At 51.1% G+C, this 40446-nt stretch carries 32 protein-coding genes; 19 read left to right on the top strand and 13 right to left on the bottom strand.

Annotation, left to right across the window (positions count from 1 at the left end; translation table 11 throughout):
* Positions 1-274, top strand: a 274-nt coding sequence (locus tag VFS25_RS08740) for an SDR family NAD(P)-dependent oxidoreductase (protein WP_326461750.1), incomplete at its 5' end; no start/stop codon positions are given.
* Positions 275-448: 174 nt separating this feature from the next.
* Here VFS25_RS08740 and VFS25_RS08735 read toward each other — a convergent pair.
* Positions 449-1093, bottom strand: coding sequence for a DUF4197 domain-containing protein (locus VFS25_RS08735; RefSeq protein ID WP_326461749.1), 645 nt, complete (start codon positions 1091-1093; stop codon positions 449-451).
* Positions 1094-1333: 240 nt separating this feature from the next.
* Here VFS25_RS08735 and VFS25_RS08730 point away from each other — a divergent pair, with 240 nt between their 5' ends.
* From VFS25_RS08730 to VFS25_RS08710, 5 genes are all read left to right on the top strand, one after another.
* Positions 1334-1933, top strand: coding sequence for an RNA polymerase sigma factor (locus tag VFS25_RS08730; RefSeq protein WP_326461748.1), 600 nt, complete (start codon positions 1334-1336; stop codon positions 1931-1933).
* 205 nt (positions 1934-2138) lie between these two features.
* Positions 2139-3071: a FecR family protein gene (locus VFS25_RS08725; RefSeq protein WP_326461747.1), complete on the top strand. Its 933-nt coding sequence runs from the start codon at positions 2139-2141 to the stop codon at positions 3069-3071.
* 105 nt (positions 3072-3176) lie between these two features.
* On the top strand, positions 3177-6569 hold the full coding sequence (locus tag VFS25_RS08720) for a TonB-dependent receptor (protein ID WP_326461746.1): 3393 nt from the start codon (positions 3177-3179) through the stop codon (positions 6567-6569).
* A gap of 21 nt (positions 6570-6590) precedes the next feature.
* Positions 6591-8387 carry a RagB/SusD family nutrient uptake outer membrane protein gene (locus VFS25_RS08715; RefSeq protein WP_326461745.1) on the top strand — a complete coding sequence of 599 codons (1797 nt, stop codon included), beginning with the start codon at positions 6591-6593 and terminating at the stop codon, positions 8385-8387.
* Between the two features lie 138 nt (positions 8388-8525).
* On the top strand, positions 8526-9644 hold the full coding sequence (locus VFS25_RS08710) for a glycoside hydrolase family 76 protein (RefSeq protein ID WP_326461744.1): 1119 nt from the start codon (positions 8526-8528) through the stop codon (positions 9642-9644).
* Positions 9645-9712: 68 nt separating this feature from the next.
* Here the strand turns inward: VFS25_RS08710 and treZ are convergent, their stop codons facing one another.
* The 3 genes from treZ to VFS25_RS08695 are packed head-to-tail and all read right to left on the bottom strand — an operon-like array spanning position 9713 to position 13833.
* Complete coding sequence (gene treZ, locus VFS25_RS08705; RefSeq protein ID WP_326461743.1) at positions 9713-11533, bottom strand: malto-oligosyltrehalose trehalohydrolase; 1821 nt, start codon at positions 11531-11533, stop codon at positions 9713-9715.
* A gap of 18 nt (positions 11534-11551) precedes the next feature.
* Positions 11552-13168, bottom strand: coding sequence for an alpha-amylase family glycosyl hydrolase (locus VFS25_RS08700; RefSeq protein ID WP_326461742.1), 1617 nt, complete (start codon positions 13166-13168; stop codon positions 11552-11554).
* Between the two features lie 56 nt (positions 13169-13224).
* Positions 13225-13833: a dihydrofolate reductase family protein gene (locus VFS25_RS08695; protein ID WP_326461741.1), complete on the bottom strand. Its 609-nt coding sequence runs from the start codon at positions 13831-13833 to the stop codon at positions 13225-13227.
* A gap of 192 nt (positions 13834-14025) precedes the next feature.
* Between VFS25_RS08695 and VFS25_RS08690 the strand changes: the two genes are divergently transcribed.
* The gene (locus tag VFS25_RS08690) at positions 14026-15006 is read left to right on the top strand and encodes a GlxA family transcriptional regulator (RefSeq protein ID WP_326461740.1); all 981 of its coding nucleotides are present in this window, start codon (positions 14026-14028) and stop codon (positions 15004-15006) included.
* Positions 15007-15077: 71 nt separating this feature from the next.
* On the opposite strand, the gene VFS25_RS08685 is transcribed toward VFS25_RS08690, so the two are convergent.
* Positions 15078-16175, bottom strand: coding sequence for a hypothetical protein (locus VFS25_RS08685; RefSeq protein ID WP_326461739.1), 1098 nt, complete (start codon positions 16173-16175; stop codon positions 15078-15080).
* A 338-nt stretch (positions 16176-16513) separates the two neighbouring features.
* Here VFS25_RS08685 and VFS25_RS08680 point away from each other — a divergent pair, with 338 nt between their 5' ends.
* Positions 16514-17257 carry an MBL fold metallo-hydrolase gene (locus VFS25_RS08680; RefSeq protein WP_326461738.1) on the top strand — a complete coding sequence of 248 codons (744 nt, stop codon included), beginning with the start codon at positions 16514-16516 and terminating at the stop codon, positions 17255-17257.
* Positions 17258-17505: 248 nt separating this feature from the next.
* Positions 17506-18450 carry a nuclear transport factor 2 family protein gene (locus tag VFS25_RS08675; protein ID WP_326461737.1) on the top strand — a complete coding sequence of 315 codons (945 nt, stop codon included), beginning with the start codon at positions 17506-17508 and terminating at the stop codon, positions 18448-18450.
* A 119-nt stretch (positions 18451-18569) separates the two neighbouring features.
* Here the strand turns inward: VFS25_RS08675 and VFS25_RS08670 are convergent, their stop codons facing one another.
* Positions 18570-19580 (bottom strand): hypothetical protein, encoded by a 1011-nt coding sequence (locus VFS25_RS08670; RefSeq protein ID WP_326461736.1) that lies wholly within the window; start codon positions 19578-19580, stop codon positions 18570-18572.
* Positions 19581-19736: 156 nt separating this feature from the next.
* Here VFS25_RS08670 and VFS25_RS08665 point away from each other — a divergent pair, with 156 nt between their 5' ends.
* Positions 19737-20312, top strand: a complete 576-nt coding sequence (locus VFS25_RS08665; protein ID WP_326461735.1) for a dihydrofolate reductase family protein — start codon at positions 19737-19739, stop codon at positions 20310-20312.
* 3 nt (positions 20313-20315) lie between these two features.
* Here VFS25_RS08665 and VFS25_RS08660 read toward each other — a convergent pair whose 3' ends face one another.
* Together VFS25_RS08660 and VFS25_RS08655 are read right to left on the bottom strand one after the other, a co-directional pair.
* Positions 20316-20708 (bottom strand): VOC family protein, encoded by a 393-nt coding sequence (locus tag VFS25_RS08660; protein WP_326461734.1) that lies wholly within the window; start codon positions 20706-20708, stop codon positions 20316-20318.
* Between the two features lie 68 nt (positions 20709-20776).
* On the bottom strand, positions 20777-21646 hold the full coding sequence (locus VFS25_RS08655) for an NmrA family NAD(P)-binding protein (protein WP_326461733.1): 870 nt from the start codon (positions 21644-21646) through the stop codon (positions 20777-20779).
* Between the two features lie 418 nt (positions 21647-22064).
* On the opposite strand from VFS25_RS08655, the gene VFS25_RS08650 reads away from it, so the two are divergent.
* The 9 genes from VFS25_RS08650 (at position 22065) to VFS25_RS08610 (ending at position 32034) form a co-directional block, all read left to right on the top strand.
* Positions 22065-23414, top strand: coding sequence for a hypothetical protein (locus VFS25_RS08650; RefSeq protein WP_326461732.1), 1350 nt, complete (start codon positions 22065-22067; stop codon positions 23412-23414).
* A 50-nt stretch (positions 23415-23464) separates the two neighbouring features.
* Positions 23465-24739, top strand: coding sequence for an urea ABC transporter substrate-binding protein (urtA, locus tag VFS25_RS08645; RefSeq protein WP_326461731.1), 1275 nt, complete (start codon positions 23465-23467; stop codon positions 24737-24739).
* A 72-nt stretch (positions 24740-24811) separates the two neighbouring features.
* Complete coding sequence (urtB, locus tag VFS25_RS08640) at positions 24812-25840, top strand: urea ABC transporter permease subunit UrtB (protein ID WP_326461730.1); 1029 nt, start codon at positions 24812-24814, stop codon at positions 25838-25840.
* A 31-nt stretch (positions 25841-25871) separates the two neighbouring features.
* The gene (gene urtC / locus VFS25_RS08635) at positions 25872-26957 is read left to right on the top strand and encodes an urea ABC transporter permease subunit UrtC (RefSeq protein ID WP_326461729.1); all 1086 of its coding nucleotides are present in this window, start codon (positions 25872-25874) and stop codon (positions 26955-26957) included.
* Positions 26938-27693 carry an urea ABC transporter ATP-binding protein UrtD gene (gene urtD / locus VFS25_RS08630; protein ID WP_326461728.1) on the top strand — a complete coding sequence of 252 codons (756 nt, stop codon included), beginning with the start codon at positions 26938-26940 and terminating at the stop codon, positions 27691-27693. The genes urtC and urtD overlap by 20 nt, the downstream gene beginning before the upstream one ends.
* Positions 27694-27697: 4 nt before the next feature.
* On the top strand, positions 27698-28411 hold the full coding sequence (gene urtE / locus VFS25_RS08625) for an urea ABC transporter ATP-binding subunit UrtE (protein WP_326461727.1): 714 nt from the start codon (positions 27698-27700) through the stop codon (positions 28409-28411).
* 48 nt (positions 28412-28459) lie between these two features.
* Positions 28460-30280: a histidine kinase gene (locus VFS25_RS08620; RefSeq protein WP_326461726.1), complete on the top strand. Its 1821-nt coding sequence runs from the start codon at positions 28460-28462 to the stop codon at positions 30278-30280.
* Entirely contained in the window at positions 30277-30951 is a 675-nt protein-coding gene (locus VFS25_RS08615; RefSeq protein ID WP_326461725.1) for a response regulator transcription factor, read from the top strand. The genes VFS25_RS08620 and VFS25_RS08615 overlap by 4 nt, the downstream gene beginning before the upstream one ends.
* Before the next feature lie 189 nt (positions 30952-31140).
* On the top strand, positions 31141-32034 hold the full coding sequence (locus VFS25_RS08610) for a Nif3-like dinuclear metal center hexameric protein (RefSeq protein WP_326461724.1): 894 nt from the start codon (positions 31141-31143) through the stop codon (positions 32032-32034).
* On the opposite strand, the gene VFS25_RS08605 is transcribed toward VFS25_RS08610, so the two are convergent.
* The 5 genes from VFS25_RS08605 to nirD form a co-directional block, all read right to left on the bottom strand.
* Complete coding sequence (locus VFS25_RS08605) at positions 32021-33505, bottom strand: rubredoxin (protein ID WP_326461723.1); 1485 nt, start codon at positions 33503-33505, stop codon at positions 32021-32023. The two genes, VFS25_RS08610 and VFS25_RS08605, sit on opposite strands and share 14 nt — an antisense overlap.
* Positions 33502-37032, bottom strand: coding sequence for a molybdopterin-dependent oxidoreductase (locus VFS25_RS08600; RefSeq protein WP_326461722.1), 3531 nt, complete (start codon positions 37030-37032; stop codon positions 33502-33504). The genes VFS25_RS08605 and VFS25_RS08600 overlap by 4 nt, the downstream gene beginning before the upstream one ends.
* Before the next feature lie 78 nt (positions 37033-37110).
* Complete coding sequence (locus VFS25_RS08595) at positions 37111-38418, bottom strand: MFS transporter (RefSeq protein WP_326461721.1); 1308 nt, start codon at positions 38416-38418, stop codon at positions 37111-37113.
* A 20-nt stretch (positions 38419-38438) separates the two neighbouring features.
* A complete protein-coding gene (locus VFS25_RS08590) occupies positions 38439-39797 on the bottom strand; it encodes an alginate export family protein (protein WP_326461720.1) in 1359 nt (452 codons plus the stop codon).
* A gap of 89 nt (positions 39798-39886) precedes the next feature.
* Positions 39887-40270: a nitrite reductase small subunit NirD gene (gene nirD, locus VFS25_RS08585; RefSeq protein WP_326461719.1), complete on the bottom strand. Its 384-nt coding sequence runs from the start codon at positions 40268-40270 to the stop codon at positions 39887-39889.
* Positions 40271-40446: the final 176 nt, after the last annotated feature.

Here is a 40446-nt window from a genome sequence, read left to right as displayed (position 1 = left end):
TTTAGCCATTGAAGGCGCGCCAGAAGGCATTCGTATTAACAATATTCAGCCCGGTTATATACACACGCCTATGTTTGACCGCTTTTTCCCTGGTCCGGATGCAGCAGCAATGATGGCGCCGTTTAAAAAGCATGCGCCCATAGGCCGCTTTGCTGCACCGGAAGAGGTTGCGGAACTGGTGCTATGGCTTGGCAGTCCCGCTGCCTCCTTTGTTACCGGCGAAAGCATACTGGTAGACGGCGGGCTGGCTATTGGCGGGCAACGGGGAATGTAGAATGTAAAACGCAAAATGTAAAATGTAAAAGTAGGGCAGTGTAGTAAATATATTACACCTGGTGTAATTCAGTCGCTGCATTACTTTTACGTTTAATACTTAATATACATTCTCAATCTACCCGCTGCATTAACTTTTACATTTTACATTTAGTATTTAATATTTAATATTCTCTTACTTGGCCAGCGGGCTGCCGAATACCGTTTTCAGCAGATCGGTAACCCGGGCGGCGGGGTCTTTACGGATCTTCTGCTCTTCCAGCGATACTTCATGAAAGATACCGTCAATAGCGCGCTGCGTTACATAAGCGCTAAGATCGGTGTTCACCGGCGTTTTGGAGAAACGGTTGTACACGGTAAATACATCAGTCCAGTACTTGGTGGCATCCACCTTTTGCAGCGAGCTGGTGATCACCGGTTTAAAGGCGGTGGTTAAAGCAGCCGTGGTTTTTTGCTTAAAGTAATTGGTAGCTGCAAAGTCACCGCCCCGTAAAATGCCAATGGCGTCGGTAATGCTCATTTGTTTAATGGCATTAATAAAAATGGGCGCGGCGGATTTGGCGGCTTCTTCTGCGCCCCGGTTCATAGACAGGATGGCTTTGTCTACCACGCTGCCCAGTCCTACATTCCGCAGGGTGCTTTCCACCTTCTGTGCTTCGGGAGGCATCAGTATTTTCAGGGCTGCATTGGCAAAAAAGCCGTTTACCGCCGAAAGGCGGCTGGTGCTGTTCTGCGTGCCAATGGTGAGCGCCTCCTTGAGGCCCGCTGCAATTTGTGAGGTGCTGACTGTACCGGATGATGCCGCCGGCAGGTTTTGCATGATTTGCTGTGCGGTATCACAGCCGGTAGAACAGGACAATAACAGTGCGCAACAGATTAGCAGGTGTTTCTTCATAGTAAGCTATATATAGCAACAAATATATACCGCCCCATACCGATATCAAAATAGTTAATCCTGCCCCCTTAACTTTTACCAGCACAATTATGGCAGAATATTATTTTTGTCACCGGGTTATTTAATAAGCATCGGATATCAGCCGCCTCACCTTTATTTATTCATATGCAGGAAAAACAGCTCAGCGACGGAGAATTGTTAAACGCCATCCGGGAGGATGACGCCGCTGCATTTGAGATGCTGTACGACCGCTACTGGAAGGCGCTTTACCAGAAAGCCTGCCAGCGCGTGAACCAGGATGAGGCCAAAGACATGGTGCAGGAAGTAATGATTACCCTGTGGAAGCGTCGCAGCCATGTAACCGTAAAAGGTGGTGAAATAGGGGCCTACCTGTTCACCGCCATTAAATACAGGGTCATTAGCCATTACGCCTTCAGCGAAGCAGAAATTAAGCAAACCGCCTTTTTTGATATACTGGACCAGGTACAGGAAGCGCATCCCAACAGCCTGGAAACCAAGGAGCTGAAGCAGCTGATAGATAATGCCGTGAGCCAGCTGCCCGCGCGTATGCAGCAGATCTTCCGGATGAGCCGTGAGGATGATTACTCTATTGCGGAAATAGCCCGCCAGCTGAACCTCTCAGAGCAAACCGTTAAAAACCAGCTTACAGAAGCGCTGAAAAGGCTGCGTATTGCCTTACAGTCGCATGTGCCGGGCGGCTGGGCACTGTTACTGTGCTACCTTTTCTGTTACTATAATAAATAGCCGCCGGTTCACCAGTGCAGCCTTCTCCGTTGTTCCTCAATTATTTATGTTCTTTTACGCCAACCAGCTGCCGCCATTCTATGCTGTGAAAAAGCATGGAACAGCCGGTCATTGCTTTTCCCTCATCAAAAAAAAATTAAAAAAAGTTGGGTGCCGCCTGGTACCAAACCATCGATTTTGATATAAGCAAATAAAAAGCACCCTTTTGGAAACTGGAAAGATCAAACAGCTATTGCAACGTTACCTGTTAGCACGGGCTAAAGAGCATGAAACCACCGTTGTAGACAACTGGTATGCATCCTTTGACCAGGAAGCGGTTCCGGAGCTTTCTGCCCTGGAAGAGCAGCAGCTGCGTATGGACATCTGGCAAAAAATACAGCCGCAAATTGTAGTTACTAAAACGTTTTATCTGCAACCCTGGTTCAGGATTGCCGCCATGATAGTGGTGCTGCTGGGCGCCGGCCTGGCTTTTTACCTTTTACAGCACAACACGCCCCATAGAGAATATACCGAGATCCGCACGGGCAACCGGGAACGGAAAACCCTGCATATGGCAGACGGTACTGCCCTTACGCTTAACGCCGGTTCCACGCTGCTGATAGCCAAAGACCTTTCCAAAGAAAGAAGGGTGCAGCTGGTAGACGGGGAAGTGTTTTTCCAGGTAGGCACCGATACCCGCCGCCCTTTTATCGTGGAAAGCGGCCCGCTGGTAACCACTGTGCTGGGCACCTCCTTTAATATAGCCGCCTATAAAGCCCTGCATCAGCTAAGCGTGGCCGTGGTAAGCGGCAAAGTAAGCGTAGCGGCAGGCAAAGCCGGCCGGCGCCTGCTGCAGCATGGCCAGGCCATTGTATACAACCGGCAAACCGGCGCCGCCACCGTGCAGCCGCTGGACACTGCGCTGCTCCAATGGCAGCAGGGCCGCCTGGTGCTGAACGATGTATCATTTGAGGAAATGAGTGTGCTGGTAGAGAAAAATTTTGGCGTAAAGCTCACCACCAATATTCCACAGGTGAAACAAAGCCGCTATACCACAGCGCTGAATACCAATATGGAACCCGCACAGGCGGTAGAGGTGCTGGCCGCTATTCACCAGCTGCATATCAAACACGTAAACAACCAAATCATTTTGTATTAAAATATAGCCATGCTGCCCGGTACCAGCAGCATGCGCTCCCGGAACGAAAAGAATAAACTGTAATCCGTTGCCACATTAAGCACATTTATTAATGCCAAACTACGTATGAAAAAATTGAACACTAAGCTGCGAAAAGGTACATTGGCTTTTGTACTGCTGCTTACACATGCCCTTACCGTAATTCCCGCCTATGCAGGCCGTGGGCAGGTGCTTACAGAAACAGAGGTCACTGCCACCATTAAAAGCGGCTCCCTGGAGTCGGCTATTAAACAATTACAACAGCTCACCAAGGTCACTTTTGCCTATGACAGGCAGCTGCTGCTTGCTTATCCCGTAGAAAGCTGTCATTTTTCCCGCGAGCGGCTGGACCGGGTTTTACAAACGTTGCTGAAAAACAAATCACTGGGTTTCAAAGAGGTTAACAATATTGTGGTGATCGCAAAGGAAGCATCCCTGGCCGCCGCACAGCGGTCGGCCGGCCGTGCAGACATTGTGGTGTCGGGCGCCGTAACAGATGAAAAAGGGCAGCCCATGCCCGGTGTAAGCGTAGCCGTTAGAGGCGTGAGCACCATGACCTCTACCGACGACAAGGGCCGCTTCAAGCTCATTGTGCAGTCGCCGGATGCGGTGCTGGCCTTCAGCTTCATTGGCTATGAAACTGCCACCGTTACCGTTGGCAGCCAAACCACCATTAACGTGCAAATGAAAGTAGCCAGCAGGGCGCTGAATGAAGTAGCGGTTGTTGGCTTTGGCACACAGCGTAAAGTAAGCCTGGTAGGCGCGCAAAGCACCATTAAGCCGGCAGAGTTCAAGCAGCCTGCAGCCGACATTACTACCATGCTGGCCGGACGTATAGCCGGTGTAGTAGGCGTGCAGCGCAGCGGCGAGCCGGGTAAAAGCGCCGCCGATATCTGGATACGCGGTATCTCTACCTTTGGCGCCGGTAATAAAGCTACGCCGCTGATACTGGTGGATGGGGTAGAACGTTCCATTAACAACATTTCCCCGGAGGATATTGAATCCTTTACCATCCTGAAAGACGCCGCCGGTACTGCGGTATACGGCGTACGCGGCGCAAACGGCGTAATACTGCTGAAAACAAAAACCGGTAAAGTAGGCAAGCCGCAGATATACTTTGATTACAGCGAAGGCGTGAACACCTTTACAAAGCGCCCCGAAATGCTGGACGGCATTACCTATATGAACCTGGCTAATGAAGCGCTCACCACCCGTAACCAAAATCCCCGCTATACGCAGGAGGTGATAGAGAAAACCAAGTCGGGCGAAGATCCTTTGCTGTACCCGAATGTAGACTGGATGGATGCAGTGTTCAACAAAATAGGACATACCCGCATGGCCAACCTGAATGCCAGCGGCGGTGTTGAAAATGCAAAGTACTACGTATCGCTGGGCTATTTCAACGAAAGCGGTTTCCTGAAAACAGACGACCTGGCCCGCTACAATTCGTCTTTAAAATATAACCGTTATAACTTTACCAGTAACCTGAACCTGCGCGTAACTAAAACCACCCGGCTGGATGTAGGTTTGCAGGGCTACTTTTCAAACGGTAACTATCCCGCCATTACCACGCACGATATTTTCCAGAGCGCCATGGATGCCTCACCGGTGGCTTATCCCATCATGTACCCCGGCGGCCTGGTGCCCGGCCAGTCATCCAACGGCGGTTTCCGCAATCCCTATGCAGACCTTACGCGCCGCGGCTACCGCAATGAGTTTAAGAACCAGCTGTATTCCAACCTGCGCGCAACGCAGGCGCTGGATTTCATAACACAGGGCCTGAGCGCAACCGCCATGTTTGCCTTTGATACCTATAACCAAAACTTCATTATCCGCTCTAAAAGAGAAGATACCTACTTCCCCGACCAGGCCAATCCCTATAACCCGGATGGTTCGCTGAACCTGGTAAAAACTTTTACCGGTGATGAATACCTGGGCTTTGACCGGGATGATAATGACCGTCAGACTACCCGCCAGTTCTATACAGAAGCTGCGGTTAATTATGACCGTGCTTTTGGCAAGCATCGTGTAACCGGTTTGGGCCTGTTTTATTCCAGCGACCGTACCAATACGCTGGCCAATGATTTCATCAGCTCCATACCGGAAAGGTATTTAGGATATGCAGGTAAAGCCGCTTACTCTTATGACGACCGTTACTTTGCAGAGTTCAACTTTGGCTATAACGGCTCAGAGCTGTTTGCGCCCGGTAACCGCTTTGGCTTTTTCCCTGCCATGGGTATAGGCTGGGTAGTATCTAACGAAAAATTTTTTGAACCGGTAAAGAACGCCATTACCTTCCTGAAGTTCCGCTATTCCAATGGTAACACCGGCTTAGGCAGCACCAATGAGCGTTTCCTGTACATTACCAAGCTGAATAACAATGTAAGCGGCTACCTGTTTGGCTTAAACCCAACCGGTCCGCGTGGCGATAACAGGAGCAACGGTATTAACATCAACCGTTATGCAACAGACGTAAGATGGTCCGTTTCCAACAAACAGGACCTGGGCTTGGAGCTGCATACGCTGAAAGATCGTTTAACCCTGATTGTAGACCTGTTTAAAGAGCACCGCAAGGGCATATTCCTGCAACGCGCTTCCAACGTGGCCTTCATGGGTTTGGAAAACCAGCAGTACGGCAACCTGGGCGTAGTGGATAACAAAGGTATTGACGCCAGCCTGGAATATTCCGCCAGGATAGGGCAGGTGGATGTTGCAGTAAGAGGCAACCTTACCTACAACAAGGATAAGGTAATTGAAGATGACCGCCCGCCGCAGGATTACCCCTGGATGGAGCACCGCGGCAACAACATACTGGCCCGTTACGGCTACGTGGCAGAAGGCCTGTTCGCCAGCGATGATGAGATCAGCAAAAGCCCCATACCCGGCGACCGCTCAAAAGTAAAACCCGGCGACATCAAGTATAAAGATCTGAACGGCGATGGGCTTATCAATAACTACGATGTAACCAGGATAGGCCGCGGCGATGTGCCTGCGCTGGTATATGGTTTTGGCTTTAACATAGCCTACAAGGGCTTTAGCATTGGCGTGCTGTTCCAGGGCGTGTCTGATGCAGACCGCCTGCTTTCAGGCTCCGCTATTATACCCTTCAACAATGGTGGCGGTGAAACCAATGCTTATGCCATAGCCACCGACCGCTGGACGGTGGATAATCCTAATCCCGATGCATTTTATCCGCGTTTGGCATATGGAGAAGCAGAGAATAAGAACAATACACAAACCAGCTCCTGGTGGGTGAAAGATGTAAGCTTTATGCGCCTGAAATCCGCACAAATAGCCTATAACCTGCCGGATGGTGTGCTCCGGCGTATCGGCATCCGCAACTCCTCCGTATACCTGCAGGGCATTAACCTGCTTACCTTCAGCAAATTCAAGCTGTGGGACCCTGAGCTGAATACGGATAACGGTTCTGCCTACCCGAACATACGCACCATTTCACTGGGCATGAACTTAAGATTTTAAACACGTAATGAAGAAACGGATATGAAAAAGATATTGTTATTTATACTGGTGCTGGGAATATTTTCTTCCTGTAAAAAGTACCTGGACCAGGTGCCGGACGACCGGCTGACCATTGATGAAACGTTCCGAACCTGGAATACCGCTTCCCAGTTCCTGGCCAACGTGTATTCGCGCATACCGGATGAATTTGGACAGCGCAACCCCGGCGATGTGGAGAACCGCGGCCTGTGGACCGGCGGCAGCGATGAAGCGGATTTTGTATGGGGCTTTGTACAATCCAATGATGTAAATATTGGTAACTGGGATGCCAACTCCGGTTTTGTAAGAGATTACTGGACCAATTTTTACAAAGGCATCCGCGCTGCCAGCGTATTCATTCAGAATGCCGATAAGATCACCGACCGCTCGCAGCAGCAGAAAGAGCAATATAAGGCAGAGGCCCGTGCGCTGCGCGCCATGTATTACTTTTACCTGATGCGTATATACGGCCCCGTAGTAATACTGGGAGAAACGCCTGCGCCGGTAGATACCAACCTGCAGATACCGCGTAACTCTTTTGACGAATGCGTGGCGTATGTGGCAGACGAGCTGGAAAAAGCCGCTGCGGTGCTGCCTGCAAAACCCGCTACGCAGCAAGACTATGGCCGCATTACAAAAGGCGTGGCGCTGGCGTTCCGCGCCAATGCCCTGATGTATGCCGCCAGCCCGCTGTATAACGGTAATACGGAACTGGCAGCGCTGCGCAACCACGATGGCAGGCAATTGATCAGCCAAAGCTTTGACGCCAATAAATGGAAAGTAGCGGCAGATGCCTACAAAGCCTTTATAAACCAGTTTGTGCCCGGCACCTATAACCTGTTCAAAAAGAATAATGAAAATGGCGAATTTGATCCCTATCTTTCCTGCAGGGATGTGATATTGACAGACTGGAACGAGGAGGTGATTTTTGCCCGCACCCGCGGCTCCCTGGATGCGCGCCAGTATGAGCTTACGCCTTACCACAGCGGCGCTCCTTCCGGTGAATTAAAAGGCAGCGGCGGCCTGGCAGCTACCCAGAATATGGTGGATGCGTTTTTTACCCAAAACGGCAGAAGCATCACAGATCCCCTGTCAGGATATGTATCATCCGGCTATTCCGATTTCCAGGCGCCGGGTACTACGCATCCTTCCAATATCTATAACCAGTGGGTGAACAGGGAGCCCCGTTTTTATGTGAACATTACGTATGACGGCAGCACATGGCTCAACAGGGATTTTGGCGAAATTGTTACGCACACGTATTACACGGGTAACTCCGGCCGGAAAGCAGGCGGCGGCGATTATTCCACCACCGGCTATATTGTGCGCAAGGCCATGGGCCTGGGCCGCTGGAATGTGAACGACCGTACCTGCATACTCATTCGCCTGGCTGAAATATACCTGAGCTACGCAGAATGCCTGAACGAAGCATCGCCTAACGATCCGGACATTCTGAAATACCTTAACCTGATCCGCGAAAGGGCTGGTATTCCGCTTTACGGTTCGCCGGAATTGCCGGCCCCCGCAGGTCAGGATGCCATGCGCGACGCCATCCGCAAAGAGCGCCGCGTAGAGCTGGCCTTTGAGAACAACCGCTTCTTTGACGTGCGCCGCTGGAAAATAGCAGAACAAACGGAGAACGGCCCCATGTATGGCCTGGATATTAATGCCGACCTGCCGGACTTCCTGAAAGTAGTGGCTTTTGAAACCCGTGTATTTAACAAACGGCATTACCTGTTTCCACTACCCTCTGATGATATTAATAACGATAAGGAGCTGGTGCAGAACCCGGGGTGGTAATAAAGTAAAAAGGCAAAAAGTAAAAGTTAAAAAGTAAAAAATGTAAAAGTGTAGAATACCATCAGCAAAACACAAGCAATTTTTGCTTTTTACTTTTTTACTTTTACTTTTTGCTTTAAGCCTGTTAAAAATTAGTCAATGTCTAAAGTCATGCTCATACTTGCTGCAGGCCTGGTGTTTAACACGGCCTGCAGCAAAAGTAACAACAGGGCGGTAACGCCGGTTGACACGGTGCCGCTGCCGGCAGTATCTTTTACTGATAAAGACGCCACAGCTGCCTTTAATAATTTCAATACCTATTTTTATAACCCAACGGAACAGCTCTATTACGCCACTACGGAAAAAAATTCCACCGGCGCAATATGGACGCAGGCCGTATTCTGGGATATGGCAATGAACGCCTACAAGCGTACCAACGACCCGGCCCTGCTGCAAAAGATAAAAGACATTTACCAGGGCGGTTATAAAAAGTACGACCGTTATAACTGGAGCAATAAAACCGTATGGTTTATTTATGATGACATGATGTGGTGGATCATTTCCCTGGCGCGCGCCTTTGAGATCACGAAAGACAGCACGTACCTTACCACATCCATTGCCGGTTTCCAGCACGTGTGGGCCGGCTCTTACGATGCTGCCAATGGCGGCATGTGGTGGGACTTTAACCACAGCGGTAAAAATTCCTGCATCAATTTTCCCACGGTTATCGGCGCGTTGCTGTTGTACAAGCTTACCGGCGACAGCGCCTACCTGCAAAAAGCAAAGGATGTGTACAGCTGGGCGCTGGCCAACCTGGTAGATGGCGGCACCGGCCGCGTGGCAGATAACAATATCAACGGCAAAAAAGGCTGGTCCGACTACACCTATAACCAGGGCACCTTTATTGGCGCCGCCACCATGCTGTATAAAGCTACCGGCCAGGCCGCCTACCTGGACCAGGCTAAGCTGGGCGTAGATTATACACAAAAATCCATGTGCGACCAGGATGGTATTTTACCGGCAGAAGGCGATTGGAACGAGCAGGGCGTACTAAAGGCGATCTTTGGCCACTATATGCTAATGCTGGTGCAGGATGCCGGCCAGTCACAGTACCTGCCCTGGATGCGTAGGAACATCAACACCGCATGGGGCAACCGGGATGCTGCCCGTGGCCTTACCTACCGGAATTATAAAGTACCCTGCCCAACAGGCACTATCCAGTCTTATGAAGCCAGCAGCGCAGTAATGCTCATGCAGGTTTGCCCTCCCGGAAAGTAGTGAACCTGGGCTGATTAAAAAGAATGTAAAATGGCCCGGAGGTATTTATGATTTTACATTCTTTTTGGTCAGCCCCTTTCACTATTTGATTGCAGCAGGTACACGCTTAAAGGCCCCAGTACGCGGCTTTGCCCGGCACGCAGGGTGGCCTGCGCCTGCACAGGGCCGTTGCTATCCAGCAGGGCATGCCAGTGTGCGGCGTATTCCGGCAGGGTATAGCTAACCGTATCTGTGCTGAAGTTAAAATAGCAAAGCAGGTGATCTTTACTGGCATCGTCATAGCGGTGCAGCAGCAGCGTAAGCGGGCCAATGGTAGTTACCTGCAGGTTGTTCTTATCAAAGTTTTGCAGCAGCGGGTGTTCCCTGCGCAGCGCAATCAGCTCCTTATACCACAGCAGTATGTCCCGGTGCATGGGCTGCTCCCGTTCCTGCCATTGCAGCACGCATTGCCTGAACACGTTTTCGCTCATAGCATCCGGCGGCGGCGCATCCCATTCAAAAGAAGAGAAATCTTTTTCCCTGCCTTCGCGCAACGCCTTTATAATATCTTCATCCTGGAAGTCGGCAAAAAAATAAAAGGGCGTTGCAGCAGCATATTCCTCACCCATAAACAGCAGCGGAATGTAGGACGATAGCAGCACTGCGGCAGCTGCCAGCTTTAAGCGCGGCGTATTTACAAGCGCAGCCAGGCGTTCGCCCTGGGGGCGGTTGCCTACCAGGTCGTGGTTTTGGCTGAATACTATAAAATGCTCTCCGCCTATGCCGGCAGAAGAAGCGCCGTGCCTGCGCTTGCGCGCCTCCACGTAATCGCCGCTATGTACAAAACCTTCCTTGAAAGCTTTGCACAGCTGTTCGGCCTTCCCAAAATCTGTATAATGTTTTTTGCCTTTCTCGTCCAGCAATACATACAGGGCATGGTGAAAATCGTCCAGCCATTGTGCATCAAAGCCCCAGCCGCCGGCGTCGGGCTGCTTAACTACATGCGGGCTGTTCAGGTCACTTTCCGCCACCAGGTATAAACGGCGTCCCAGCTGCTCTTCGAGCTGCTGCCGTGTGCTGTGCATCAGCTGCCAGAAGTGTGTTGCGCTGCGGTCATATACTTCATGTATGGCGTCCTGCCGGAGGCCGTCTACATGGTAATGTGTGAACCAGTACACCATATTGTTCAGGAAATAATGGCGTACGCCATCGCTGTACGGCCCGTCAAAATTCACGGCCGATCCCCAGGGTGTTTTATACTTGTCTGAAAAGTAGGGTGCAAACTGTGCCAGGTAATTGCCTTCCGGCCCAAGGTGGTTGCAGATCACATCCAGGAACACGGCAATCCCTTTTTGATGGCAGGCGTCAATAAGGCGTTTGAGGCCCTGCGGACCGCCGTAGCTATGTTGTACCGCGTACGGGTATACGGTGTCGTAACCCCAGTTGCGGGTGCCGGGGAACTGTGTTACCGGCATTAGCTCAATGGCATTAATGCCTGTGGCCGCAAGGTCATCCAAGCGGGGTATAATGGCTTCAAAAGTGCCTTCGGGAGTAAAGGTGCCCACATGCAGCTCATAAAATACCAGGCTTTTCATGGGCAGTCCTTTCCATTCATGGTCGTTCCAGCTATAGGTGTTGTGGTCAACAGTGGCTGAAGGGCCGTGCACCCCTTCGGGCTGGTAATGCGATGCGGGGTCTGGATAATCTTTATCGCCTCCGGGCCGGTAAAAGTAACGGCATCCGGCGGCAAGGCCCGGCAGCGTAAGGGTAAAATAACCATCATCCCCCTGTTGCATTGGCATTATTTTATCTTCAGGCGTTAGCAGGTGAAGATCCATTTTTTTATGTAGCGGCGCCCATACAGTAAACGTAGAATGATCTGCGGCGGCATATACACCAGGTTTTTCCATCAATGAATAATTTTTAGATCAGCTATGGGGGGCTTTCTGCAGGCGGATAATATAACCTTCATCACCACCCAGGCTTATGCAGGAGCCGATAGCGCTGTTTTCCATCCCGTGATCAGTTGCCAGCAGAATAGTGCCGCTGCAATCAACATTGGCGGGCGAGAAATAGCAGGGGCGGTGGGTCAGGTTCAGCACAACCAGTAACGGCGGCTGCCCCTCTACAGAACGGGTGTAGGCAATCATTTGCTCATTGGAAAACACGGGTTTATAATCGCCTGCCACCAAAGCCGGTTCCGATTGCCGTAATTGTATCAGCCGCCTGTAAAAGTTCAGCATGGAGTAAGCATCATCCTGCTCCAGCGCCACATTGGTGCGTGTATAGTCCCGTGCCAGGCGCAGCCAGGGTTTTACCGTAGAAAAGCCGCCATGGGCGCTATTGTCCCATTGCATGGGCGTGCGCGCAGGATCGCGGCTCAGGTTTTTCTCCGGCATGTTCAATCCCTGTGGGTCCTGTACTTCGCCCTCCGGGATTGGTACGTCCCGCATGCCAATTTCTTCGCCATAGTAGATAGTAGGCGTGCCGCGTAGTGTAAGCAGCAGCATGGCGGCGATCTTTGCCTGGTCCAGCCCTATTTTACTGGTTATACGGGGCTGGTCATGATTGCCCAGCACCCAGTTGGGCCAGGCGTGCTGGGGCAGCGCGCCTTCGTATTCATCAATAGCCGCAGCAATTTCCACGGCATCCCACGGTAAAGTAAGCAGCAGAAAGTTAAAAGGCAGGTTGGCGCCGTTATTCTCCGGTCCGTAATAAGCTACCAGCTTATGGATGGGCAGGTATATCTCGCCGATCATCATGCGGTCGTCATAACTATCCAGCAGCTGCCGCATTTTTGCAATAATATCATGCACTTCCGGCTGGTCTGTGGAATACACCGGCAGCAGCTGGTTATAGGTAGGCATGTGCGGCTCGTAGTTAGGATTGGGAGGATTGTCGCGCCACTGCGCATCTTTGATCATATGCCACATTACATCTACCCGGAAACCATCCACGCCTTTATCCAGCCAGAAACGCATTATGTCGAACATGGCCTCCTGCACTTCAGGATTTCGCCAGTTAAGGTCCGGCTGCTCTTTTAAAAATGCGTGGTAATAATACTGGCCGGTGTGCTCGTCCCATTCCCAGGCGCTGCCGCCAAACACGCTGAGCCAGTTATTAGGCAGGGAGCCGTCGGGCTGGGGATCATGCCACAGGTACCAGTTATGGCGTGGACTATCGCGCGATGAGCGGGCCTCTTTAAACCAGGGGTGCTCGCTGGAAGTATGGTTAGGCACCAGGTCAAGGATCAGCTTCATGTTCCTTTTATGTACTTCCTGTAACAAAGCATCAAAGTCATCCATGGTGCCAAACAGCGGGTGTATCTGCTTATAATCAGATATATCGTAACCAAAGTCGGCCATGGGAGAGGGGTAAACAGGAGAGAGCCAAACGGCGGTAATTCCCAGCCACTGTAAATAATTCAGCCTTTGTAATATGCCCTTCAGGTCCCCTACGCCATCTGCATTGCTGTCCTGGAATGACCGTGGGTACACCTGGTAAATAATTCCTTTTTGCCACCAGTAAAGTTGTGCCTGCTCCATTGCGAATATTTTAATGACGTATATGACCTGCAAATAGCGTGCACAATAGCGTGCCGTTAGCTAACTACATACAGGTTATCCGGCATTTGCTGCGGCAGGCAACGGTAATACAGCACCACCATGCCGTTGCTGAAGCTTTTGGCTTTCAGGAACTGCAGCGCTGTTTTATGGTGGTTGTTGCGGAACAGGGGCGTACCCTGTTTTACGGTAACGGGGTGTACCCAAAGGCGGTATTCATCTATCAGCCCAAGCCGTATAAACAATTGCACAATGCTAATGCTGCCCAGCAGCACCATATCGCGGCCCGGCTGCCGTTTCAGTTCCAGCATCTGCTGTTTAATATGGCTGCGGATAATGCGGGTGTGCTGCCAGCTGGCTTTGTGCAGGGTTCTTGAAAAAACAATCTTGGTAAAGCTGTTCATTTGGGTGGCAAAGCAGCTTTGTGCGGGGGTAAGCAGGGGCTGTGCAGCAGCATGGGGCCAGTAGTCGGCCATTACCTGGTAGCTCAGGCGGCCTAGCAGAATAGTATCTGCTGTTTGCAGCTGCGCTGTCATGTATTCGGTCATTTCTTCATTCCAAAACGGGAAATGCCAGTCCAGCGTACCGTTGGCGCCGGCCATAAAGCCGTCCAGCGTTACGTTCATTGATACAATTACCTTTCTCATCGCCCGTTTTTTTCTATGCTCAGTAATAACAGCTCATGCAGCATCCGGATATTTTTAACAGTAAAATTGATCTTCAAAGATACGCCGGCAGCAATGCGGAAAGGGAGGGCGATCCGGACTTCCGGCAGGGTTGGTTTCGACTTTTTTTGTTATTTTACAACACCCGTTAAAGGTCAAGATAATTTAAACCACATGAAACACGTTTCCATCCTTGTGCCGCATGAGGCTGTATTAGGCACCATTGCAGACCCGCGTTACCTGTTCACCACTGTGAACGAATTTTTAACTGCAGCCGGAAAGCCTGCCTTGTTTAATGTGCAATTGATTGGCCTCACCAAAGAAGTGACGCTGAACAACGGATTGTTTACCGTACATGCCGACCAGCTCACTACTGAAGTAACAAAAACAGACCTGATCATTATTCCCGCCCTGGGCAGCAACCTGCCGCATTCGCTGGACATTAACAAGGGCTTTATACCTTGGATCATAGCACAGCATCAAAAGGGCGCGGAAGTAGCCAGCCTTTGCATAGGTGCGTTCCTGCTGGCTTCCACGGGACTGTTGAACGGCAAGGAATGTTCCAGCCACTGGAAAACCGCTGGCGAGTTCCGCGAAATGTTCCCGGAGGTAAAGCTGGTAGACGGGCGCGTGATCACAGAAGAAAAAGGTTTGTACTCCAGCGGCGGCGCCAACTCTTACTGGAACCTGCTGCTGTATATTGTTGAAAAATATACCAGCCGTGAATTCGCCATTATGGCCGCCAAGCTGTTTGCGCTGGAAATTGACCGCAAAAGCCAGTCGCCCTTTATTATGTTCAACGGGCAAAAGAAACATGAAGATGAACCTATAAAACGTGCGCAGGAGTTTATCGAAAACAATCTTACAGAGCATCTTTCTGTAGACGACCTGGCTGTAAAATTCGCCATTGGCCGCCGGCACTTTGACCGCCGTTTTAAAAAGGCCACCAACAATACCCCTGCAGAGTACATACAGCGCGTACGTATTGAAGCTGCCAAAAAACTGCTGGAGATCAGTAAAAAGAATGTGAATGAGGTGATGTATGAAGTAGGGTATAACGATACTAAATCGTTCCGTACGGTGTTTAAGAAAATTACCGGTTTGTCGCCCATTGATTACAGGAATAAGTATAATAATGAGGCAGTGGTAGCGTGATGGAATGTAGGTTTGCATATAGCCCATTTGTCTGCTACTTTTACATTTAGCATTTTACATTTTAGATTTCCCTAAAACCTCACTGAAATTCCCGCATTCACTACATAATCTGCAAATGCCGCATCCCCGTTCACTTTATTGGTAGGCGTGCTTCTTTCCTTATCCGTAACGCTTTGCGTTCTGTTCCGTACAAACGCTACCGGTACCGCTGCAAACAGCCGGGTTTTACCAACCTGGTAAGAAACGGCCGGTTCTACAGACCACACGTAGCCGGGCCGCCTGAAATCGCCGCTGCCGCCAACCAGGTCATGCACCGGAATGCCTTCCAGGCGGGCGCCCACGGAGCCGGTAAACCGCAGTGCAGTGTAGCTGATGCCGCCCCGGAACATGTATTGGTCAGGTACGCTGCTAATGGCTTCATTAGCCAGCGCGGGCGACAAAGTTTCGCGCCAGGTGCGGGTGCCGTTCTGCTCACGTGGATTTACCAGGTAGTAGCCGTTGCCGTACACCGCCAGGCGGGTGGTAAAATTATAGTAGGCATTCAGCTCCATGGTGATACCGGTGCCGCCGTCGCCAAGCTGTATCGACTGGTCAACTTCGCGCAGCTCTTTGGTGCCGTTGGGGCCTACATTGTACCAGTAATCTTTTACATCATAATCGCCGGTGGCAAACTTAATACCCAGGCCCGCCTGTATATTGCCGCGGCTGTGTTTGTGCGGATCCAGCAGCCAGCGGTACACGGCTATACGCATATCGCCAAGTCCAAATGAGTGTGTGCTGTGGCGTTCATTGTATTTGTTAACACCGTTCACCAATCCGTGCTCGTATAGGGAAGAGCGGGCGTTGGCCAGTATAGGCACATCTACCATAATGCTCCAGCGGTCGTCCAGGATGCGGGTAAGGGCAAGGTCAATGGCGGTTTGGTGATTGATCACCTCTGTACCCTGTGCTACGCGTTCCTTCTGTTCCTCCCGTCCTTTAAAGTGTTTGTAGGAACGGAAGTAGCGTACCCCGCTGGTAAACATCCACTTGTCGGGGCTTTCATCGGTGTGCGCCATCATGCAGGTAGCGCCGCTGCCGCGTAAAGCCACGCAGCCCTGTGCCTGTAAAGTGTGTGCAATAAACAGCGTGCCTGCTGTAAAGAAAATGGTTGATAAAAGTTTGTTCATACTAATGTGTGGTTGTTGTTAGAGAAGAGAATACAGATAACGGAAAGTTGCACCGTGTATTAATTATTCATTGTTCATTATTAATGTTCACTTGCTGTAAGGTATAGTTTGCCCAATAGTTCATAACGTGATGCAATGCGCCGGTACAGCCTGTACCGAATGTAAGGAATATTTTAATATTTATATGCTAAACTTTTCTTGCTGAACTACGCGCGGACCATTCCCTATCGTGCACACATGGCCCTTAAAACATTAACACTACAATAATTTCTTAGCAGGCACTACCATGCTATGCTAAACTTTTTTTAAATTTACCTGACCTAAACAGTAACCATCTAATGCAACTCAGGGTTTTCGCATTGTGCATACTACTGGGCGCCACCCGTTTAATGGCCCAAAGTACGGATGCGGTGCCTACCGGCAAAGGTACGCTCACCGTTCATCCTGTACAGCATGCCAGCCTGGCGCTTACTATAGGCAACACTACTGTTTATGCAGATCCTGCCGGCGGGGCCGATTTTAAAAACCTTCCTTCCCCGGATGTTATCCTGGTTACAGATATACATGGCGATCATTTTGATACCGCCGCTATTGCAAAGGTAATAGCGCCCAATACCGTGCTGGTGGTGCCGGAGGCGGTAGCTGCGCTGCTGCCGGCTGCATTAAAGGCAAAAGCCGTAGTGCTGCACAATGGCGCACAAAGCATGCAGGCAGGTATTGGTATTAAAGCCATTCCCATGTATAACTTAGGCGCCAGTCCACGCCATCCCAAAGGCAGGGGCAACGGTTATGTGCTCACCATTGGTGGTAAGCAGGTATATCTTTCCGGCGATACCCAGGGCATTCCGGAAATGAAAGCGCTGAAGAATATTGATGTGGCCTTTGTGTGCATGAACCTGCCCTATACCATGGATGTGAAGGAGGCCGCAGCAGCGGTGCTGGCCTTTAAACCTAAGATCGTATACCCCTATCACTACCGCGGACAGAACGGCTTGAGTGATATAAATGAATTTAAAGCGCTGGTAAATGCCGGCGATAAAAATATTGATGTTCGCCTGCGGAACTGGTACCCGGGCAAATAAAGATTTTACAGATAACTATCCCACTGCTTAGAAAGCGAAGCCGGTCCCATAGCGGACCGGTTTTTTTTTGTGACGCAGCTTCCCGCTGATGCAGGTTAAACAGGCTTTCAAAAGCAACACTGCCGCAGTGCTTGCAGCGCCCCTTCCATATTATCCATCGTCATTAGCAGAAAAGGTAAAAATAAATATGTAGTATGTATTGCATACTACTATTAAAAACATATATCTTTGTATAACAAACTAATTGTATGAGAAAGACAATTACTACGGGCCTTTGCCTTATGCTATGGTTAATGGCCGCCTGGCCGGCCCGTGCGCAACAGCGCTACCAGGCTTCTGTTTCCGGGCCTTTATATGAGCAGTTGCTGCACGCCGACAGCCTTTTATTTCACATAGCACTCGGCAGCTGCGACTCCCAAGCGTTGCAGGCGCTGTTCACAAAAGATTTTGTTTTTTACCACGACAATGGCCTGGAGAACCCCACCATGGCCCAGCCCCTGGCCGATTTTATTACCAGCGCCGCCCGGTTGTGTAAGCAGCAGCAGGCTGGTACGCGCCTGCGCCGGCAAATAGTGCCCGGCAGCCTGCAGGCATTTACCGTAAACAGCCAGGAAGCCATGCAAACCGGCGTGCAGCAGTTTTATTTATCACAACCAGGCCAGCCGGAAAAGCAGGTAGAGGTGTCCAGGTTTTCCCGTACGTGGAAAAAAGAAGGCAATACCTGGAAATTAGCCAGGGAACTGGATTACGACGTTAATACACACTTTGCCGAAGCAGCCGCTGAGCAGCGTTATCAACCTGCGCCCTATGTACCGGATAATAAAGCATTATATGATACTATTGTTAACCTGGACAGCACCTTCTTTAACGCCTACAATACCTGTAACATGGATAAGATGACGGATATGATGGTAAACAACCTTGAGTTTTATCATGACCGGGGCGGGTTAACCACGTCAAGAGCTGAAGTATTGGCCGCTACCCAAAAAAACATTTGCGGTAAGGTAAAGCGGGAGCTGATAAAGGGCAGTATTGAAGTGTACCCCATTAACGGCTATGGAGCGGTGGAAATAGGCTATCACCGTTTTCATAACCTGGCAGAGGGTGCTACCTCACACGGCAGCAAGTTCATTATATTGTGGCAGCGCAACAACAATCACTGGCAAATGTGCCGGGTAATAAGTCTGCACTAAACTGCAATACAGCTGCTGCCATCTGCAAGCAATGTTACTTCTAAACTAAAAAGGCGCCGGTATTCAATACACCAGCGCCTTCTAACTATTAATTCTTAATTCTTAATTATTAATTCCCCCTAATGCCTTTTAACACGGGTACGCGTACGTGTGGCGCTGCCGCGCGGGCCGCTTACCGTGGTACGTTGGCGGGTAACCTGCCGGTTGCCGTTGGGAGAGGTGTAAGTACGGCTGCGGGTATTGATAGTGCGCTGCGGTCCGTTAAAAGTACGGGTAGTGGTAGTGCGCGGGCTGCTGAAAGTACGTGCAGGCCGGGGATTGGCGCGGTAGCGGTTTATTACCACCTGGTTGCGGGTACGCACCGTTACGGATGTTACACGCATGGGGCGGTAAATCCTTGGAGCATACACTACCCGGTGGGTATGCACCACTACATAATGCGGTGCATAATGGTAACGGTAGGGCCGGTACACCGTCCAGGCCAACGGGCGCCAGGGATGCCACCAAACCGGCCGTACGCGCCAGCTCCAGGGCGATACCCAAACCGTATAAGCCGGTGCAAACACAAAGCGAACGCACGGCCATACCCACACATTCACTATAATGGCGCGGGTAGGAGCATAGCGGGTGTTTACAAGGGGGCCGCTGCCAAAGTAGGGTTCCTCTTTTTTACTGGTTTCATTTGCCGCTTCGTCATTGCCGGCCGATGGCTCAATAATGGTTTCCCGGCCATAAATATCCTCATCGCCTACAATCTGTATCACCGCGTTTTCTGCGCCGGTTTTTTGCAGCTCAATTACGGCTATGTCCTGGCTTTCGGTTTCAGATACCAGGTCCTGCAGCACAAATACCTGAACATCGTTTTCCCGCTTGTTCACTACTTTAATGTAGTCAATATCACCGTCGCCGTTAAGGTCCAGGTTATTCACCTTGTTATCCTGTGTATTCAGCAGCTTTTCAAATTCTTCGGGGGAATTGGCCTTCTTAAACATTTCCAGTGCGCCCTGCAGGCTGAAGTTGCTGCCGGGCAAATGGGCTGTGTCTGCAGCGGTGTCCTGCGCCTGTAAGGAAGTTGTTATATGCAGCAGCAGGCCGCCTAACATAAGGGGGATATAATGCTTTATTCGCATAAAGATCAATTTGGTAAATCAGACCAATGGCAAGGTATAAAGTTTAATACGATCTGCCAACGCAGCACATAAAACAGCTGAAGGCTGCCGGTTGTTGTGCTGACAATCATTACGTTATTGCATAATGTTAGGCGCAGAATTTGTGCACAACCGGGCATGAGAAACATTATTTTACTACTGAACGTAACCCCCGACGGGTATTGCGACCACCGCTCCGTTATTGCAGACGAAGAGCTGCACCTGTACGCCAATGACGTGGTAAAACGGTCAGATACAATGTTGTTTGGCCGTAACACCTACCAGCTGTTTGAAAGCTACTGGCCACAGGTAGCGGAAAAAGGCGGCGCCACACCGGCAGAAAATGAGTTTGCCCACCTGGTCAACGACATTCACAAAGTGGTGGTATCAACCACCCTGGAGCAGGCCGGCTGGAAGAACACTACGCTGGTAAAAGACAATGTAGCAGCTGCCATTGCCGCCCTTAAACAACAGCCGGGCAAGGATATAGTAATGCCCGGCAGTCCGGGGCTGGCCGCTTCCCTGGCGCAGTGGGAAATGATAGATGAATACCGTTTCCTGGTGCAGCCTATGCTGGCAGGCCATGGGAAACGCCTGTTCTCCGCGGATGTTTTTACGGTTAACAGGCCCCTGGTGCTGGTGCATTACAAACACTTTGACAGTGGCGTGGTAGCGCTCAGCTATCGCCCGGAAACCGCGGCTATGAAAGAGTAAGGGTTACGCTAAACTAAGCTGCCAGGATACGCCGAAACGGTCGTTTACCCAGGCAAATTTTTTACTGAAAGGATATTGGCTTAAAGGCATTAATACACTGCCGCCGGCAGAAAGCTGCGCAAACAATGTATCAATTTCCTGTTCCGTTTCGCAGCTTACATATAACGATATAGCGGGTGTAAAGGTAAACTGGTGGTGCACGTTGCTGTCAATAGCCATAAACTGCTGTCCGTTCAGGGAAAAGGTGGCATGCATAACCGAGCCTTCTGTACCCGGTTCATTCGGACCATAACGGGTAATGCTGATGATTTGTGAGTCTTTGAACAAGCTGATATAAAAATTCAGGGCCGCTTCTGCCTGGCCTTCAAACATCAGGAACGTGGTAATTTTTTGCATGGTTTTTTTATGCGCAAATTAAGCGTAAGCAGCGTATATGCCTTCATACTTTTGAGTGAATTTGGATTTTACGGTGTTGTGATCGCACATTTCAGATAAGCTTCGAGGCTGGTACGGCCTTTTACCTGCCCGATGCCATTACGTTCCGGCGCTGCGCGGCCATCGAGCACGGCTTCCGTCATCTCTACAAAATTCTTAACAGCGTCGGGTGAGAAGTGCATACTTTCCAGTGTTTTTTCCCATGCTGCTTTGGGTATCTGCTGTACTGTTACCGTTTTGTTCAACAGCTTTCCAAAGGCATCCGCAACATCCTGCGGCGTGTATTGCTGTGGGCCTTCAATTTCGTACAGCGTGCTTTTATCTTCATCGGCCGTCATTACCGTGGCGGCAAACCGTCCTACATCTGCAGGCGCTATCATGGAAATACGCTGGCCGGCCGGGTAAAAGCTGGGCAGCACGCCTGTTTCTTTTACTGTATGCAGGTACGGCAGCCAATTGCTGTAATAGTAAGCAGGGCGTATGAATATTTGTGTAACAGGAAGGTCTTCAAATGCATGTTCCAGCATGTACGACATTTGCAGGTTACCGGTGCCTTTTTCATATTGTGCGCCCATGGAGGAAATGCCTACTATTTTCTGAATGCCCGCCTGCTGCGCTGCTTCCCTGTAATTATCCAGTATATGCCGGGTTTCTGCCAGCACATCCTGCTCCTGCCCGGTTTCAGGCGTAATAATAAACAGGGCGGTGCCTCCACGGAAGGCCGTGCGCAAAGCAGTGAGATCCCTGGCATCTGCTATTGCTGCATCCATGCCTTTTTCCTTCAATGCTGCCGCTTTTTCCCGGCTATGGGAAATTCCAACTACTGCTTCACCCTTTGACACCAGCTGTGCCGCTACTTCGCCGCCCACACGGCCGGTTGCGCCTAATATAATGTGCATAAAAGACTGTTTTGGTGAGCAGGAGTGAAAACAAATACTATACCACCGGGAGTACCGAAGCGTTGCCTTTTTTACATAGACTATGCTTCGCCATATATGCATTTTTGATAATTTGATTGAAGGGTGCCTGCCAAAAATCCGTTATTTTATACCTGTTGGCATTTAATGGTTAAAATCCTGTTTTAAGTTAAATTTTATTATTAAACTATTAATAACCAAGTAGGTATATCCCTTTTCTAAACGACAGCTTCAATATATTATAAATATATTAATATAATATAAAAAGAAACAACAGTATTTATATTTACACATTTTAATAAAAAATATACATATATACTATTTGGTAATTTGAATGTTACTTACGTACTTTTAGCGCGACAACCACATACATTATCGCCAAAATCAAAACTCAAGGACTATGAAAGTCTGTTGCCTGTTTCTCATTGCTCATTTGGCTTATACCGGGTTTGCCTATGCCGCTTACGAAAATCCTCCCGGCAAAAAAACACCTGTAACCGGCCATCACCTGCCCGCCGACTCTTCCATTGCTGAAACCTTCAAAACAGCCCATAATCCTTTACCGGAAATACCGGATTTTGCCAACTTACGTAAGTACGCTTACCTGAACATTAACCGTAAAGGCCTGCAGGACAATACACCTTTTAAGCCATCCGTGCAGGTAGGCGCTATTGTTCACATGTTTGCCGGCGCCGGGCAGGATGGTTTTAGCGCACCGCACACCGCTGCTGAACCTTCCGGCTGGAGCAAGAGCTTTACGTTGTACCGTGCCCGTGTGCTCGTAGGAGGGCAGCTCACTCCCAAAGCCAGCTTCTTTTTTGAAACAGATATTCCCAGCGCAATCGGCGGCCCTAACCCCGACGGCACCAAGAATGTGAAGGTATCGCCCATCATACTGGATGCGCAGCTCCAGTATAACTTCTCCGAAGCTTTCCAGGTAATTGCAGGCCAGCAGCTCGTTTCCAATAACCGTAACGGTTTACAGGGCGCTGCAGGCTTAATGGCTAACGACTTCTCTTACTTCCAATACCCGTATAACCTGTTTGCCGGCAGCCCGCTGCAGGGCAACTTCGGGCGCGACCTGGGTATTAACACGCGGGGCTTTTTAGCGAACGATAAGTTTGAATATCGTGTAGGCGCTTTTACCGGCCGCAATATCGATGGTAAAGGCCCGGTAAGGGTAGTAGGCCGCCTGGCGTACAGCTTCCTGGATCCTGAAAAGGATTTTTATTATGCCGGCACTAACCTGGGTAAAGGCAAAACCCTTACCTGGGGCATAGGCGCCGATGCCCAGGGCAGTTACTACAACCTGAGCACCGACCTGTTTATTGATCATCCCGTAACAGATAAAGGCTCTATTACTTTCAGCGGCGCGTTCCAGTACATGACCGGCGGTACAGATACGCTGTCGAAATATTCCTTTGCAGGTCTGATACCTGCGCAAACCGTGCAGTTCGCGGAGCTGGGCTATTACTTTAAAGCCGCTAAGCTGCAACCCTGGGTAAAATTTGAAAACCAGCATATAGCCGCAAAAGCAGCGCAAACTGCGGGTACTGCAGTGGAAAGCTTTAATAAGTTCAACTCCAGCACAGTATGGGGTGGCGGTATTAACTACTTTTTCAATGCGCTGGGCACCAACCTGCGCCTGTCATACATAGCGCGCACCTATAACGTGGCCGGAGAAAGCAGCAACTTTGATAAAAAAACATATGGCCAGGTATGGGCACAGCTGCAGTTCTTCATTTTCTAACGCCCGTTTGTCTTTATAATTCCATTTAAACTTTTAAAACTTATTATATCATGTATAAGCAAATTTTTTTCGCATTCAAATCAACCCTGTTCCTGCTGGCCGGCGCTGCGCTACTGTTTACTACGGCCTGTAACTCCGCTGCATCCAAAGGAGAAAACAGCAGCGACTCTGCGGCTGCCAACACCGTAAGAATTGGCGTGCTGCATTCCCTGAGCGGTACCATGGCTATTTCTGAAGTATCGCTGAAGGATGCGGTGCAAATGGCGGTAGATGAGATCAATGCATCCGGCGGCGTGCTGGGCAAAAAAATTGAGCCCGTTATCGTGGACCCGGCTTCTGACTGGGACCTGTTTGCCGAAAAATCAAAGGAGCTGCTGATTGATAAAAAAGTAGCAGCAGTATTCGGTTGCTGGACCTCCGTATCCCGCAAATCCGTATTACCGGTGTTTGAAGAAAATAACGGCCTGCTGTTTTATCCCGTACAGTACGAAGGGGAGGAAAGCTCTAAGAACGTAGTGTACTCCGGCGCTACGCCCAACCAGCAGCTGATACCTGCGGCAGATTATTTAATGAGCGCTGAAGGCGGCGGCTATAAAAGGTTTTACCTCTTAGGTACCGATTATGTGTTTCCCCGCACAGCCAACAAAATCCTGAAGGCATACCTGCTTTCCAAAGGCATTCCAAAAGAGAATATCGTTGAGGAATACACGCCGTTTCATCACCAGGACTACCAGACCATTGTATCAAAGATCAAGAAGTTTGCAGTAGGCGGTAAAGCTTGTGTGCTGTCTACCATCAACGGCGACTCCAATATTCCTTTTTATAAAGAGTTTGCCAACCAGGGCCTTACCGCTGCTACCTGTCCTATTATGGCCTTTTCCGTGGCAGAAGATGAGCTGCGCGCCATGGACACAGAGTTCCTGGTAGGCCACCTGGCTGCCTGGAATTATTACCAGTCAATTGACATACCGGAAAACAAAAAGTTTGTAGCTGCTTTTAAATCTTTCTGTGAAAAGAAGAACTTACCCGGCGGTGCCAAAAGAGTAACCGACGATCCTATTTGCTGGGCTTATACCGATGTGTACCTGTGGGCCAAAGCCGCGGAAAAAGCCGGCTCTTTTGATGTGGATAAGGTTAGGGCCGCCCTGCACAGCTTAACCTTTGACTCCCCCGCAGGCAATGTAAAAATGGATGAGAAGGTAAACCACCTGGCCAAGCCTGTGCTGATCGGGGAAATTAAACCCGACGGGCAGTTTAGCGTTATCTGGAAAACACAGGGCTTGATTGATCCGCAGCCCTTCTTTTCGCTGACTGCTAAAAAATAAACATCCAATACTATTCGGAAACAGCGGGCAGCAATGCTTATAAGTGCTGCCCTGCTTTTAATTGTTGCGCTGATGGAGTTACTATTAAAGATCAATGGAATAAAAAGCGGAAAGCAGGCAGGCGCCAGGTGGGTATGGCCGGTGCTGCTGGCCGGCATGGTTCTTTTTTTTGCAATACGCATTGCTACGGACAGCAGCGGCACCTATATACAGAACCTGTTCAGCGGTATCAGCCTGGGAAGCATTCTCATACTGGTGTCGCTGGGGTTGGCTATTGTGTATGGACTGGCCGGCGTTATTAACATGGCGCACGGCGAGTTCCTGATGATAGGCGCTTATACCACTTACAGCGTGCAGCTGCTGTTCACCAATGTGCTGCATGTGCATAGCAATAACTGGTTTTTTATAGCCGCATTGCCGTTGTCGTTTGTTACAGCCGGCCTGGCGGGGCTTTTACTGGAACGCCTTATTATCCGCCACCTGTATGCCAGGCCGCTGGAAAGCCTGCTGGCCACCTGGGGGGTGAGCCTTATACTTATTCAAACGGCCCGCTCCCTGTTTGGCGACCTTACGGCCGTAAAGCTGCCTGAAATGCTGGCCGGCGGCTGGCAGGTTACGCCCGGCCTGGTGCTGCCGTATAGCCGTTTATTCATTATTGGGCTTACTGTTGTAGTGCTGCTGGCCGTGCATTATACGTTAACGGCTACACGCCTGGGCATGCAGATACGGGCCGTAACACAAAACCGCAGCATGAGCGCCTGCCTGGGCATCAATACCCGGCGGGTAGATGCTGTTACCTTTTTCATAGGCTCCGGCCTGGCGGGCCTGGCTGGCTGCGCCATGACGCTGATAGGCAACGTAGTGCCGGACATGGGGCAAACCTATATTGTAGATGCGTTCCTCACCGTGGTAATAGGGGGCGTAGGCAAACTGCTGGGCGCCATTACAGCCGGTTTGGGCATCGGTATTTTTTCAAAGGTGCTGGAAGCGTTTTTTGAAGCGGTTTACGGCAAAGTGCTGATACTGCTGCTTATCATGATTTTCATGCAGTTCAGGCCACGCGGCATTTTCCCCGACAAAGGCCGGGCAGCAGCGGATTGATAACACCTTATTCAATTAAAAATTACACAACATGCAGTTAAAGCCTGCCAAGCTGGTTAACATATTATTTATACTGTTTTTTGCAGTGGTCTTACCTGTGGGGAATATGCTGGGATGGGTGTCCATCAACAGTATTTCCCTGTGGGGGAGGTATTGCTGCTTTGCCATTGCTGCTTTAGGCATTGATCTTATCTGGGGGTACACCGGCATTATGTCTATGTGCCAGGCCTTTTTCTTTTGCCTGGGCGGCTACTGCATAGGCATGCACCTGCTGCTGAAAGCCACCGCCCTGCAGGGGCAGGCGCTGCCCGACTTTATGACCTGGAATGACATTACCGTGCTGCCCGCGTTCTGGCAGCCTTTCCATGGCCTGGTGCCTGCTGTTGTGCTGGCGCTGCTGGTGCCTGCTGCAGTAGCTTTTATAATAGGCTACTTTATATTCAAAAGCCGTATCAAAGGCGTGTACATGGCTATTATTACGCAGGCGCTGGCCCTATCCATGTACCTGCTGTTTTTACGCAACGAAACAAACCTGGGCGGCACCAACGGCCTCACCGGGTTTAAAAACCTCCTGGGCTTTGACCTGTACAAGCCTCATGTAAAGCTGGGATTGTACCTGGTAACACTGGCCATGTTATGCCTTTCTTACTGGGCCTGTTATAAAATGGTGCATTCCAAATTCGGCAAGGTGCTGCAGGCTATCCGCGACAGTGAGGCCAGGGTGGGCTTTACAGCTTACCGCGTGCTGCATTACAAGCTGGCTGCCTTTGTGATGGCGGCTATGCTGGGCGGACTGGCGGGCATGCTGTACGTGCCGCAAACCGGCATTATTACGCCGGGCCGTATGGATGTAAGAGCGTCTGTGGAAATGCTGATGTGGGTGGCATTGGGTGGCCGCGGTAACCTCAAAGGCGCAGTCATAGGCGCACTGCTGGTGAACTGTGTGTACAGCTACTTTACCAGTGTATTTCCGCAGGGATGGCTGTTCATACTGGGCCTGCTGTACATATTAACAGTACTGTATTTTGATAAAGGTTTCCTGGGCCTGTTGGAAAAGATAGGCGCGGGCATTGGCATTAAAACAAACCCGGAAAGATATGCTACTGGAAGTAAATGACCTGGCCGTTGCTTTTGGCGGCGTGCAGGCGCTGCACCTGCAGCATTTTCAGCTGGAAGAGCAGGAGCTGCGCGTGATCATAGGCCCTAATGGCGCAGGTAAGTCAACGTTCATGGATATACTGTGCGGCAAAACACAACCCGATACAGGCGCCATCCTGTTCAACGGTCATGATTTAACCGGGCTAACAGCAGTGCAGATAGCGGAGCTGGGCATAGGCCGCAAATTTCAGCAGCCGTCTGTATTTCCCGGCCTTACCGTATTTGAGAACATGTGGCTGGCTACCCGTATGAAAAAAGATGTGTTCAGCGCATTGTTCAGGAAAATGCCTGCGGGCTGCAAAGAAAAAATTGAAGCCATGGCGGAAAGGGTTGGGCTGGCAGCAGCGCTGCACCGGCCCGCCGGCGCCCTTTCGCACGGGCAAAAGCAGTGGCTGGAAATAGCCATTGTAGTGCTGCAGGACCCGCGCCTGCTGCTGATAGATGAACCGGCCGCCGGCATGTCGGACCAGGAAGCGGAAAAAACCGGGGAGCTGCTGCTGGAGCTGTCCAGGCAGCACAGCGTAATTGTAATAGAGCACGACATGCATTTTGTAAAGCAAATTGCCAACAGGCTGGTAAGCGTGCTGGTAAACGGCAAGCTGCTGACCGAAGGTCCTTTTGAAACCGTAAAGAACGACCAGCGGGTAATTGACTGCTACCTGGGCAGGGCCAATGCGCAGCTGGAAAAATTATAATTATATGGAGCCAACAACACTGCTGCAGGTAAATGATATTGTTGCCGCTTATGGCCAAAGCACCATTTTATGGGGCGTAAACCTGGAAGTGCAGCCAGGCACTGTTACTACCGTTATGGGCCGTAACGGCGTAGGTAAAACCACCCTGCTGAAAACCATTATGGGCCTGCTGAAGGCGCGGCAGGGGCAGGTGCTGCTCAAAGGGCGGCCCATTACCAGTCAGGCGCCTTATAAGATTGCGCGCGCCGGCATAGGATATGTGCCCCAGGGACGGGAAATTATTCCAAAGCTTACCGTGCAGGAAAACCTGCTACTGGGCCTGGAAGCCACACCGGACCACAAGCCGCGCATGACAGAAGAAGAAATTTACACCCTGTTTCCCATTCTTAAAGAGTTCCGCCGCCGCGCCGGCGGTAACCTCAGCGGAGGGCAGCAACAGCAGCTGGCTATTGCGCGCACGCTTATCAGCGGGCCTGCATTGCTGCTGCTGGATGAGCCCACGGAGGGGCTGCAGCCGTCTATTGCCATTGAAATAGGCGACATCCTGCGCCGGCTGGTAACTACAAAGGGCATGGCCGTATTGCTGGTAGAGCAGAAGATAGATTTTGCCAGGCATGTAACCGACTACTTTTATTTTATGGAAAGAGGCAGAATGATAAAGGAAGGCAGCGCAGCCACTTTTGATTTCCAGGAGCTGCAGGAGCATATTGCCGTATAGCCGGCGGCAGTACAGGCCGGCGTTGAATGTTTTAAGCATCCGTTTAGCATGAAAAGTGATTTTACGATCATATCAGAAGGCAGTAAGCTTTTTAAGCACTTTACCATCCGGTATGGCATTGCTTTAACATTTATAGCGGTGCTGTCCATTGCCAGCCAGGTAAGAATACAGCAGCACCTCAACCGGTCTATGGACGACTCGCATGTTATTAATTTCGCAGCCCGCCTGCGCACCTACAGCCAAACGCTGAGCAAAACAGCGCTGATGCTGGAGTATGGATATGAGTATGATATCAGCCGCAAGGAATTTGTAAATACGCTCAAGCAATGGGAAAAGGCGCAGGAAGGCCTGGAAATAGGCAGCCGTTTCCTGAACCTGCCTGCAGATAACATGGAGGAGATAAAAACCATGTTTGAGCTTATCAGCCATCCCCGGCAGGAAATGATGAACGCGGCCGAGCATATTGTTGCAGTGCTGGACACCGCCAAAACCTTCCGGCCCGAGCTTATACGCCCTTATGTAAAAACCATACTGGATTATGAGCAGTCGTACCTGCTGGGTATGGAGCTGATTGTGTTTGACTATGACCGCTTTTCCAAGGAACGCATTGGCCAGCTGAAACAGATCGATTACCTGATGCTGGCGCTTGTGCTGTTAACCCTGGCCCTGGAAGCCGTGTTTATTTTTTATCCGCTGGCCATTCACATAAAAAAAGTAGTGGTAGGCTTAGTATCATCTGAGGAAAGAGCCAAGCAGCTGTCGGAAGAATTACAGGAGGCGAATACCCGCATGGAAGAGTCGTACAAGGAGCTGCGGGAAATGAACTATGCGCTGGACAAAGCTACCTACCTGGTAAAAACAGATCCCGGGGGAAAAATCATATATGCGAATGATAAATACTGCTATGTTACCCGCTACTCCATGCTGGAGCTGCGCGGCAGGCAGGTGTTCTATAACAACACCGGCGGGCCGGAAAGCGTGATCTATGAACACATACGCGACGCCAAAAAACAGCAGGAGGTATGGCAGGATGAAATATTCGACTATGCCTCCGACGGCGCCGGATTTTGGCTGGATGTAACGTTGATACCGGTGTTTGACAATGCCGGTAAGCTATACCAGTACCTGCTCATAGGCAATGATATCACCAACCGCAAGAACGCGGAGCGCGAAAACCAGCTGCTGATGGAAGACAAGCTGCGGCGCGAGGCAGCGGAACAAAAAATAAAGTCGTACGCCATCATCAACGGCCAGGAAAAAGAGCGCCGGCGCATCACCGCAGAGATACATGACGGTATAGGGCAAATGCTTACGAGCGTACGTATGAAGCTGGAGCAGATACAGGACCGTGCTGGTACACCCGACCCTGAAGTAGCCATGGTAAACATGATGCTGGCAAAGCTGATTACGGAAACCCGGCGCATTTGCGCCGACCTGATGCCCAGCGTGCTGGAAGATTTTGGCCTGCTCCCGGCCATTGAAGACCTGGTGAGCACCTGTAAGGATGCCAACCGTAAAATAGATTTTTGGCTGGATGCCAACATACAATCCGGGCCGCTGTCAAGAGAGCTGGAAATAAGCGTGTACCGCATTTTGCAGGAAGGGCTTAATAACGTGATCAAACATTCGTATGCATCGCGGGTTGAAATATTTATTGATACTGCTAACCATTACCTGAACCTGGTGATAAAGGATAACGGTAAAGGTTTTTATTTCGACAGTCAGCAGCTGCATTTAAAAAATCTTGCCAGGAAAATGAATGGCATACGGGGCATGAAAGAGCGCGCAGAGCTATTGAGCGGCACTTTTAGCCTGGATGCGCAACCCGGCAAAGGCACCATTGTTCAACTGGAAATTCCTTTGGTATGACAATAACCACGCACACGCACATAAAAGTTTTCCTGGTAGATGACCATGAAATATTCAGGAACGGGCTGAAGCAGCTGATAGACAGTGAACCGGATATGGAAGTGGTAGGAGAGGCCTGCGATGGCGAAACAGCCATGCAGGCGCTGAACACTGTAACCCCGGAAGTAATTATTATGGACATTCGCATGCCGGGCATTAACGGCATAGAAACCAGCCAGGCCATTTTAAAGCAGCACCCCCAGGGAAAGGTGCTGTTTTTTAGCCTGTACGACAGCCCGGATTATGTGGCTAAAGCGCTTGAAATGGGCGCCAGCGGCTATGTTTTAAAAGACACCAGCAACAAGATATTCCTCAACGCCATCCGCACGGTGCACAAAGGCCGGTTTTATTTTATAGGCGATGTTTCAGATGTGCTGGTAAAAAAATACCAGGACCTGCAAAAAACATCCGGCCACAAAGCATTGGCCAGCGTGGAAATATCGCTTTCAAAACGGGAGGAGCAAATACTGAGAATGATAGACGATGACCTGAGCAACCGGGAAATAGCAGAGGCGCTGAATGTAAGCGTGCGCACGGTAGAAGCGCACCGGCTTAACATCCTGCGCAAGTTCCAGGCCGGCAATATGGAGGAGGTGCTTACCTTCTGTAAAGAGAACGGGATTATTAAGTAAATTACGAATGGTCAATTACGAATTACGAGTTGGGAGATGTAGTTACAGCGGTGATGTGCTACCGGAATATGTATGCCTTACAGCAAAAAAAAAGCACCGCCCATCCTGGTATTCAATAATATTCAATCAACCGTCGCTCCATTCATAATTCGTAATTGACAATTCGTAATTATCTAAAAGTTTTCCCGTATGAAAAACAATTTTAACAGAAGAGCTTTTATAGCGCACTCCCTCAAAGCCGGCGCAGCTGCTGCATTGCTGCAGGTGCCCGGTGCGGCCATGGGCCAGCAGCCGCGTAAATACACCGTTAAAGAGGTGATAGACACTATATTGAAAGAGGTGCCCGGCGCGCCTTTTAAAACAACGGTTGATACTATTAAAAGCGGCAGCATGAGCCAGCCTGTTGCGGGCATTGTTACCACCATGTTTGCCACTGTGCAGGTAATTGAGGAAGCGGCCCGGCGTAAAGCCAACTTTATTATAGCGCATGAACCTACCTTCTATAACCACCAGGACGATGTGAACTACGTACCCAACAGCGCAGTAGTAAAGCAAAAGCAGGCATTGCTGGAAAAGCATAACATTACGGTGTGGCGTTTTCACGATTACTGGCATGCTGTTAAGCCCGATGGTATTGGCTACGGCGTGCTGAAAAAAGCCGGCTGGGTGCAATACTACAAACCGGGTTCGCGTGTGCTGCAAATGCCGTCGCAAAGCCTGCGGGAAATTACCGGCCACCTGAAAACAACATTAAATATACCGTATGTAAGGGCTATTGGCGATATGCAGCAGCCCTGCTTGCGCGTGGCATTAATGCCCGGGGCAGCCGGCGGGCAGGCGCAAATATCCCTGCTGGAGCAGGAAAAGCCCGATGTGCTGATCGTAGGCGAAGTACATGAATGGGAAACAGCGGAATATGTGCGCGATGCGCGGCAGCTGGGTGCTAAAACCGCATTGGTGGTGCTGGGCCACTGCGTAAGTGAGGAGCCGGGCATGGAGTGGCTGGTAAACTGGCTGCGTCCTAAAGTACCGGGTTTGCCGGTAGCGCATGTGCCTTCAGAAAGCCCGTTCACCTGGGTGTAGCAGAAGATGCTGCAACCCCTAATTCTTTTTCACTGATCTCCTTAAAACAGCTTGCCGGTGCGCCGCACAGCGCGCACCCGAAATGAGGCGGCAGGCTTTCAAAAGGTGTGCCCGGCGCAATGTCCTGCGCCGGTTCTCCTAACGTTTCATCATACACGCTCAGGCACTGCCGGCATTGGTGCACCTTTTTATCGGGCAGCGGCGCAGCTATGGTAGCCTGCCGGCTGCTCACAAAAGCCTGCAGGGCATTGGTGGCGCTGCCCTGCTCATAAAACTCTTTGCATAGCGATACCAGGTAAGGTCCCAGGTGCTCTTTGGCCACCTCTTCCCGGTACAGCAGCAGGGTGGCTGTGTTGGGGTTAAAACCAGGCGTGTACAATATATCATAGCGCTGCAGGTATTTGAGCTTGCTGCTGTACTTACTTTCCTGGCGGCGTATTACTACCGAGCCAAAGTGCCCGGTGGTGCCCTGCATGCGTATGCTAAAGCAAAGCCCGTAGGTGCGCACATCCGCCACATCAAAGTGGCGGATAATGTGGCGCTTTAATATCAGCCCGTCTTCAGAATTATCCTCTACCTGCCAGTTCAGCTCATTGGCGGCATGCCGCACATTAATACGGTATTTGCCCAGCACATAATCCCACAAATGGCGGTGGGCAGGGTCTATATTTTTAATGATAATGGTTTTCCATGATGTAGCATACAGCTGGCCGGTGCGGGTTTCCAGGCAAATAGCGCACAGCTCCTGTAAAAAGGAAAGGGGAAACTTTTCATCCCGCCGGTAAATGCCCAGCCAGTAACCGTTCTGGTACCGGTTAAAACCCTCATAATAGGGCAGGTAAAACGGCGGCAGCGCCAGCTCGGCCCCGGGGCGGCCGGTATATTCCAGCTTATTTTTCGTTTGTACGTGCAGGTTATTAACATCTGTGATGCCGTTTTGCAGCAGGGCTTCTATACAACGGCTTACCCGGGCAATGTGGTTGGTATAAACCAGCTCGGGCCAGGGCAGCAGCTGATCGGTGCCCGGCAGGCGAATGAACAGGTGCCAGTAATGGGCATGCGCGGCAGCTACCCAGTTTATATGCCCGGTAAACAAAGGCGCAAAGGTTTGGCGGCTGTCGCAGATGTTTATTTTTAAGGCAGGCGTATAGTCAAACAGGTCAAATACATCTTTGTAAACGCCTTCGCTCAGCCAGCCGTCTGTAATAAAAATGCCGGCGCCGGGGTAAGAGCTGGTAATGTTGGGTTTTGCTGTTTCCTGCTCATGAAAGGCAATGCCCTGCTGTTCGCATTGTTCGCTGAACTGTTTAAAGTGGCTGGCCGGTATATCCATCAGCAATTGCTGCCGCAGGCCCAGGCGTACATCTGTTACGCCGGCTGCCGCGGCAAGCTGCAACGTTTCGTGCAGGTGGCCGGGTGAAATAATGCCGCCTGTAAAATTGATATATATGGTGTGTATGCGCCGGCTCATTCGCTTAATACTTTTTCAGGTTGTTTTTTAGCTGTTTTCGCGGGTATGTTAAGGGTGTGTTCCAGTATGGCCTGTACTTCGGGGCGGCAGCTGCCGCAGCCCTGTCCTGCGCCGGACGCGCTGCACACGCTTTCCAGCGTGGTATGCCCTTCCTTTATTTTATTGCAGATGTTGCCTTCCCCTACATTGCCGCATGCGCATACCAGCGGCCCTATTACCGGTTCGGGCTTTTTGCCGGAGCGCAGCAGCTCCAGGCGCTTGTCGCTCAGCTCCATATTGTTTTGCATCAGCTCCCTGAATTCGTTGAACTCAGCACGGTCGCCTATGAGTATGGCGCCTGCCAGCCGGTCGTTATGGATAATGCATTTTTTGTAGTAACGTTTGGCTTTATCAATAAACACTACCTCTTCATACGCCGGATCGTCCGGGGTATGCGCCATGCCCAGTGAGGCAATTTGGGTGCCGTGCAGCTTTAATATGTTCATGAATACAGATCCCTGGTAACAGGCGCTGATGTCGCCGTTCAGGTAGCGGGCTACCACGCCTGCCTGCTGTTCTGCCGCGGCGGTAATACCATACAGGGTGCTGTTAAATTCCGCTATTTCCCCGATTGCATAAATATCCGGGTCGGCGGTTTGCAGGTATTCATTTACCACCACACCGCGCTTGCAGGGTAGCTGGCAGGCCTGCGCCAGCTCAATATTAGGCACAGTGCCTATGGTGGCTACAAAAGCCTGGCAGGCTATCTGCCGCCCGCTTTTGAGCTGCAGCCCTTCCAGTTCGTGCAGGCCTATGAAGCGTTCCACCTCATCGTTGTACAGTATTTCAATGCCGCGGTCTGTCAGCTCCTCATACAGCAGCTGGCTGGCCAGCGCATCCAGCTGCCGGTCCATGAGGCGGGAGGTGCGCTGTATAACGGCAACGTCTATATCTATTTCACGGAGGGAGGCGGCCAGCTCTATGCCCAGCAGCCCGCCGCCTGCTATGAGCACCTTGCCTTTTCCGGGCTGCAGGTGAGCGGTAAAGGCATCGGCATCGTGCCGGTTGCGCATGGTAAAAATGCCTTTCAGGGGCGGCGTGTCTTTTAAAGTAGCGGCGCGGCTGCCGGTGGCCAGTATCAGCACATCATAGGTATGGGTATGGCCCCGGCTGTCTGTTAATACCTTGTGCGCGCGGTCAATATGCGTTATGCTTACGCCGCGGTGCAGCGTAATGTTCAGGGCTGCTTCTTCCGCATCCGTCATTTTCACCAGCTGTTCCCAGTGCTGGGTGCCGCTGATGTAATCCGGCAGCATTACCCGGTTGTAAAAGGGCTGGTCTTCCTTGCTGAAAACCACTATTTCATCGGTGGTGTTCAGCGCACGGTGGGCGCGCACAAAGCCGCTGGCGCCTGCTCCGGCGCCTATGATCACAATTTTCTGCACCGGCTTGCGGTAGCGTTGTACCTGTACGGCCGCAAATTTCAGGTCGGGCTGGCCGGATATAGGATCTACCCGGTTATGCGTAAGGTTGTTGGCGCGGTGCAAATCGTTTTGCAGTATTTTACCCCAGTGCATGGGCAAAAACACCACGCCTTTTTTGATGGTGCTGCTCAGGCGCGCTTTCACACGTACGTTGCCGTTAGTATTGAATATTTCCACTACATCGTCCTGCTGAATATGGCGCTGCCGTGCATCATCGGGGTGTATTTCCAGGAAAGATTGTGATATATGCTGCTTCAGCCGGTTTACCTTGCCGGTTTTGCTCATAGTATGCCACTGGTCGCGGATGCGGCCGGTGGTGAGTATCAGCGGATGGGTATCGTCCCCGGCAACCGGATGGCTGCTATCCTCAAAACTATGTATGATGGCTTTGGCGGATGGCGTATAAAAAAGATGGTCTGTAAACAGCCGCGCAGTGCCTTTGTGGGCCTGGGCAGGGTAGGGCCATTGCACGCTGCGTTTTGCCTGCAGTATATTGTAATTCAGCCCGCTGATGTCGATATGCGTGCCGGCGGTAAGGCGCGCATGCTCGTCAAATATTTCCGCAAATGAATGGTAGGAAAAGCCGTTAAATCCCATATGCTGTGCAAAACGGCAAATGATTTCGGCATCCGGCAGCGCCTGACCCGGCGCGTCTGTTATCTTTCGCAGGTAGCTGATGCGCCGTTCTGCATTGGTCATGGTGCCTTCTTTTTCCGCCCAGGCGGCGGCAGGCAGCACTACATCGGCATAGCGCAGGGTTTCGGGCTTGCCGGATATTTCCTGCACCACTACAAACTTCGCCTTTTGCAGCCCGGCTTCCGCCATGCGTACGTCCGGCAGGCTTACCAGCGGGTTGGAGCCAATGATCCAGATGGCTTTCAGCTTGCCCTCATTCAGGGCGGTGAACATTTGCGTGGCGGTTAGCCCTGGCTTGGGCGATATAGGATTGCTGTTCCAGAACGCCTGTACAGCCGCGCGGTGATCGGGGTTGTTAAGCAGGAGGTGCGCCGGCAGCAGGTTGGCCAGTCCGCCTACTTCACGGCCACCCATGGCATTGGGCTGACCGGTAAGGGAAAAGGGGCCGCTGCCGGGCTTACCTATATGCCCGGTAACCAGGTTCAGGTTTATCAGGCTCAGGTTCTTATGCACACCCACGGTGCTTTGGTTCAGGCCCATGGTCCACATGGTAATAAAGCCTTTGGCCTGTCCGATATAAGCGGCAGCTTCGCGTATGGCGCTTTCAGGCACGTCGCAAACGGCGGCAGCAGCGGTAATGCTGCGCTGCATCACCGTTTCCCGGTAAGCTTCAAACCCTTCTGTGTGCTGCTGTACAAAAGCGGCATCTACCTGGCCGTTCTCTATGAGCAGGCGGCCAATGGCGTGGTGCAGCACAATATCGGTACCGGGGCGCAGCTGCAGGTGCACATTGGCAATTGAGCAGGTTTGCGTGGCGCGCGGGTCGCTTACAATAATTTTCAGGTTAGGGTTGGCGGCTTTTGCAGCTTCCACGCGCCGCCATAAAATGGGGTGGCACCAGGCAGGGTTGGCGCCGGCTACAAAAATGCAGTCGGCCAGCTCAATATCATCATAGCATACCGGCACGCTGTCTTCCCCCAGGGCCATTTTGTAGGCGGCAACAGCGCTGCTCATGCACAGGCGGGAGTTGGTATCTATATTATTGCTGCCGATAAAACCTTTTACCAGCTTATTGATCACATAATACTCCTCAGTAAGGCATTGGCCGCTGGCATAAAAGGCTACGGCCTCCGGCCCATGCTGCGCAATAATGGTTTTAAACACAGCGGCGGTACGTTCCAGCGCCTGCTCCCAGCTTACGCGCTGGCGCTGCAGCTGCTTGTTGTAGCGCATTTCGGGGTACAGCAGCCGGTCGCTGGTGTCCATTACGGTATAGTGCAGGTTCATACCTTTAGAGCACAGCATACCCCGGTTTACCGGGTGCTCCTTATCCCCGCTTACTTCCAGCTTACCCTGCCTGTTCTGCTGCACAACTATGCCGCAGCCCACACCGCAATAACAACAGGTAGTTTTAAAAGATGCCGGCATGCATGTTTTCAGTTAAGAGGGGCGCTTTTGGATGTAAAAAATCATAAATGTAGTTCCAGGAGCCCCCCGGTTAAAAAATTATTCCGCCAACGCTACCGGCCGGCCCGTAGGCGCAGATTGGGTAACGCTGCTTTTTGCAAAGCTGGTGAACATTACTACTGCAGATACGGCAATAATAACGTAGCCGATGTACGTAAACGCCTGTACGTAAGTAATGCTTTCCGATTTAAACAGGAAGCCGAACAGCATGCCGCCCAGGTTACCGCCTGCGCCTACAATGCCGCTCACTAACCCTACATTTTTTTCATTTACAAATGGCACAATGCCGTAAGTGGCGCCATTGGCCATTTTCAGGAACAGCGCAAAGCCCAGCATGGCAATAATGGCCAGCACCAGCGAGCCTGCCTGCGCAAACAGCAGCAGCCCGCTGCCTTCCAGCAGCAGCATCAGCGCCAGCAGGCGGCCTTTACCTTTCATACCGGCCCTGGCGCCTACTTTGTCAGATACAATGCCGCCCAGGGCGCGCGCAAACAGGTTCATGAACCCGAACACGCCTGCCCAGAAACCGGCGCTGCTTTGTGAAAGATGAAAGCTGTCTACAAAATGCAGCGAAGCTATATTGTCAAAAGTGATCTCCATACCAAAGCACATGGCATAGGCCATGGTCAGCGCCCACAGGCGCCAGTCGGCCAGCACCGACCAGTCTGTGCTGGCTTTGCCGGCGGTATATCCGATTTCTTCATAGTTACCAGCAGGAGTGTCTTTAGTGTAGCGATGATACAGGTGAGCTACTACCAGCATCATGATGCCGGGTACTATCATGGCATAGCGCCATGCTTCGGTTTTGGTGTAGCCAAAACCAACAATAGCGGCAAATATCAGCGGCATCACCATGTTGGTAACACCCCCGCCCAGGTTGCCCCAGCCGCCAGTAATGGCATTGGCGGTGCCTTTAATGCCGGGGGCAAACATCATGGAGGTATGAAACTGTGTTACCACAAAAGAAGCGCCTATAACACTAATGGCTAAACGGAACAGTAAAAAGGTGGTATAATCTTTTGAAAGGCCTACCAGGAATACCGGTATGGAGCCTGCCAGCAGCAGGCGTACCGCGGTTTTGCGCGGTCCCCAGCTGTCGCATAGCTTTCCTATGATCAGCCGGGCAATGATGGTGCCTGAAACAGATGCGATAATAATGTTGCCCACCTGCGCTTTGCTCAGCCCCAGGTCGGCGCGGATGGTAGGCATCAGCGGCGCCAGCCCGAACCAGCCGAAAAAGCATACAAAGAACATGAGCCAGGTAAGGTGAAAGGTGCGCATTTGCAGCGTTCCCAGGCTGAAGATTTTTATTTTTTGCAGCGGTTGTGCAGTTGGTATGCCGGACATAATATTTTTTTTAATGGTGGTTATTTAAACAGGAAAGCAGGGCGTATACTTACCGCCAGGTATGCCCAGTTACTATTGCTTTGTGCGTTGGCCACATTTTTTACACCAGGGCCTGTAAGGCTATTGGTGTTCCAGAAGTGGCTGTACCCGCCTTCAAAGCCTATCATGGAAGTAAGCGCAAAAGCAGCGGTGAGGTCGGCCTCTGTGCCAAAACGCCGGGCAGGCGCCGGTTGGCCGGCTACAGCAGGAATAGCGCTGGCGCTGTAAAAAGTATGTGCATCGGCGTTTACCTGCCATTTGCTGCCGGGTTTCCATTTTGTTTTCACGTAATAGTCCTGCAGGCCGCGGTTGCCAAACCCGCTGGCTACGTAGAAATAATCCATATACCCCCAGAATTTATGCGGCGTGCCGTACAGCGGGTCAAAGGCACGACTGGTGTTGCCGTTGCTGCCGCCGGAAGTATAATCCACTCCCGCGCCGGCGCTGAATGTGCCGGTAAGCGCATACTGGAATGCGCCGGAAAGCAGTGTGGCGTTCAGCTGAAGGCCATCAGCATTTTTGCCAAACTGGTAGTAGGCTGCGGCGGTAAGCGTTACGCGCTGAAAGGTGTTATTAAAATAAAGGCCCGTGGTCATACGGTTATAGGTGGGGCCTTCCCAGGTTTTTACCGGTGCATTGTTCACCGTGTCTGTATGGTAACGGGAAAACTGGTCGGCCAGGAACAGGAATGACACATTGCCTTTGGCCAGCTTTTTACCCGCATATACAAACTCCATGCTTTTGTAGTTGCTGCCCCCGTTTGTATTGCCGGTATAGTTGCCCGGCGGGGTAGGGTCATAAATGGTGTTGGCGGCGTTTTCTTTGTCCTGGTTAAAAGCGCCGGCCAGGTGCAGCATCCAGCTGCTGCGCTCATATTTCAGCACAGCGGCATCGTGGCGGCGGCCCTGCTGCAGCCAGTCCAGGTTGCCCAGCAGGCGGCTGTCGTCATATACCAGCTCCTGCCGGCCTATTTTCAGCTGCAGGCTTTGCTGTTTTAAGGTAGTATCTGTGAGTAATATTTCTGCCCAGGCTTCGTGCAGCATCAGGCCGTTGTTATTGGCGGTGGTGGTGCGGTTAATGGTAGAAGCGTCCTGTCCCCAAACGCGTACATCCTGCACCGTTAGGCCCAGCCGTATGCGGTAAGTGGTAAAGCCTGCGCTGAAACGGGTACGTTGGGAGGTGAAAACGGCGGGATCTGCGTTGCCAGGCAGCGGGGTGCCCTGGCCGTCGCGCAGCTCGGTGCGCGTTCGCAGCTGCGCGCTTACGGAGAGCTGGGCAAGGCAGGGCTGATAGCAGCATGCGCCTAAAAGCAACGGCCCTCCAATGAATAATTTTTTCATGTACCTTTGGTTGATTTTAGATGTGATGCCAATCATATTAAAGTCAGAAGCCCGACAGCCTGCCAGCTGCCGGGTTTCATATTTTATGGCTATGCCATTACAGCTGCTGGTTCCCGGCCGCCTGCAATGCCAATGTATACGCGGTCATCCTCAATCTTTACCGGGTAGGTGGTAAGGCTGCATTCCGTGTCGTCCGACAGGCAGCGCCCGTCCAGCAGGGAAAATGCTTTTTTGTGAAAGGGGCATGCTACCTTGGGCTCGCCTTCCTGTGTGCCTGTCATGCCACGGCTCAGGGCCATCTGCTGCCGGTGAGGGCAAAGGTTTTGTGTGGCATACCATTCGCCCCGGCGGGGAAAGTGAAACAAAGCAATCTGCTCATCCAGGTACTTCACGCATACGCCGCCGTTGGCCGGCACATCTTCTACTTTGCAGGCAAAGAACCAGGTAATGGTTGCTGTGTTATTTAATGACATACAAAAAGGATTTTGATCAATTATTAATTATTAACTATTCATTATTCATTTATCTGGTCCAGTTGGCAGCTTTCTTCTGCTCGCGCAGGGTTTCAAATTTTACGGTAGGATCTTTTTCTTCGGGCGCGTTTATGAAGTGCGAAAAGCGTTTGCGCAGCTCGGGGTTTTCCACTACT

Source organism: Chitinophaga sp. (assembly GCF_035761305.1).
Classification (GTDB): Bacteria; Bacteroidota; Bacteroidia; order Chitinophagales; family Chitinophagaceae; genus Chitinophaga.
The sequence above is the reverse complement of the archived record's forward strand: the minus strand, read 5'-3'. Positions and strand labels throughout refer to the sequence as shown.

Coding starts and splice junctions, on each gene's coding strand:
- VFS25_RS08700 (WP_326461742.1), bottom strand. CDS start 13,168: ATGGAGCAGGCACAACTTTACTGGTGGCAAAAAGGAATTATTTACCAG.
- VFS25_RS08675 (WP_326461737.1), top strand. CDS start 17,506: ATGAGAAAGACAATTACTACGGGCCTTTGCCTTATGCTATGGTTAATG.
- urtD (WP_326461728.1), top strand. CDS start 26,938: ATGCTACTGGAAGTAAATGACCTGGCCGTTGCTTTTGGCGGCGTGCAG.
- treZ (WP_326461743.1), bottom strand. CDS start 11,533: ATGGAAAAACCTGGTGTATATGCCGCCGCAGATCATTCTACGTTTACT.
- urtA (WP_326461731.1), top strand. CDS start 23,465: ATGTATAAGCAAATTTTTTTCGCATTCAAATCAACCCTGTTCCTGCTG.
- VFS25_RS08670 (WP_326461736.1), bottom strand. CDS start 19,580: ATGCGAATAAAGCATTATATCCCCCTTATGTTAGGCGGCCTGCTGCTG.
- VFS25_RS08660 (WP_326461734.1), bottom strand. CDS start 20,708: ATGCAAAAAATTACCACGTTCCTGATGTTTGAAGGCCAGGCAGAAGCG.
- VFS25_RS08655 (WP_326461733.1), bottom strand. CDS start 21,646: ATGCACATTATATTAGGCGCAACCGGCCGTGTGGGCGGCGAAGTAGCG.
- VFS25_RS08610 (WP_326461724.1), top strand. CDS start 31,141: ATGAAAAACAATTTTAACAGAAGAGCTTTTATAGCGCACTCCCTCAAA.
- VFS25_RS08735 (WP_326461749.1), bottom strand. CDS start 1,093: ATGCAAAACCTGCCGGCGGCATCATCCGGTACAGTCAGCACCTCACAA.
- VFS25_RS08620 (WP_326461726.1), top strand. CDS start 28,460: ATGAAAAGTGATTTTACGATCATATCAGAAGGCAGTAAGCTTTTTAAG.
- VFS25_RS08685 (WP_326461739.1), bottom strand. CDS start 16,175: ATGAACAAACTTTTATCAACCATTTTCTTTACAGCAGGCACGCTGTTT.
- VFS25_RS08650 (WP_326461732.1), top strand. CDS start 22,065: ATGAAAGTCTGTTGCCTGTTTCTCATTGCTCATTTGGCTTATACCGGG.
- VFS25_RS08600 (WP_326461722.1), bottom strand. CDS start 37,032: ATGCCGGCATCTTTTAAAACTACCTGTTGTTATTGCGGTGTGGGCTGC.
- VFS25_RS08720 (WP_326461746.1), top strand. CDS start 3,177: ATGAAAAAATTGAACACTAAGCTGCGAAAAGGTACATTGGCTTTTGTA.
- VFS25_RS08665 (WP_326461735.1), top strand. CDS start 19,737: ATGAGAAACATTATTTTACTACTGAACGTAACCCCCGACGGGTATTGC.
- VFS25_RS08590 (WP_326461720.1), bottom strand. CDS start 39,797: ATGAAAAAATTATTCATTGGAGGGCCGTTGCTTTTAGGCGCATGCTGC.
- VFS25_RS08695 (WP_326461741.1), bottom strand. CDS start 13,833: ATGAGAAAGGTAATTGTATCAATGAACGTAACGCTGGACGGCTTTATG.
- VFS25_RS08615 (WP_326461725.1), top strand. CDS start 30,277: ATGACAATAACCACGCACACGCACATAAAAGTTTTCCTGGTAGATGAC.
- VFS25_RS08715 (WP_326461745.1), top strand. CDS start 6,591: ATGAAAAAGATATTGTTATTTATACTGGTGCTGGGAATATTTTCTTCC.
- VFS25_RS08730 (WP_326461748.1), top strand. CDS start 1,334: ATGCAGGAAAAACAGCTCAGCGACGGAGAATTGTTAAACGCCATCCGG.
- VFS25_RS08680 (WP_326461738.1), top strand. CDS start 16,514: ATGCAACTCAGGGTTTTCGCATTGTGCATACTACTGGGCGCCACCCGT.
- VFS25_RS08595 (WP_326461721.1), bottom strand. CDS start 38,418: ATGTCCGGCATACCAACTGCACAACCGCTGCAAAAAATAAAAATCTTC.
- urtC (WP_326461729.1), top strand. CDS start 25,872: ATGCAGTTAAAGCCTGCCAAGCTGGTTAACATATTATTTATACTGTTT.
- urtB (WP_326461730.1), top strand. CDS start 24,812: ATGGAGTTACTATTAAAGATCAATGGAATAAAAAGCGGAAAGCAGGCA.
- VFS25_RS08605 (WP_326461723.1), bottom strand. CDS start 33,505: ATGAGCCGGCGCATACACACCATATATATCAATTTTACAGGCGGCATT.
- VFS25_RS08690 (WP_326461740.1), top strand. CDS start 14,026: ATGAAACACGTTTCCATCCTTGTGCCGCATGAGGCTGTATTAGGCACC.
- nirD (WP_326461719.1), bottom strand. CDS start 40,270: ATGTCATTAAATAACACAGCAACCATTACCTGGTTCTTTGCCTGCAAA.
- urtE (WP_326461727.1), top strand. CDS start 27,698: ATGGAGCCAACAACACTGCTGCAGGTAAATGATATTGTTGCCGCTTAT.
- VFS25_RS08710 (WP_326461744.1), top strand. CDS start 8,526: ATGTCTAAAGTCATGCTCATACTTGCTGCAGGCCTGGTGTTTAACACG.